This is a genomic window from Cellulosimicrobium sp. 22598 (assembly GCF_052044445.1).
Classification (GTDB): Bacteria; Actinomycetota; Actinomycetes; order Actinomycetales; family Cellulomonadaceae; genus Cellulosimicrobium; species Cellulosimicrobium cellulans_G.
The window spans coordinates 57,672-111,925 of the sequence record NZ_JBQEMZ010000011.1; the positions used below are offsets into that span (position 1 = coordinate 57,672).

General features: G+C 73.6%; 63 protein-coding genes (2 of these 63 cut by a window edge). 11 read left to right on the top strand and 52 right to left on the bottom strand.

Annotated features, from left to right (window positions below):
- Positions 1–1,332, top strand: partial view of a helix-turn-helix domain-containing protein gene (locus tag ACTJIY_RS13235; RefSeq protein ID WP_253050844.1) — the 3' portion only. It extends 204 nt beyond the left edge of the window; the window shows 1,332 of its 1,536 coding nt (coding positions 205–1,536); its start codon lies beyond the left edge, outside the window; its stop codon occupies positions 1,330–1,332.
- 54 nt (positions 1,333–1,386) lie between these two features.
- On the opposite strand, the gene ACTJIY_RS13240 is transcribed toward ACTJIY_RS13235, so the two are convergent.
- Positions 1,387–2,025 carry a Rid family hydrolase gene (locus tag ACTJIY_RS13240; RefSeq protein WP_205207131.1) on the bottom strand — a complete coding sequence of 213 codons (639 nt, stop codon included), beginning with the start codon at positions 2,023–2,025 and terminating at the stop codon, positions 1,387–1,389.
- A gap of 357 nt (positions 2,026–2,382) precedes the next feature.
- On the opposite strand from ACTJIY_RS13240, the gene ACTJIY_RS13245 reads away from it, so the two are divergent.
- Positions 2,383–3,996: a flavin monoamine oxidase family protein gene (locus ACTJIY_RS13245; protein ID WP_253050843.1), complete on the top strand. Its 1,614-nt coding sequence runs from the start codon at positions 2,383–2,385 to the stop codon at positions 3,994–3,996.
- 144 nt (positions 3,997–4,140) lie between these two features.
- Here ACTJIY_RS13245 and guaB read toward each other — a convergent pair whose 3' ends face one another.
- Positions 4,141–5,670, bottom strand: a complete 1,530-nt coding sequence (guaB, locus tag ACTJIY_RS13250; protein WP_253050842.1) for an IMP dehydrogenase — start codon at positions 5,668–5,670, stop codon at positions 4,141–4,143.
- A gap of 82 nt (positions 5,671–5,752) precedes the next feature.
- Positions 5,753–6,886, bottom strand: coding sequence for a MerR family transcriptional regulator (locus ACTJIY_RS13255; RefSeq protein WP_253050841.1), 1,134 nt, complete (start codon positions 6,884–6,886; stop codon positions 5,753–5,755).
- Positions 6,887–7,153: 267 nt separating this feature from the next.
- Here ACTJIY_RS13255 and ACTJIY_RS13260 point away from each other — a divergent pair, with 267 nt between their 5' ends.
- Complete coding sequence (locus ACTJIY_RS13260) at positions 7,154–7,444, top strand: WhiB family transcriptional regulator (RefSeq protein WP_031316449.1); 291 nt, start codon at positions 7,154–7,156, stop codon at positions 7,442–7,444.
- Between the two features lie 174 nt (positions 7,445–7,618).
- Here ACTJIY_RS13260 and groES read toward each other — a convergent pair whose 3' ends face one another.
- Positions 7,619–7,915, bottom strand: coding sequence for a co-chaperone GroES (groES, locus tag ACTJIY_RS13265; protein ID WP_253050840.1), 297 nt, complete (start codon positions 7,913–7,915; stop codon positions 7,619–7,621).
- A 240-nt stretch (positions 7,916–8,155) separates the two neighbouring features.
- Here groES and ACTJIY_RS13270 point away from each other — a divergent pair, with 240 nt between their 5' ends.
- Both ACTJIY_RS13270 and ACTJIY_RS13275 read left to right on the top strand, forming a co-directional pair.
- Positions 8,156–9,445 (top strand): THUMP-like domain-containing protein, encoded by a 1,290-nt coding sequence (locus tag ACTJIY_RS13270; protein WP_440674347.1) that lies wholly within the window; start codon positions 8,156–8,158, stop codon positions 9,443–9,445.
- Positions 9,442–10,599 (top strand): glutamate--cysteine ligase, encoded by a 1,158-nt coding sequence (locus ACTJIY_RS13275; RefSeq protein WP_353707819.1) that lies wholly within the window; start codon positions 9,442–9,444, stop codon positions 10,597–10,599. The genes ACTJIY_RS13270 and ACTJIY_RS13275 overlap by 4 nt, the downstream gene beginning before the upstream one ends.
- A gap of 17 nt (positions 10,600–10,616) precedes the next feature.
- Here ACTJIY_RS13275 and ACTJIY_RS13280 read toward each other — a convergent pair whose 3' ends face one another.
- Both ACTJIY_RS13280 and tsaD read right to left on the bottom strand, forming a co-directional pair.
- A complete protein-coding gene (locus tag ACTJIY_RS13280; protein ID WP_440674346.1) occupies positions 10,617–11,735 on the bottom strand; it encodes a hypothetical protein in 1,119 nt (372 codons plus the stop codon).
- Entirely contained in the window at positions 11,732–12,781 is a 1,050-nt protein-coding gene (gene tsaD / locus ACTJIY_RS13285; RefSeq protein ID WP_253050836.1) for a tRNA (adenosine(37)-N6)-threonylcarbamoyltransferase complex transferase subunit TsaD, read from the bottom strand. Before tsaD ends, ACTJIY_RS13280 begins: the two co-directional genes overlap by 4 nt.
- 129 nt (positions 12,782–12,910) lie before the next feature.
- Between tsaD and ACTJIY_RS13290 the strand changes: the two genes are divergently transcribed.
- Positions 12,911–13,558, top strand: a complete 648-nt coding sequence (locus ACTJIY_RS13290) for a malonic semialdehyde reductase (protein ID WP_253050835.1) — start codon at positions 12,911–12,913, stop codon at positions 13,556–13,558.
- 74 nt (positions 13,559–13,632) lie between these two features.
- On the opposite strand, the gene ACTJIY_RS13295 is transcribed toward ACTJIY_RS13290, so the two are convergent.
- The 7 genes from ACTJIY_RS13295 to ACTJIY_RS13325 all read right to left on the bottom strand — a co-directional run bounded on the left by ACTJIY_RS13295 (position 13,633) and on the right by ACTJIY_RS13325 (position 20,673).
- The gene (locus tag ACTJIY_RS13295; protein ID WP_440674375.1) at positions 13,633–14,454 is read right to left on the bottom strand and encodes a sulfurtransferase; all 822 of its coding nucleotides are present in this window, start codon (positions 14,452–14,454) and stop codon (positions 13,633–13,635) included.
- Positions 14,455–14,546: 92 nt separating this feature from the next.
- Complete coding sequence (gene rimI / locus ACTJIY_RS13300) at positions 14,547–15,098, bottom strand: ribosomal protein S18-alanine N-acetyltransferase (protein ID WP_440674345.1); 552 nt, start codon at positions 15,096–15,098, stop codon at positions 14,547–14,549.
- Complete coding sequence (gene tsaB, locus ACTJIY_RS13305; RefSeq protein ID WP_440674344.1) at positions 15,095–15,826, bottom strand: tRNA (adenosine(37)-N6)-threonylcarbamoyltransferase complex dimerization subunit type 1 TsaB; 732 nt, start codon at positions 15,824–15,826, stop codon at positions 15,095–15,097. The genes rimI and tsaB overlap by 4 nt, the downstream gene beginning before the upstream one ends.
- A gap of 46 nt (positions 15,827–15,872) precedes the next feature.
- Complete coding sequence (tsaE, locus tag ACTJIY_RS13310) at positions 15,873–16,484, bottom strand: tRNA (adenosine(37)-N6)-threonylcarbamoyltransferase complex ATPase subunit type 1 TsaE (RefSeq protein ID WP_440674343.1); 612 nt, start codon at positions 16,482–16,484, stop codon at positions 15,873–15,875.
- Complete coding sequence (alr, locus tag ACTJIY_RS13315; protein WP_253051420.1) at positions 16,481–17,725, bottom strand: alanine racemase; 1,245 nt, start codon at positions 17,723–17,725, stop codon at positions 16,481–16,483. The genes tsaE and alr overlap by 4 nt, the downstream gene beginning before the upstream one ends.
- Before the next feature lie 207 nt (positions 17,726–17,932).
- A complete protein-coding gene (locus tag ACTJIY_RS13320) occupies positions 17,933–18,841 on the bottom strand; it encodes a pseudouridine synthase (RefSeq protein ID WP_374614302.1) in 909 nt (302 codons plus the stop codon).
- 98 nt (positions 18,842–18,939) lie between these two features.
- The gene (locus ACTJIY_RS13325) at positions 18,940–20,673 is read right to left on the bottom strand and encodes a bifunctional ADP-dependent NAD(P)H-hydrate dehydratase/NAD(P)H-hydrate epimerase (protein ID WP_440674342.1); all 1,734 of its coding nucleotides are present in this window, start codon (positions 20,671–20,673) and stop codon (positions 18,940–18,942) included.
- 128 nt (positions 20,674–20,801) lie between these two features.
- Here ACTJIY_RS13325 and ACTJIY_RS13330 point away from each other — a divergent pair, with 128 nt between their 5' ends.
- Positions 20,802–21,851, top strand: a complete 1,050-nt coding sequence (locus tag ACTJIY_RS13330) for a TIGR03560 family F420-dependent LLM class oxidoreductase (RefSeq protein ID WP_440674341.1) — start codon at positions 20,802–20,804, stop codon at positions 21,849–21,851.
- Positions 21,852–21,934: 83 nt separating this feature from the next.
- On the opposite strand, the gene ACTJIY_RS13335 is transcribed toward ACTJIY_RS13330, so the two are convergent.
- On the bottom strand, positions 21,935–22,285 hold the full coding sequence (locus tag ACTJIY_RS13335; RefSeq protein WP_253050828.1) for a holo-ACP synthase: 351 nt from the start codon (positions 22,283–22,285) through the stop codon (positions 21,935–21,937).
- Between the two features lie 140 nt (positions 22,286–22,425).
- Positions 22,426–24,303: a glutamine--fructose-6-phosphate transaminase (isomerizing) gene (glmS, locus tag ACTJIY_RS13340; protein ID WP_440674340.1), complete on the bottom strand. Its 1,878-nt coding sequence runs from the start codon at positions 24,301–24,303 to the stop codon at positions 22,426–22,428.
- Positions 24,304–24,428: 125 nt separating this feature from the next.
- Here glmS and ACTJIY_RS13345 point away from each other — a divergent pair, with 125 nt between their 5' ends.
- Both ACTJIY_RS13345 and coaA read left to right on the top strand, forming a co-directional pair.
- Positions 24,429–25,322, top strand: coding sequence for a DUF72 domain-containing protein (locus tag ACTJIY_RS13345; RefSeq protein ID WP_440674339.1), 894 nt, complete (start codon positions 24,429–24,431; stop codon positions 25,320–25,322).
- Positions 25,323–25,435: 113 nt separating this feature from the next.
- Positions 25,436–26,425, top strand: a complete 990-nt coding sequence (coaA, locus tag ACTJIY_RS13350; protein ID WP_440674338.1) for a type I pantothenate kinase — start codon at positions 25,436–25,438, stop codon at positions 26,423–26,425.
- A gap of 27 nt (positions 26,426–26,452) precedes the next feature.
- On the opposite strand, the gene ACTJIY_RS13355 is transcribed toward coaA, so the two are convergent.
- From ACTJIY_RS13355 to ACTJIY_RS13395, 9 genes are all read right to left on the bottom strand, one after another.
- Entirely contained in the window at positions 26,453–27,175 is a 723-nt protein-coding gene (locus ACTJIY_RS13355) for a DedA family protein (RefSeq protein WP_253050824.1), read from the bottom strand.
- 258 nt (positions 27,176–27,433) lie between these two features.
- Positions 27,434–29,980: an ATP-dependent helicase HrpB gene (gene hrpB / locus ACTJIY_RS13360; protein WP_440674337.1), complete on the bottom strand. Its 2,547-nt coding sequence runs from the start codon at positions 29,978–29,980 to the stop codon at positions 27,434–27,436.
- Positions 29,981–30,036: 56 nt separating this feature from the next.
- Complete coding sequence (locus ACTJIY_RS13365; RefSeq protein WP_353707808.1) at positions 30,037–30,636, bottom strand: peptide deformylase; 600 nt, start codon at positions 30,634–30,636, stop codon at positions 30,037–30,039.
- 38 nt (positions 30,637–30,674) lie between these two features.
- Positions 30,675–32,036: a phosphoglucosamine mutase gene (gene glmM / locus ACTJIY_RS13370; RefSeq protein ID WP_253050821.1), complete on the bottom strand. Its 1,362-nt coding sequence runs from the start codon at positions 32,034–32,036 to the stop codon at positions 30,675–30,677.
- A gap of 145 nt (positions 32,037–32,181) precedes the next feature.
- On the bottom strand, positions 32,182–32,670 hold the full coding sequence (gene rpsI / locus ACTJIY_RS13375) for a 30S ribosomal protein S9 (protein WP_047234563.1): 489 nt from the start codon (positions 32,668–32,670) through the stop codon (positions 32,182–32,184).
- A gap of 45 nt (positions 32,671–32,715) precedes the next feature.
- On the bottom strand, positions 32,716–33,159 hold the full coding sequence (gene rplM, locus ACTJIY_RS13380) for a 50S ribosomal protein L13 (RefSeq protein ID WP_253050820.1): 444 nt from the start codon (positions 33,157–33,159) through the stop codon (positions 32,716–32,718).
- A 170-nt stretch (positions 33,160–33,329) separates the two neighbouring features.
- Positions 33,330–34,262: an oxygen-dependent tRNA uridine(34) hydroxylase TrhO gene (gene trhO / locus ACTJIY_RS13385; RefSeq protein WP_440674336.1), complete on the bottom strand. Its 933-nt coding sequence runs from the start codon at positions 34,260–34,262 to the stop codon at positions 33,330–33,332.
- 64 nt (positions 34,263–34,326) lie between these two features.
- Positions 34,327–36,021 (bottom strand): ABC-F family ATP-binding cassette domain-containing protein, encoded by a 1,695-nt coding sequence (locus tag ACTJIY_RS13390; protein WP_439158931.1) that lies wholly within the window; start codon positions 36,019–36,021, stop codon positions 34,327–34,329.
- Between the two features lie 108 nt (positions 36,022–36,129).
- Positions 36,130–36,693 (bottom strand): DUF937 domain-containing protein, encoded by a 564-nt coding sequence (locus ACTJIY_RS13395; protein WP_353707805.1) that lies wholly within the window; start codon positions 36,691–36,693, stop codon positions 36,130–36,132.
- A gap of 135 nt (positions 36,694–36,828) precedes the next feature.
- Here ACTJIY_RS13395 and ACTJIY_RS13400 point away from each other — a divergent pair, with 135 nt between their 5' ends.
- Positions 36,829–37,230, top strand: a complete 402-nt coding sequence (locus ACTJIY_RS13400; RefSeq protein WP_253050816.1) for a DUF5709 domain-containing protein — start codon at positions 36,829–36,831, stop codon at positions 37,228–37,230.
- A 4-nt stretch (positions 37,231–37,234) separates the two neighbouring features.
- Here ACTJIY_RS13400 and truA read toward each other — a convergent pair whose 3' ends face one another.
- Positions 37,235–38,143 (bottom strand): tRNA pseudouridine(38-40) synthase TruA, encoded by a 909-nt coding sequence (gene truA, locus ACTJIY_RS13405; protein WP_440674374.1) that lies wholly within the window; start codon positions 38,141–38,143, stop codon positions 37,235–37,237.
- 137 nt (positions 38,144–38,280) lie between these two features.
- Between truA and ACTJIY_RS13410 the strand changes: the two genes are divergently transcribed.
- The gene (locus ACTJIY_RS13410; RefSeq protein ID WP_253050815.1) at positions 38,281–39,051 is read left to right on the top strand and encodes an ROK family protein; all 771 of its coding nucleotides are present in this window, start codon (positions 38,281–38,283) and stop codon (positions 39,049–39,051) included.
- A gap of 5 nt (positions 39,052–39,056) precedes the next feature.
- On the opposite strand, the gene ACTJIY_RS13415 is transcribed toward ACTJIY_RS13410, so the two are convergent.
- From ACTJIY_RS13415 to rplB, 27 genes are all read right to left on the bottom strand, one after another.
- Positions 39,057–39,872, bottom strand: a complete 816-nt coding sequence (locus tag ACTJIY_RS13415; protein WP_440674335.1) for an alpha/beta fold hydrolase — start codon at positions 39,870–39,872, stop codon at positions 39,057–39,059.
- Positions 39,873–40,095: 223 nt separating this feature from the next.
- Positions 40,096–40,659 (bottom strand): 50S ribosomal protein L17, encoded by a 564-nt coding sequence (gene rplQ, locus ACTJIY_RS13420; RefSeq protein WP_253050813.1) that lies wholly within the window; start codon positions 40,657–40,659, stop codon positions 40,096–40,098.
- Positions 40,660–40,733: 74 nt separating this feature from the next.
- Positions 40,734–41,750 (bottom strand): DNA-directed RNA polymerase subunit alpha, encoded by a 1,017-nt coding sequence (locus ACTJIY_RS13425; protein ID WP_253050812.1) that lies wholly within the window; start codon positions 41,748–41,750, stop codon positions 40,734–40,736.
- Between the two features lie 217 nt (positions 41,751–41,967).
- Positions 41,968–42,372 (bottom strand): 30S ribosomal protein S11, encoded by a 405-nt coding sequence (gene rpsK, locus ACTJIY_RS13430; protein ID WP_021479759.1) that lies wholly within the window; start codon positions 42,370–42,372, stop codon positions 41,968–41,970.
- 113 nt (positions 42,373–42,485) lie between these two features.
- Positions 42,486–42,860 (bottom strand): 30S ribosomal protein S13, encoded by a 375-nt coding sequence (gene rpsM, locus ACTJIY_RS13435; protein ID WP_021479758.1) that lies wholly within the window; start codon positions 42,858–42,860, stop codon positions 42,486–42,488.
- 237 nt (positions 42,861–43,097) lie between these two features.
- Positions 43,098–43,211, bottom strand: a complete 114-nt coding sequence (gene rpmJ, locus ACTJIY_RS13440; RefSeq protein WP_003956441.1) for a 50S ribosomal protein L36 — start codon at positions 43,209–43,211, stop codon at positions 43,098–43,100.
- 95 nt (positions 43,212–43,306) lie between these two features.
- Positions 43,307–43,528 carry a translation initiation factor IF-1 gene (infA, locus tag ACTJIY_RS13445; protein WP_012867920.1) on the bottom strand — a complete coding sequence of 74 codons (222 nt, stop codon included), beginning with the start codon at positions 43,526–43,528 and terminating at the stop codon, positions 43,307–43,309.
- A 319-nt stretch (positions 43,529–43,847) separates the two neighbouring features.
- A complete protein-coding gene (gene map / locus ACTJIY_RS13450) occupies positions 43,848–44,684 on the bottom strand; it encodes a type I methionyl aminopeptidase (protein ID WP_440674334.1) in 837 nt (278 codons plus the stop codon).
- 40 nt (positions 44,685–44,724) lie between these two features.
- Entirely contained in the window at positions 44,725–45,336 is a 612-nt protein-coding gene (locus ACTJIY_RS13455) for an adenylate kinase (protein WP_440674333.1), read from the bottom strand.
- Positions 45,333–46,631 carry a preprotein translocase subunit SecY gene (secY, locus tag ACTJIY_RS13460; RefSeq protein WP_440674332.1) on the bottom strand — a complete coding sequence of 433 codons (1,299 nt, stop codon included), beginning with the start codon at positions 46,629–46,631 and terminating at the stop codon, positions 45,333–45,335. Before secY ends, ACTJIY_RS13455 begins: the two co-directional genes overlap by 4 nt.
- A gap of 308 nt (positions 46,632–46,939) precedes the next feature.
- A complete protein-coding gene (gene rplO, locus ACTJIY_RS13465) occupies positions 46,940–47,506 on the bottom strand; it encodes a 50S ribosomal protein L15 (protein WP_253050809.1) in 567 nt (188 codons plus the stop codon).
- A gap of 2 nt (positions 47,507–47,508) precedes the next feature.
- Entirely contained in the window at positions 47,509–47,691 is a 183-nt protein-coding gene (gene rpmD / locus ACTJIY_RS13470) for a 50S ribosomal protein L30 (RefSeq protein ID WP_021480439.1), read from the bottom strand.
- Complete coding sequence (gene rpsE, locus ACTJIY_RS13475; protein ID WP_024840322.1) at positions 47,691–48,347, bottom strand: 30S ribosomal protein S5; 657 nt, start codon at positions 48,345–48,347, stop codon at positions 47,691–47,693. The genes rpmD and rpsE overlap by 1 nt, the downstream gene beginning before the upstream one ends.
- 40 nt (positions 48,348–48,387) lie before the next feature.
- Positions 48,388–48,759 carry a 50S ribosomal protein L18 gene (rplR, locus tag ACTJIY_RS13480; RefSeq protein WP_047233819.1) on the bottom strand — a complete coding sequence of 124 codons (372 nt, stop codon included), beginning with the start codon at positions 48,757–48,759 and terminating at the stop codon, positions 48,388–48,390.
- 2 nt (positions 48,760–48,761) lie between these two features.
- Positions 48,762–49,298, bottom strand: a complete 537-nt coding sequence (rplF, locus tag ACTJIY_RS13485; protein ID WP_087471319.1) for a 50S ribosomal protein L6 — start codon at positions 49,296–49,298, stop codon at positions 48,762–48,764.
- Positions 49,299–49,317: 19 nt separating this feature from the next.
- Positions 49,318–49,716 carry a 30S ribosomal protein S8 gene (gene rpsH / locus ACTJIY_RS13490; protein ID WP_087471318.1) on the bottom strand — a complete coding sequence of 133 codons (399 nt, stop codon included), beginning with the start codon at positions 49,714–49,716 and terminating at the stop codon, positions 49,318–49,320.
- An 82-nt stretch (positions 49,717–49,798) separates the two neighbouring features.
- Positions 49,799–49,984, bottom strand: coding sequence for a type Z 30S ribosomal protein S14 (locus ACTJIY_RS13495; protein WP_021480434.1), 186 nt, complete (start codon positions 49,982–49,984; stop codon positions 49,799–49,801).
- A gap of 1 nt (position 49,985) precedes the next feature.
- Entirely contained in the window at positions 49,986–50,555 is a 570-nt protein-coding gene (gene rplE, locus ACTJIY_RS13500; protein WP_087471317.1) for a 50S ribosomal protein L5, read from the bottom strand.
- Positions 50,555–50,896: a 50S ribosomal protein L24 gene (gene rplX, locus ACTJIY_RS13505; RefSeq protein ID WP_087471316.1), complete on the bottom strand. Its 342-nt coding sequence runs from the start codon at positions 50,894–50,896 to the stop codon at positions 50,555–50,557. The genes rplE and rplX overlap by 1 nt, the downstream gene beginning before the upstream one ends.
- A gap of 2 nt (positions 50,897–50,898) precedes the next feature.
- Positions 50,899–51,267 carry a 50S ribosomal protein L14 gene (rplN, locus tag ACTJIY_RS13510; protein WP_021480431.1) on the bottom strand — a complete coding sequence of 123 codons (369 nt, stop codon included), beginning with the start codon at positions 51,265–51,267 and terminating at the stop codon, positions 50,899–50,901.
- A 204-nt stretch (positions 51,268–51,471) separates the two neighbouring features.
- On the bottom strand, positions 51,472–51,762 hold the full coding sequence (gene rpsQ / locus ACTJIY_RS13515; protein WP_047233816.1) for a 30S ribosomal protein S17: 291 nt from the start codon (positions 51,760–51,762) through the stop codon (positions 51,472–51,474).
- 11 nt (positions 51,763–51,773) lie between these two features.
- The gene (gene rpmC, locus ACTJIY_RS13520) at positions 51,774–52,010 is read right to left on the bottom strand and encodes a 50S ribosomal protein L29 (RefSeq protein WP_021480429.1); all 237 of its coding nucleotides are present in this window, start codon (positions 52,008–52,010) and stop codon (positions 51,774–51,776) included.
- Positions 52,010–52,429 carry a 50S ribosomal protein L16 gene (rplP, locus tag ACTJIY_RS13525; RefSeq protein WP_047233815.1) on the bottom strand — a complete coding sequence of 140 codons (420 nt, stop codon included), beginning with the start codon at positions 52,427–52,429 and terminating at the stop codon, positions 52,010–52,012. Before rplP ends, rpmC begins: the two co-directional genes overlap by 1 nt.
- 3 nt (positions 52,430–52,432) lie before the next feature.
- Positions 52,433–53,278 carry a 30S ribosomal protein S3 gene (rpsC, locus tag ACTJIY_RS13530; protein WP_253050808.1) on the bottom strand — a complete coding sequence of 282 codons (846 nt, stop codon included), beginning with the start codon at positions 53,276–53,278 and terminating at the stop codon, positions 52,433–52,435.
- Complete coding sequence (gene rplV / locus ACTJIY_RS13535; RefSeq protein ID WP_021479879.1) at positions 53,278–53,649, bottom strand: 50S ribosomal protein L22; 372 nt, start codon at positions 53,647–53,649, stop codon at positions 53,278–53,280. The genes rpsC and rplV overlap by 1 nt, the downstream gene beginning before the upstream one ends.
- A gap of 58 nt (positions 53,650–53,707) precedes the next feature.
- Positions 53,708–53,989 carry a 30S ribosomal protein S19 gene (gene rpsS, locus ACTJIY_RS13540; RefSeq protein WP_047233813.1) on the bottom strand — a complete coding sequence of 94 codons (282 nt, stop codon included), beginning with the start codon at positions 53,987–53,989 and terminating at the stop codon, positions 53,708–53,710.
- A 15-nt stretch (positions 53,990–54,004) separates the two neighbouring features.
- Positions 54,005–54,254: the end of a 50S ribosomal protein L2 gene (rplB, locus tag ACTJIY_RS13545; protein ID WP_047233812.1), read on the bottom strand. It continues 587 nt past the right edge of the window; 250 of the gene's 837 nt are visible here — the last part of the coding sequence; its start codon lies off the right edge, out of view; it ends in the stop codon at positions 54,005–54,007.

Sequence of the window (54,254 nt, forward strand, 5' to 3'; positions counted from 1 at the left end):
AGCCTCGGCGGGCCCAAGCACGCGCACCTGCGCGTCCAGGGCGGCCACACCCTGTCCGGGCGCATCGACGTCAACTCCTCGAAGAACGGCGCGGTCGCGCTCCTGTGCGCGTCGCTGCTCAACCGGGGTCGCACGACCCTGCGCGGCGTCGCCCGCATCGTCGAGGTCGACCGCATCGTCGACGTGCTGCGCTCCATCGGCGTCCGCGCGACCTGGACGACCGGCGGCCGCGACCTCGAGATCGTCGTGCCCGACCAGCTCGACCTCGCCGCGATCGACGTCGACGCCGCGCGACGCACCCGCTCGATCATCATGTTCCTCGGCCCGCTGCTCGGGCTCCGGGACGCGTTCGAGCTCCCGTACGCCGGTGGCTGCGACCTCGGCACGCGCACCGTGGAGCCCCACATGATCGCGCTGCGGCCGTTCGGCCTCGCGGTCACGGCGACGGGCGGCAACTACCACGCGACGGTCGCGCCGGCGTCGGGCACGGACCTGTCGGTCGTGCTCACCGAGCGCGGCGACACCGTCACCGAGAACGCGCTCATGGCCGCGGCCCGCCGCGACGGCGTGACGACGATCCGCAACGCCAGCCCCAACTACATGGTCCAGGACCTGTGCTTCTACCTCGAGCTGCTCGGCGTCCGGGTGGAGGGCATCGGCACGACGACGCTGCGCGTCCACGGCCGCACCGACATCGACGTGGACGTGGAGTACGCCGTCTCGGAGGACCCGGTCGAGGCGATGAGCCTGCTCACGGCGGGCATCGTCACCGGCTCCGAGATCACGGTCGCGCGCGTCCCGATCGAGTTCATGGAGATCGAGCTCGCGACCCTGTCCGAGATGGGCCTGCGCTACACGCAGAGCACCGAGTACCTGTCCCGCAACGGCCGGACGCGCCTCGTCGACGTCACCGTGCACCCGAGCGAGCTGCACGCCCCGATCGACAAGATCCACCCCATGCCGTTCCCCGGCCTCAACATCGACAACCTGCCGTTCTTCGCGGTCATCGCCGCGAACGCGCAGGGCACGACGCTCATCCACGACTGGGTCTACGAGGGCCGCGCGATCCACCTCACCGACCTCACGCGCCTCGGGGCGGACGTGCGGCTCCTGGACGCCCACCGGCTCCAGGTGACGGGCCCGACGCGCTGGTCGGGCGCCGAGGTGAGCTGCCCGCCGGCGCTGCGCCCCGCCGTCGTGATCCTCCTCGCGATGCTCGCCGCGAAGGGCACCTCGGTCCTGCGCGGGGTGGACATCATCGCGCGCGGCTACGAGGGCCTCACGGAGCGCCTGCGCGAGCTCGGCGCCAACATCGAGACCTTCCGCGACTGAGCCGACGACCGACGCGACGGGCCGGCACCCTCGGGGGCGCCGGCCCGTCGTGCGTCACTTCGGGTAGACCGCGTCCACCTCGACCTCCACGAGCCAGCCGTTCACAGGAAGGTTCTCGATCTCGAGCGCGAACCGCGACGGTCGCGCGGCGTTGACGACCATCGGCGCGGTCGTCGCGGAGCCGAGCTGGACGTCGATCGGCTTCCCCGTCGCGAGGTTCGTGTTCGCGAAGAACTGCCGGTAGGCGCGGTTCCAGCCGGCGAAGTCCATCTTCTCCTGCCCCGCGGGGTTCTGGAGGAACACGCGCATGGACACGACGTCGTCGTAGGACAGCCCGGCCCGCTCGAGGTTCTCGCCGATCCGCATGAGGACGTTGATCCCCTGCGCCTCGGTGATGGTCACGCCCGCCGGCAGCACCCCTCCGGGGAACACGTCGGTGGGGATGTAGCGCTCCTCGGCGCCGGCTCCCGGCGCCGTGTTCATCGCGGAGGGCCCGAGGCCCGAGGACTTGTACCAGGCGACGTTCTTGCCGAACGCGACGCCGTCGGCGATCGACGGGGTGTCGCCGGTGACGAACGAGAAGGACTCGGTGGGCTTCGGCTCGAAGAGCTTCCCTGCGGCGACGGCGGTCCCGGGCACGGCGACGGCGGCGGTGACGGCGACGGCGACGACGACCTTGGTGCGGTTCTTCATGCAGGCCTCCTGGCGGGGACGGCGGGCGCCACCCTGACGCCCGCTCCGGCGGGCCGCGACGGCCGCCGGATCGGTGACGCTAGACGCGCACCGTTTCGGGGGCGTGACGGGCGCGTGTCGGCTCGTCGCCCGGCGGTCGGGCACCAGCAGCGCGCGCCGCACCGCCCCGTGACCAGGCACGACGGCGCCGACACGAGACGTTTACGCGAGCCGCCGCGTGTTGACGGGCGCGAAACGCACCGGACCCACGTTCGCGACGACGCGTGCCTAGCGTCGGCCGCGGTGCTGACGGCGGCACCCGGCATCGTGGGCCGGGCCGTCCGCCCGTCAGGCCGTGGACGAGAGGGCTCCAGCCACATGGTCACTGACGAGAAGACGTCCGGCGTCTCGCGCCGCAGCTTCCTCCAGGCCGTCGGGGTCGGCTCCAGCGCCGGCGTCATGTTCGCGACGATGGGGGCGGTCGGGCTCGCGCCGACGGCCGCCGCGCAGCCACGGAACGAGTCGTGGACGCCGCCGCAGGGCAGCGACTTCAGCCTGACGGGTCGCTCCGCCAAGAAGGTCGTCGTCGTGGGCGCCGGACCCGCGGGTCTCGCCTCGGCGTACGAGCTGCAGAAGGCGGGGTACCGGGTCACGGTGCTCGAGGCGCGCCACCGGCCCGGCGGCCGGACGCTGACGATACGTGGGGGCGACTCCGAGACGGACGTCAACGGCGTCACCCAGAAGGCCCGGTTCTCCGACGGCGTGTACATGAACGCCGGCGCGGGCCGCATCGCGCAGTGGATGGTCACCATGGACTACCTGCGCGAGCTGGGCGTCCCCTACGAGGTGTTCACCAATGCGAACGCCGACGCCTACCTGTACAACGAGCGCTCGGGCGCCACCCCCGGCAACCCGGTCCGGTACCGCACGGCGAAGGCGGACGTGTTCGGCTACACGTCCGAGCTGCTGAGCTATGCGACCGACCAGGGCGCGCTCGACCAGAAGCTCACGGCCGCGGACAAGGAGAACCTGCGGGCGTTCCTCCGGTCCTGGGGGTCGCTGCAGTCCGACGGCAGCTACCGCGGCGGCGACAACCGCGGGTTCTCGGTCTACCCGTCCGCCTGGAACGAGCACGGCACACCGCTCCCCGGCCCCGGCACGGTCTCGGAGGTGCTCGCGTCGAAGGTGGGCCAGTACTTCCCGTTCGAGATCAACTGGGAGCAGTCGATGCTCATGTTCCAGCCGAAGGGCGGCATGGACACGACCTACGACTACTTCGTGCGGGCCATCGGCAAGCAGAACGTCCTGTTCAGCTCGCCGGTCACCGGCGTGCAGAACACCACGAGCGGCGTCACGGTCACCTACACCGCGCCGAACGGCAAGACACGCCAGGTCGACGCGGACTTCGCGATCGTCGCCGCGCCCGCGGGGCTCATGCGCCGCTGGGACACGAACTGGGGCCCGGACATCGACGCCGCCCTCGGCGAGTTCGCGATCGGCTCGCCGGCGGGCAAGATCGGGCTCGAGTACCGCTCGCGGTTCTGGGAGGACGACCACCGGATCTTCGGCGGCATCACCGAGACCGACATGGACCTCGCCCACGTCTGGTACCCCTCCTACGGGTACGGCGAGCGCCGTGGACTCGTCGTCGGCTACTACAACACCGGGGCCAACGCGCGCGCCTACGCCGACATGACGCCGCGGCAGCGTGAGATGCGCGCCGTCGAGCAGGGCGTGAAGATCCACGGCGAGAAGTACCGGACCGAGCTGGAGAGCTCGTTCTCCATCGCGTGGCACAAGGTGCCCTACATCGAGGGCGCGTGGGCCTACCCGAACACGCAGTCGTCGCGCTTCAAGCAGCTCCAGCAGGGTGCGGGGAACGTGTACTTCGCGGGCGACTGGATGTCCGAGATCTCGGCGTGGCAGCACGGCGCGTTCTGGGCCGCCCGGTACGCCGTGCAGGCCCTGCACACGCGCGTCATGACGTCGTGAGCCCGGCGGCGCACCCACCGGACGGACCCTCCGTCTGACGCGGCACGCGGACGACGACGTGTCCGCGACGCGACGACGGCCCGGCACCCGGCACCCGGAGGGGTGCGGGACGCCGGGCCGTCGTCGTGCGGGCGGTGGTCCGCCTCAGAAGCCGGTGTAGTTGGGGGCCTCGACGGTCATCTGGACGTCGTGCGGGTGGCTCTCCTTGAGCGACGCCGACGTGATGCGGATGAAGCGGCCCTTCTCCTGGAGCTCCGGGACGGTCCGCGCGCCGACGTAGAACATCGTCTGGTGCAGGCCGCCGACGAGCTGGTGCGCGACGGTGCCGAGCGAGCCCTTGTACGCGACCTGGCCCTCGATGCCCTCGGGGACGATCATGTCGTCGCTCGTGACCTCGGCCTGGAAGTAGCGGTCCTTCGAGTACGACTTCTTGCCGCGCGAGGACATGGCGCCCATGGAGCCCATGCCCCGGTACGCCTTGTACTGCTTGCCGTTCACGAGGATCGTGTCGCCGGGCGACTCCTCGGTGCCCGCGAGCATCGAGCCGAGCATCACCGACTCCGCGCCCGCGACGATGGCCTTGCCGATCTCGCCCGAGTGGCGCATGCCGCCGTCCGCGATGACGGGCACGCCCGCCGGGCGCGCGGCGAGCGACGCCTCGTAGACCGCCGTGACCTGCGGGACGCCCACGCCGGTGACGATGCGCGTCGTGCAGATGGAGCCCGGGCCGACGCCGACCTTGACCGCGTCCGCGCCCGCGTCGACGAACGCCTGGGCGCCCTCGCGCGTCGCGACGTTGCCGCCGATGACCTGGACGTCGCGCGTCGCCGGGTCGGACTTCAGGCGCGCGACCATCTCGATGAGCATGCGCACGTTGCCGTGCGCGGTGTCCGCGACGAGCACGTCGACGCCCGCGTCGATGAGCGTCGTGGCGCGCTGCCACGCGTCGCCGAAGTAGCCGATCGCGGCGCCGACGAGCAGGCGACCCTGGCCGTCCTTCGACGCGTTCGGGAACTGCTCGGACTTGACGAAGTCCTTGACCGTGATGAGCCCGGTGAGGCGCCCGTCCGCGTCGACGAGCGGCAGGCGCTCGAGCTTGTGCTTGCGCAGGAGCGCGGTCGCCTCCTCGCGGGAGATGCCCGCCGGGCCCGTGATGAGCGGCTGGGGCGTCATGACCTCGTCGACCTTCGTCGTCGCCCACTCGGCGACGGGCGTGAAGCGCAGGTCGCGGTTGGTCACCATGCCGATGAGGCGGCGCTCGGCGTCGAGGACCGGGAAGCCCGAGATCCGGTACTCGCCCGCGGTCTTGTCGAGCTCCTCGAGCGTCGCGTCCGGGCCGATGGTCACCGGGTTGTCGATGATCCCCGTCTGCGTGCGCTTCACCAGGTCCACCTGGAGCGCCTGGTCCTCGATGGACAGGTTGCGGTGCAGGACGCCGATGCCGCCCTGGCGCGCCATCGCGATCGCCATGCGCGACTCGGTGACGGTGTCCATGGCCGCCGAGACGAGCGGGACGCGGATCGAGATCTCGCGCGTCAGGCGCGTCGTCGTGTCGATGTCCGACGGCGCCAGGTCCGAGTAGCCGGGCTGCAGCAGGACGTCGTCGTAGGTGAGACCCAGGAAACCGAAGGGGTCGCGGTCGGGAGCGGCGGCGGGGACGGGCGAGGCGGTCACACCAGGATTCTACGCCGCGGGGCCCTCCCGTATTCCCGCACCGTCCGCGCACCGGCGCCCGCGCGACGCCCCGCCCGACACCTCAGCGGACGACCGCGAGGAGCTCGTGCAGGAGCCCCGGGAAGCTGCGCACGCGGTGCACCGTCGCGGCGAGCGGGAGGTCGCCGGCGGCCTCGTCGCTCGGGAGCCCGACGAAGAACGGCAGGCTCGGGTTCGCCTCGTGCGCGGCGTGGACGATCCCCAGGTCGGGGCGCGCCTGGGTCGTCACCATGGCGACCGCCGAGGGCCGCACCATCGTGACGATCTCGAGCGTGCGGTGGACGTTCGCCGGCCCGGTGACGATGCGGGCCATCGCGCCGTGCGACGCGAGCGACGCGGCGAGGGCGTGCGCGGCGAGGGGCAGCGGCTCGTCCGGCGCCGCGAACACGAGGACGATGCGGCGCATGCGGCTCGGGTGGTTGCGGGGCGGGCCGCCGGCCGCGACGATCGCGTCCTCGCTCGCCTGCGTGTACTCGCGCAGCGCGCCCAGCGTCGCGTTGGCGAGCACGACCTCCGGGACCTCGCCCGGGCCGGCGAGCACGGTGCGCTCGGCGAGCCGCTCGAGCGCCGGCTCGACGAGGTCGGACCACCAGGCCGCGGGGTCGCCGCCCGCGGGGATCCGCAGGAGCCGGTCGCACGTGCGCTGGTCGTAGGCGATCGCGGCGTCGACGACGTCGGACACGCGCGTGGGGCGCGGGGCCTCCCGCACGCCGAGGGCGCGCGGCGCGGTCCCCCGCGCGCCTTCTCCGCCCGGCACCGCGCGCAGGAACGGGCGCGACGGCGCAGCGGGCTCGGGGGCCGCGTCGTCCGCGTCGAGGTCGTCGTCGGCGTCGGTGCCGCCCTCGGCGCCGTGCTCGTCGAACGAGACGGCACCGCGGTGCGCGTCGAGCTCGTCGTCGTCGGCGGCCAGGGCCGCGCGGGCCGCGTCGGCGGGCGCGACGCCGTCGAGCGTGAGGCGCCGCATGACGACCAGGCGGGCGACGTCGTCGTCCGTGTAGCGCCGGTGGGAGCCCGCGCGGTGCTGCGAGGGCCCGAGGCCGTAGCGGCGGTCCCAGGTCCGCAGGGTCGCGGGCGCGACGCCGAGCCGACGCGCGACGGCGGCGACGGCGAGGCCGGGGTTCGTGGACATGCTCGGTCGGGCTCCCTCGGGGTCGGGGGCGGACCGGACGGAGGTCATGGATCGATTCTGCCGACCGCGCCACCGTCCCGCCACCTCGTCCAGGTCACAGTCCTGCACCCTTCGCGCCAGGCTTGTGCGAAGTTTGTTCACCATGCGCGCAAACGCGCCAGCAGGGCCGCATCGCGTCAGCCTAGACGCGAATGCTGCACCGTTCTCGCCGCCTCCACGAGCCGCGTGACGCCTCCGAACGGCCGTGACCTGGCCCTTCACCTTTCTCGCACAGGGGGCTTGAACAACTTCTGAAACGCTTGTAGGTTGTTCGCCATGGCTGAGATCTCAAGGCTTCCCGGGCCCGTCATGGAGCTGTGGGAGTGGCAGTACCAGGGTTCGTGCCGCGACGCGGACGACACGTTGTTCTTCCACCCCGAGGGCGAGCGCGGCTCGACGCGACGGCGTCGCGCGGAGGCCGCGAAGGCGATCTGCCACTCGTGCCCCGTCATGATGCAGTGCCGCGAGCAGTCGCTCCGCGTGCGCGAGCCGTACGGGGTGTGGGGCGGCCTGAGCGAGGACGAGCGGGCGGCGATCCTCGCCGGGGGCGCACGCCGCACCGGCTGAGCACCGGCAGCACGACCAGCAGCAGTACCACCAGCAGACCTGCACGGCACCGGTACGACGTCGTACCGGGAGCACGTGCGCACGACCCGTGGGAACGGTGGGGCGACCGGCCACGGAACGCAGCAGGGCCCGCGACCGGACGGTCGCGGGCCCTGCTGCTGGAACGGGTCGGCGTCAGCCGACCACCACGGCGAGGATGTCGCGCGCGGACAGGACCAGGTAGTCCACGCCGCCGTACTTGACCTCGGTGCCGCCGTACTTGCTGTAGATGACCTTGTCGCCGACGCTCACGTCGAGCGGGACGCGGTTGCCGTTGTCGTCGACACGGCCCGGACCGACGGCCAGGACCTCGCCCTCCTGGGGCTTCTCCTTGGCGGTGTCCGGGATGACCAGGCCGGATGCGGTCGTGGTCTCGGCCTCGAGGGCCTTCACGACGATCCGGTCCTCGAGCGGCTTGATGGGGACCGACACGTCGGACCTCCCCTTTCGCGGTGAGAACTGCAACGGATGGGTCGAGCGCACCGGCTGGCCGTCGTCGCGGGTGCCGGACAGCCTGGTCGCACGTGGTGCCGCCTCCGCGAGCGGTGGCGGCACGTCCTCAAATCTAGGTCGCCGTTAGCACTCGGTCAAGGCGAGTGCCAACGTCCGCCCCTCGGACGATCGCGGCCCCGGCTGCGCGTGGTCCCCGTCCCCCGTGGAAGGATCGACGCCATGGACGCCGCCACGCTGACCAAGCTGCTCAGCCCCGAGGGCTGGGCGCTGCTCGGCGCGCTCCCCCCGTACGACGAGCAGCAGGCGCTCGTGCTCGCGGCGGGGCTGCGCGCGAAGGGCGTCGACCCGGACCTGGCCGCCGCGGCGCTCACGCAGTCGCGGCTGCGCGCGGCCGCCCGCGGCAAGCTCGGCGCGTTCGCCGACGGCATGCTGTTCACGCAGGCGGGGCTGGAGCAGGCGAGCCGGCTCGTCGTCGCGGGCCTGCACGCGCGGCGGTACCAGGACGCGGGGATCCGGCGCGTCGCCGACCTCACGAGCGGGATCGGCGTCGACGCCCTCGCGTTCGCCGCCGCGGAGCTCGAGGTCCTCGCGACCGACGTCGACGAGCTCACCGCGGCGATCGCGACCGTGAACCTGCGCCACTTCCCCGAGGCCGAGGTGCGTCACGGCGACGGGCTCGCGCTCGACCTCGAGGGCGAGCGGATCGAGGGCGTGTACGCCGACCCCGCCCGACGGACACGGGGCGGCAGGCGCGTGTTCGACCCGAAGGCCTACGCCCCGCCGCTCGACGCGGTGTGGGCGCTGCGCGAGCGCGTCCCCGCCGTGGGCATCAAGGTCGGCCCCGGGATCCCGCACGACGGCCTGCCCGCGGACGCCGAGACCGAGTGGGTCTCGGTCGACGGCGACGTCGTGGAGGCCGGCCTCTGGTTCGGGCCGCTCGCGCCCGAGGGGCCGGGCCGCTCGGCGCTCGTCCTCACCCCGTGGACCGGGCCGGACGGGACCGAGCGCACCACGACGCGCCGGGTCGCCCACCGCCCGGGCGACGAGGACGTGGTGCCCGAGGTGGGCGCCGTCGGGCAGTACCTCTACGAGCCCGACGGCGCCGTCATCCGCGCGGGTCTCGTCGCCCACGCGGCACGCGGGCTGGGCGGGCGGCTGCTCGACCGGACGATCGCGTACGTGACGACCGACTCCCCCGCGCCGCTCGACGCGACCGGCCTCGCCGACGGGCTCGCGCGGGGCTACCGCGTGCTCGACACGATGCCGTTCGGGCTCAAGCGCCTGCGCTCCTACCTGCGCGAGCGGGGCGTGGGGCGCCTGACGATCAAGAAGCGGGGCACCGCCGTGACGCCCGAGCAGCTCCGCCGCCAGCTCGCGCTCACCGGCGACGCGGCCGCGACGGTCGTCCTGACGCGCGTCGGCGGGTCCCAGCAGGTGCTCGTCGTGGAGCCTCTCGCCGCTCCCCCGGCCGGCGCCGTGCGGGGCGCCACCCCGGACGGCACGCGGTGAGCGCCCTCCCGCGCCGCACCGCGATCCCCTTCGCGCGGTCGGAGCGCTCGACCGTCGGGCTGGAGTGGGAGCTCGCGCTGGTCGACGCGGACTCGGGCGACCTGCGCCAGGTCGCGCAGACGGTCCTCGACGCCGTGCGCCCGGTGGACGGGGGCGCGCACCCGTCCATCAAGCAGGAGCTGCTGCTCAACACGGTCGAGGTCGTGAGCGGCGTGTGCCGCACCGTCGGGGAGGCCGGCCGGGACCTCGAGCGCTCGATCGACGAGCTGCGGGCCGTGACCGACCCGCTGCGCGTGGAGCTCATGAGCGCGGGCACGCACCCGTTCGCGCGCTGGGCGCAGCAGAAGGTCACCGACAAGCAGCGCTACAACACCCTCATCGACCGCACGCAGTGGTGGGGACGGCAGATGCTCATCTACGGCGTGCACGTGCACGTCGGCATCGAGGACCGAGCCAAGGTGCTGCCGGTCCAGCGCGCGATGCTCACGACGTTCGCGCACCTCCAGTCGCTCTCGGCCAGCTCGCCCTTCTGGGGCGGCAAGGACACCGGGTACGCGTCGAACCGCGCGCTCATGTTCCAGCAGCTCCCCACGGCGGGGCTCCCGTTCCAGTTCGCGACCTGGGAGGAGCTCGAGGGCTACGTCGCGGACATGCTGCACACCGGCGTCATCGACGCGTTCGACGAGATCCGCTGGGACCTGCGCCCCGCCCCGCAGTTCGGCACGCTCGAGACGCGCATCTGCGACGGCGTCACGAACATCTCCGAGCTGCTCGCGCTCGCCGCGCTCACGCACTGCCTCGTCGAGCACTTCTCGACGATGCTCGACGAGGGCCGCGAGCTCCCGAGCATCCCGCCGTGGTTCGCGCAGGAGAACAAGTGGCGCTCCGCGCGCTACGGCATGGACGCGATCATCATCCTCGACCGCGAGGGCAACGAGGAGCTCGTGACCGACGCCGTCGGGCGCCTGCTCGTCGAGCTCGAGCCCGTCGCCGCGCGCCTCGGCTGCCTCGACGAGCTCGACGGCGTGCGCACGATCGTGCGCCGCGGGGCCTCCTACCAGCGCCAGCGCGCCGTGGCGCGCCGCAACGGGGGCGAGCTGGACGCCGTCGTGCGCTCGCTCGTCGCGGAGATGCGGGCGGGCCGCCCGCTCTGACGGTCCGCCCGGGACGGTCAGTAGTCGCGCAGGACCACGCCGAGGTCGGCGGCCCGGTCGGCGAGCCACGTCGGCGACCAGTCCTCGGTGTCGCACGGCGACGACGTGCGGTCGGCCGCCGCCTCCGAGTACCCGCCCCACGACAGCACGCGGCACGTCGCGTCGGTCTCGAGCGCGTGCGTCCACTCCTCGTCCTCGGCGAAGCCGGAGTCGACGGCGGACTGCATCAGGTCGAACTCGTGCCACCACTGGAGCATGTGCGACAGCTCGTGCGCGAGGAGCACCTGCTTGGTCGCCGGGTCGGAGTCCTCGCCCCACCACACGAACAGCACCGTCGGGTGGGAGGGCTGGAAGCAGCCCGCCGAGCCCGTCGCGTACGCGTCGTGCTCCGCGACGTGCTCCATGCCGCAGTTGAGCGTCGGGTCGTCGGTGAACACGACCTGCACGCCGTCGTTGGCGGGGTTGAGCGCGAGCAGCCACGCCGTGGGGTCGGGGTGCTCGGCCAGGAACGGCGTCGTCTGCGTCGCGCCCGGCACGGGGTCGGGCAACGGCTCGGCGTACTCGCCCGCCTTCCAGGCGGCCTCCACGCCGGTGGCCGACGCGGCCACGTCCGGGCTCGGGTCCTCCCAGACCGTGGGGGGCGGCACCGCGCCCTCCTGCTCGGTGGGCAGGACCGCGCCGTCGTCCCGCGCCCCGCCGAGGGAGCTGACGAGGTACGCGACGACGGACACCGCGAGCACGAGGACGAACGTCACGACCCGCGCGGCACGGCCCCGACGGCGGCGCGGCACCTCCCACGAGATGGTGGACGCCCCGTACGCGGGGACGGTCGCCGCCGGCGCCCCGGAGGCCGGCTGGACCGCGGGGGTGCCGGAGAGCGCGGCGGCGGAGGCGTGACCGTACGGCGGAGCGGTCGTCGCACCCGCCGTCCCGGAGGGCGGCGCGCCGACGGGCACGGCGGCGGACCCGTACGCGGGCACGGCCGCGAGGAGCGCCCGGTGCTGCGCCGCCCAGTACGCGGCGGTGTGCTCGGCCCGGGCGCGCTCGGGCCCGGGGGGCGCCGACGCGGCCGCGTGCGCCCACGCGTGGGCGCGCCGCAGCGCCTCGTCGGGCGTGAGACCGGGCTCCGGGGTCACACGTGAGTCACGGTCAGCGGCATCGACGAGTCGACGCCGATGTCGAGGCTCGACGGCGCCACGCCCGCCCGCACGACGGCGGACCCCAGCGCGGCGATCATCGCCCCGTTGTCGGTGCAGTAGCGGATCGGCGGGATGCGCAGCTCGATCCCGGCCTCCGCGCAGCGCTTCGCGGCCATGTCGCGCAGCTGCGAGTTCGCGCTGAACCCGCCGCCGACGACGAGCGTCGACACCCCGTGCCGCTCGCACGCCGCGATGGTCTTGGCGGTGAGCACGTCGGCGACGGACTCGGCGAAGGAGGCCGCGACGTCGTGCACGGGGATCTCCTCCCCCGCGTCCTGGCGCGCCTCGACCCACCGCGCGACGGCCGTCTTGAGGCCGGAGAACGAGAAGTCGTCCGCGTGCTTCTCCTGGTCCTTGCGCGCGGTGAGGCCGCGCGGGAACCGGATCGCCGTGGGGTCGCCCTCGCGCGCGAGGCGGTCGATGTGCGGGCCGCCGGGGTACGGCAGGCCGAGCAGGCGCCCGACCTTGTCGAACGCCTCGCCCGCGGCGTCGTCGAGCGTCGAGCCGAGCTCGGTGACGGACGTCGCGACGTCGTCGACCAGGAGGAGCGAGCTGTGCCCGCCGGACACGACGAGCGCCATGACGCGCTCCGGGAAGGCGCCGTGCACGAGCTCGTCCACGGCGGCGTGGCCGATGACGTGGTTGACGCCGTAGAGCGGCTTGCCGAGCGCGAGCGCGAGCGCCTTGGCGGCCGACGCGCCGATCGTCAGGGGCCCGACCAGCCCCGGCCCGGCCGTGACCGCGATCGCGTCGACCTCGGACAGGTCGACGTCCGCCGTGCCGAGCGTGCGCTCGATCGTCGGGATCATCGCCTCGAGGTGGGCGCGCGACGCGACCTCGGGGATGATGCCGCCGTAGCGCGCGTGCTCGTCCATCGAGCTCGCCACCGTGTCGACGAGCAGCTCGCGACCCCGGACCAGCGCCACGCCGGTCTCGTCGCAGGACGTCTCGATGCCGAGCACCAGGGGCTCGCCGGCGCTCACGGACGGCTCACTGACAGTGTGGAAGGCATGGCGTCCAGGGTAGTCGCGTGCGGGGCCGGCCCGCGCCGTGTCGCCCACGTCACACCGTCTGTCGGGAAGATGATTCAACGCTCAACCGTTGGTCCGGTCATGAGCACCGACACCCTCATCGAGTCCCCTGCCGCGCCGAACGAGCTCGCCGACCAGCTCGCGATCGACGCGCAGGCCGCGGACCGCCTGTTCCGCGACGCGCACACGACCCACGCCTTCTCGGACGAGCCCGTCACCGACGCGCAGATCCAGGCGGCCTGGGACCTCGTCCGCTGGGCACCCACCGCGATGAACACGCTCCCGCTGCGCCTGCTCGTCGTACGCACGCCCGAGGCGAAGCAGCGCCTCGGCGCGCACATGGCGGACTTCAACCGCGACAAGACGCTCGCCGCGCCCGTGACCGTCATCGCCGCCGCCGACCCGTCGTTCCACCAGCACCTCGGCACGCTCGCGCCGTTCCGCGAGGGCATGACCGAGCAGCTCGACCCGCAGACCGAGCTGCGCGAGGGCATGGCCCGCACCAACGCGCTCATCCAGATCGGCTACCTCATCGTCGGGCTGCGCGCCGCCGGCCTGTCCGTCGGCCCGATGACCGGCTTCGACGCGGCGGGGATCGACGCCGAGTTCTTCGGCGAGTCCGGCTGGCGCACGCTCGTCGCGATCAACGTGGGCTACCCCGCCGAGGAGGGCGCGCACTTCCCGCGCCAGGCCCGGCTCGACTTCCACCAGGTCGCCGAGATCCTCTGAGACCGTCCCACCCGTACGCGCGAGGCGGCACCCCTCCACGGGGTGCCGCCTCGCGCGCGTCCGGGCCGCCCGCGTCAGGGCGCGGCGGGCCGCGCGGGGTCGTTCGACCACTGCGACCACGAGCCCGCGTACAGCGCCGCGTCGACGCCGAGGGTCGCGAGCGCGGCGACCTCGTGCGCCGCGGTCACGCCGGAGCCGCAGTACACGCCCACGGCGGGCCGCGTCGCGTCCGGCTCCCGCCCCGGGTCCGCGACCCCCAGGGCCGCGAACCGCGCGCGCAGCGCGGCGGGGTCCAGGAACGTCCCGTCCGCGGCGAGGTTGTCGGTCGTCGGCGCGCTCACCGCGCCGGGGACGTGTCCCGCGCGCGGGTCGACCGGCTCCACCTCGCCGCGGTAGCGCTCGCCCGCGCGCGCGTCGAGCAGGACGCCGGACGTCGCGAGGCCGGCCGCGCCGTCGGCGTCGAGCACGGGCATCCCGCCCGGCGTGACGACGACGTCCCCCGGCTCGGGCCGCACCTCGCCCTCGTCGAGCGCGTGCCCGGCGGCCCGCCACGCCGCGAGCCCGCCGTCGAGGATGCGGACGTCCTCGTGCCCGGCCCAGCGCAGCAGCCACCAGGCGCGCGCGGCGGACGTGCCGCCCACGGCGTCGTAGACGACGACCGGCCGGTCCGCGCGCACGCCCCAGCGCCGCGCCGCGGCCTGGAGGTCGGCGGGGTCGGGCAGCGGGTGCCGGCCCGCCGCGGCCGAGGGCGGCGCGGCGAGCTCGCTCTCGAGGTCGACGTAGACCGCGCCCGGGACGTGCCCTGCGCGGTGCTGCTCGCGCCCGTCGGTGACGCCGAGCGCCCACCGCACGTCGAGCACGACGGGCGGGCGTCCGCCCGCGAGCGCCGCCGCCAGGGCGGCCGCGGTGACGAGGACACGGTCACGGCGCGCGGCGTCGGACCCGCGGTCGTCCGTGCCGAGGCCCGGGCCGCGCGGCGCGGACGCGGTCACGCGACGGCGCCCGACTCGGACGCCGTCCCGTAGTCCGGCGCGTCCGGCCCGTCGGGCGTCGTGGTCGCACCGAGCTCGAGCCGCATCGTGTAGGCGTCGACGTCCTCGGGCTGGTAGTAGCGCTTGCGGATGCCGAGCTGCTCGAACCCGTACTTCGCGTAGAGCGCGAGCGCCGGGTCGTTGTCGACCCGCACCTCGAGCAGCACCGCGCTCGCGCCCAGGTCGCGCGAGCGGGCGATCAGCGCCTCCAGGAGGGTCGAGCCGACGCCCTGGTGCTGGAACGCGGGGTCGACGCCGAGGGTCATGACCTGCGTGACGTCGCCGTCGAACCACAGGCCCGCGTAGCCGACCACGGGCTGCGGGCCGGCGGCGTAGAGCCGCACGGGCTCGGCGGCGACGTACCAGCGTCCGAGGCCCGCGAGCTCGTCGGCGAGCATCCCGTACGTCCAGGCGCCGCGCCCGAACAGCTCGCGCTCGAGCTCGACGACGCGGTCGAGGTCGGCAGCCCGGAGCGGGCACAGGCGGATCTCGTAGCGGCGCGCGCTCATCGGGTCGCCTCGGGCGTCGGGGCGGGCACGGTGTCGCTCACGCGCTTGCGTGCGGCGGCCTCGTGGACGTCCGGGCGGCGCAGGTACAGCGGCTCCGTCGGCTGGTCGGCGCCCGCGGCCCGGCGCGCGATCGCGAGCCGGGCGAGCACGGCGGCGTCGGGGACCTGCGGCGCGTCCTCGGCGGCGTCGAGCTCGTCCGGGTAGAGCTCGCCGCCCTCCCCCACGACGACGGCGCCCGCGGCGTGCTCGGCGACCGCGGCCGCCGGCCCGACGTCGGGCCCGGCGACGGTCTCCAGGACCGGCACGGCGTGCGGGCCCTCGTGCGCGACGACGCGGTACCGCGCCCAGTACACCTCGCGGCGGCGCGCGTCGGTCGCGACGAGCAGCTCGTCGTCGGGCTCGAGGCCGAGGTCGCTCACCGCCTGGGCGGCGATCGCGTCGAGGCTCGGGACGCCGAGCACGGGGATGCCGAGCGCGAAGCCCAGCGCCCGGGCGGTGACGAGCCCGACCCGCAGGCCCGTGAACGGCGCGGGGCCCGTGCCGACGGCGACGGCCGTGAGGTCGCGGCGGTCGACCCCGGCCTCGGCGAGCGCCTCCTCGACGAGCGGGGCGAGCGCCTCGGCGTGCCGGCGGCGCTCCGGGGCGTCGCGGCGGGCGAGACGGGCGCCGTCGTCGGAGACGACGGCGACGGTGACGGAGGCGGAGGTGTCGAGCGCGAGAACAGCCACGGCCCCAGCCTACGGCCGAGACCGCGACGTCCTCCTCGCGAGCGGGCTAGCGGGACAGTGCCGCGACGTCGAGGTCCGCCCAGCGCGGACCGACGCCGCGCACCGTCACCCGGCGCGCGCCCGCCTCGGGCGCGTCCTCGTCGTCGGACGCGCCGCCGGGCCCGTCCCCGGTCGCGTCGCCGCGCGGGCGCTCGAGCACGATCTCGAGCCGGTCGCCCGCGAGCGCCTCGACGAGCCCGCTGCCCCACTCGACGACGGTCACCGACTCCTCCAGGCTCGAGTCGAGGTCGAGCGCGTCGACCTCGTCGAGCGAGCCGAGGCGGTACGCGTCCACGTGCACGAGCGCCGGGCCGCCCACGAGCGACGGGTGCTCGCGCGCGACGATGAACGTCGGCGACGCGACCTGCCCGCGCACGCCGAGCCCGGCGCCGATGCCCTGCGTGAGCGTCGTCTTCCCCGCACCGAGGTCGCCCGTGAGGATCACGAGGTCGCCCGCGCGGAGCACGCCGGCGAGGGCGCGGCCGAACGCGCGCGTCGCCTCGGCGTCGGGCAGGACGACGACGTCGCGCGCCGCCTGCGACGACGTGCCCGTCGCGGTCTCCGCCCCCGCGTCCGCAGGAGGCGCGGCGGGCGTCGAGGGGGTCGGGTCGTCGCTCATGCGCGGACCGTCCTTTCCGTGGTCTCGTCCTGGCTGGGGTCGTCGGCCAGCAGCGCCCGCGCGCCGTCGTCGAGCACGTCGGTCCCCACGTGCTCGCGCGGCACGCGCGTGCCGAGGCGCGTCGTGATCTCGTAGCTGATGGTCCCGGCGGCCCGCGCCCAGTCCTCGGCGGTGGGGACGCCGTCGTGCTCGACGCCGTCGCCCGCGCCGAACAGCGTGACGACGTCGCCCGCGCGCTCGGTCGCGGCAGGGCCGAGGTCGAGCACGAGCTGGTCCATGCACACGCGCCCCGCGACGCGCAGGACGCGGCCGCCGTCCGCCCCGGGGCGTGCGCCGACGAGCACCGGGCCACCGGGCGCGGCCGTGGGGCCGCCACCCGACGCGTGCCGCGGGATCCCGTCGCCGTAGCCGAGCGGGACGACCCCGAGCGTCGTGTCCCGCGGTGTCGTGTAGTGGTGCGAGTAGGAGACGCCGTGCCCGCCCGGCACGCGCTTGACCGTCGCGAGACGCGCCTCGAGCGTCATCGCGGGCCGGAGCCCGTACCGCGACGGCGGGCCGAGCTGCGGCACCGGCGTCATCCCCCACACCGCGAGCCCCGGACGGACCAGGTCGTAGTGGGTGCGCGGCGCGGTGAGCGTCGCGGCGGAGTTCGCGAGGTGGCGCAGCTCGGGCGCGACGCCCGCGCGCTCCGCGAGCCGGACGGCCTCGTCGAGCACGTCGGCCTGTGCCACGACGCTCGGGTGCCCGGGCTCGTCCGCGAACGCGAGGTGGGACCACAGCCCGACGACGTGGACCGCGCCCTCGGCCTGGGCGCGCGCGACGGCGGCGAGCACGTCGGGCAGGTCGGCGGGCATGATCCCGTTGCGGCCGAGGCCCGTGTCGACCGCGAGGTGCACGCGCGCGGTCCGGCCGGCGGCACGGGCGGCGGCGACCACCTCGTCGACGGCCCAGCGCGCGGCGAGCGACACGTCGACGTCCGCCTCCACGAGCGCGCGCAGCGGCGCGCCCGGCGGGTAGAGCCACGTGAGGACGCGCGCGCGGTCCACCCCGATCCCCGCCGCACGCAGCGCGAGCGCCTCGCTCGGCTGCGCGGTCCCGAGCCACGTCGCACCGCCCGCGAGCGCCCCGAGCGCGCTCGCCACCAGGCCGTGCCCGTAGGCGTCGGCCTTCACGACGGCCATCACCTGGGCCGACGGCGCGTGCCCGGCGAGGGCGCGGACGTTGTCCCGGACCGCGGCCAGGTCGACGACGGCACGCGCGGGGTAGCCGGGAGCTGCCGGGGTTGGGGCGGGTGCGGCCGGGTTTCCGGCGGGTGCGCCGGTCGGGGTCGTGCGCTGGGTGTCGCTCACGGTGGACGATTCTCTCACCGTCGCCCCCCGGGGAGCGGGCGCGCCGGTTCGCGGTCCTCGGGTCGCGTCACCGGGACGCCGCCGGTCCGGCCGCCACCCTCACCAGGCGCCGAGCGTCCGGTCCGTCTCGAAGCGCCGCGGCTGCCCGGTCAGCGGGTCGGCGAAGGCGAGCGAGCGCGAGACGAGCTGGAGCGGGCGCGCGTAGTCGTCCGGCGCGACGTCGTACGGCTCGGGGTAGAAGTTGTCGTGCACGATCGGCACCCCCAGCCGGGCCATGTGCAGCCGGAGCTGGTGCGTCTTGCCGCTGTGCGGCTCGAGCCGGTAGCGCGCGAGGCCGCGGGCCGGGTCGGTCTCGATCACGTCGACGCGGCTCTCGGCGTTGGGCTCGCCGTCCACCTCCTCCGCGCGCATGACGCCGCGGTGCTTGACGATGCGGCTGCGCACGGTCGCGGGCAGGTCCAGCGCCGGGTCCCAGGGCGCGACCGCCTCGTAGGTCTTGCGCACCTCGCGCCGCGCGAAGAGCTCCTGGTACGCGCCGCGCACCTGCGGTCGCAGCGTGAGCAGCAGGACGCCCGCGGTGACGCGGTCGAGCCGGTGCGCGGGGCTGAGGTCGGGCAGGTCGAGGTCGCGGCGCAACCGCACGAGCACCGACCGCGCCACGTACGCACCGCGTGGGATCGTCGCGAGGAAGTGCGGCTTGTCGACGACCAGCAGGTCCCGGTCGCGGTGCAGCACGCGGACCTCGAACGGCACCTCGGGCTCGACCGGCGGGTCGCGGTAGAGGAACACGAAGCCGCGCGGCTCGTACGGGGTGGTCGCGTCGACCGGCCGTCCGCGCCCGTCGACGACCTCGCCCGCCGCGACCTTCTCGGCCAGGCGTGCGGCGTCGTCCGGGAACCGGTGGCGCACGTAGTCGAGCGTGCGCGTGTACCGCGCGACGCTCTCGGCGTCGTGCGGCAGCACGAGGCGCGTGGGGTTGAGGCCGTCGCGCACGGGGAGGGGGACCACGCCCACCACGGTACCGGCGGGCCGCGCCCGGACCTGTCGGCCGCCCACGGGCCTCGGACCCGTGGTGACCGGCCGGTGCCAGGAGAGCGCCGCGCCGCTCAGCGTGCGGCGAGCAGCCCCGCGACGACGGCGGGCACCGCGTCGGCGACGTCGAGCGCCGCGACCGGGCTGCCCGGGTTCGCCCGCTCCGCCGCGAGACCGTGCACGACGGCGGCCGCGGCCGCGAGCTCCGCGGCCAGCCCCGGCTCCCGGAGGATCCGGGCGGCGTGCGCCGCGAGCACGGTGCCGAGGATCCCGGCGAGCACGTCGCCCGCGCCGGCGGTCGCGAGCCACGCGGGCGCGTCCGCCTGGGACCACGCGCCCTCCGGCCCGACGACGACGGTCGCCGACCCCTTGAGCAGCACCGTCGCACCGGTGGCCGTGTGCGCGCGCCGTGCCCACCGCAGCGGCTCGGCCTCGACGTCGGCGCGCGACACGTCGTCACCGCGCGACCGCAGCAGCGTCGCGAGCTCCCCCGCGTGCGGGGTGAGCACGACCGACGGCGGGCAGCGGTCGGGCAGCAGGGACAGCGCCCCGGCGTCGACGACCACGGGCACCCGCTCCCCCTCGTCCTCGGCGGCGAGCTCACCGGTCGCGGCCGCGAGCGCGTCCCGGACCCGCTCGTGCTGGCCGCCGTCGTCCACGGGGTCGCCGCCCGGCCCGGGCGCGGGCGGCACGCCGGGCCCGAGCACCCAGGACTGCACGCGCCCCGCCGCGGGCACCACCTCGGGCCGGGCGGCGAGCACCGCGCGCGTGACGTCGTCGGGCCCGCGGAAGCGGACCATCCCCGGGCCGGTGCGGACCGCGGCGCTCGCGACGAGCACCGCGGCGCCCGGGAAGGTCGGCGTGCCCGCGACGACGCCGACGACGCCGCGCGTGTACTTGTGGTCGGTCGCGCCGGGCACGGACCAGAGGGCGGCGACGTCCGCGGGCTCGAGCCGGCGGACGACCGGCGCCGCGGTGCCGCCGTCCGGAGCGGGCGCGCCGAGGCGCAGCCCGATGTCGACGACCGCGCCGTGGCCGGCGAGGTGCGTCGCCGGGGGGAGCAGGAGGCCGGGCTTCGCCGTGCCGAACGTCACCGTGCGGTCCGCGCGCAGGACCGGCCCGGGCACCGTGCCGTCGTCCACGCCGACCCCGCTCGGCGCGTCCACCGCGACGACCCAGGGCCGCCCCCGGGGCCCGACGCGACGCCCGCCACCCTCGTCGGACGCACCGTCGCCGCCGAGCGCGTCGTCGGCGGGCACGCCGCCGTCGAGCAGCGCGGCGAGACGCCGCACGAGGTCCGCCGCGACGCCGCGCAACGGCCCCCGGGCGCCGATGCCGACGAGGCCGTCCAGCACGACGTCGGCCCGCCGGACCTGCGCGGCGACCCGGTCGGCGACGTGCGGGTCCAGGTGGTCGTGCGGCCGGCCCGCGCGCGTCGGGTCGTCGGGGCTGCCGACGAGCACCTCGACGGACCCGCCCGCGTCCCGGAGCGCCGCGAGCCCGCCCGCGTGCGCGTGCTCTCCGGTGAGGACCGCGAGCACCTCGACGCCCCGGCGCGCGAGGTACGCACCCGCGTGGAGGGTGTCCCCGCCGTTGTTGCCCGACCCCACGAGCAGGACCGCCCGGGCGCCGGTGACGCGCCCGTCCCGACGGCCGCCGTCCGGCAGGGCGACCGACCGCCGTCGTGCGACGTCGCGCGCGACGATCGTCGCGAGCGCGAACGAGGCGCGCTCCATGAGCGGGACGCCCGCGGCGAGCAGCGGCTCCTCGGCGGCGCGCACGTCGGCGGCGGACCAGGCTTCGATCATGACCTCATCCTGCCCACCGTCCGCCCTCGTCGCCTGCGCGGCGGCGCCGGCGCAGCGGTGCGACCGAGCGGTGAGACGACGCGCGGGGGCGCGCTGCGGGTCGCACGGACCCGCATAGGGTGACGACCATGCGATTCGGACTCTTCATCCCCCAGGGCTGGCGCTACGACCTCGTCGACGTCGCACCCGAGGACCACTGGAAGACGATGCTCTCCCTCCTGCACTACGCCGACAACGCCGCCGCGGGCGAGCCCCTGCCCGGCGGCGAGTTCGCGTGGGACGGCGTGTGGGTCTACGACCACTTCCACACCACGCCGACCCCGAGCACCGAGGCGACGCACGAGGCGTGGACGCTCATGGCCGCCTTCGCGGCGGCGTCGCAGCGCGTGCGCCTCGGCCAGATGTGCACGTGCATGGCCTACCGCGACCCGACGTACCTGGCCAAGGTCGCCGCGACCGTCGACCACGTCTCCGGCGGGCGGCTCGAGATGGGCATCGGCGCGGGCTGGTACGAGCACGAGTGGCGCGCGTACGGGTACGGGTTCCCGAGCGCGGGCGAGCGCCTGCGCGCGCTCGACGAGGGCGTCCAGATCATGTCCCGCATGTGGCGGACCGGGTCGTCGGGCACGTTCGACGGCGAGCGCTACCAGGTGGACGGCGCGCTGTGCTACCCGCAGCCCCTGCAGCAGGTCGTGGTGGACGGCGAGGGCGCGAGGCCGAGCATCCCGCTGTGGATCGCGGGCGGCGGCGAGAAGAAGACGCTGCGGATCGCCGCGCAGCACGCGCAGTACACCAACTTCGACGGCTCGCCCGAGGGCTTCGCGCACAAGTCCGCGGTGCTCGCGCAGCACTGCCGCGACCTCGGCCGCGACCTCGGCGAGATCACCCGGTCGGCCAACTACAACGTCGTCATCGGCGAGACCGCGCAGGACGTCGCCGACCGGCTGGACCGGATCGAGGAGCACGCGCGCCGGTACTTCCCCGAGAAGGCGGACGACAACGTGGCCTCGTGGCGCAACGGCCCGCTCGTCGGCACGCCGGAGCAGATCGTCGAGACCCTCACCGGCCTGCGCGACCAGGGCCTCGGCTACGCGATCGGCTACTTCCCGTTCGCCGCGACCGACCGCGACCAGCTCGAGCTCTTCCAGCGCCAGGTCATCCCGGCCCTCCAGCGCTGACCGCCGCACCGTGTGGGCGTGAAGGGGCCCGGTTCTCGGTCGAGAACCGGGCCTCTTGCATGCCCACAGCGCGCGGCGGGCGGTCAGCCCTCCGCGACGACCATGGCCGAGGCGATACCGGCGTCGTGGGAGATGCTCAGGTGCCAGGCGGTGATGCCCAGCGCGTCCGCGCGCGCCGCGACCGTGCCCGTGATCTCGACCTCCGGCGGGCCCCCGACGACGCGGTGCACCGTCGCGTCGTGCCAGCGCATGCCCGCCGGGGCGCCCAGCGCCTTGGCGATGGCCTCCTTGGCGGCGAACCGCGCGGCGAGCGACGCGGGCGGCAGGTCCCGCTCGGCGGCCGTGAACAGCTTCTCGCGGAGCCGGGGCGTGCGCTCCAGGGTCTCCATGAACCGCGCGACGTCCACGACGTCGATCCCCACGCCCTTGATCATGCGCCCACCCTACGGGGGCCGTCCTCCCTCCCGGTCCCCCCACCAGGCGATCTCACCACCACGAGCAGGTGGTCCTGGCTCGTCCGGGAGACCGGACGAACCAGGACCACCTGCTCGGCGTCCGACGGTGCGGCGGAGGACTACTCGACCGTGACCGACTTCGCGAGGTTGCGGGGCTGGTCGACGTCGAGGCCCTTGGCCGTGGCGAGGGCCATCGCGAAGATCTGGAGCGGGACGACGGCCAGCAGCGGCGAGAGCAGCGTGGGCGACTCGGGGACCCAGAAGATCTCGTCCGCGTAGGGGCGCACGGCGTCGTCCCCGTCCTCCGCGATGACGAGCGTGCGGGCGCCGCGCGCCCGGATCTCCTGGATGTTCGAGATGACCTTGGAGTGCAGGCCCTCGCGGCCCGTCGGCGACGGCACGACGACGAACACCGGCTGCCCCTCGTCGATGAGCGCGATCGGACCGTGCTTGAGCTCGCCGGCGGCGAAGCCCTCGGCGTGGATGTACGCGAGCTCCTTGAGCTTGAGCGCGCCCTCGAGCGCGACCGGGAACCCGACGTGGCGGCCGAGGAAGAGGACGGACGTCGCGTCCTTCATGGAGCGGGCGGTCGCACGGACGTACTCGCCGCGCTCGATGACGGTCTGGATCTTGCGCGGCATGTCGCGCAGGTCCTCGAGGATCGCCGAGATCTCGTCCGGGAACTTGTTGCCGCGCAGCTGCGCGAGGTAGAGGCCCAGGAGGTACGCGGCGGTGATCTGCGACAGGAACGCCTTGGTCGAGGCGACCGCGATCTCCGGACCGGCGTGCGTGTACAGCACGGCGTCCGACTCGCGCGGGATGGTCGACCCGTGCGTGTTGACGATGGAGATGACCTTGGCGCCCTGCTCGCGCGCGTGGCGCACGGCCATGAGCGTGTCCATCGTCTCGCCCGACTGCGTCACCGCCACGACGAGCGTCTTCTCGTCGACGATCGGGTCGCGGTAGCGGAACTCGTGCGCGAGCTCGACCTCGACGGGGATGCGGCACCAGTGCTCGATCGCGTACTTGGCGACGTGCCCCGAGTACGCGGCCGTGCCGCACGCGACGACGATGATCTTGTCCACCGACCGGAGCACGGCCTCGTCGATGCGCACGTCGTCGAGCACGAGCTTGCCCGACGGGTCGGTCCGGCCGAGCAGGGTGTCCGCGACGGCGTGCGGCTGGTCGTGGATCTCCTTGTCCATGAAGGACGAGAAGCCGCCCTTCTCCGCGGCGGCCGCGTCCCAGTCGACCGTGTACCGCTTGGCCTCGGCAGGGTTGCCGTCGAAGTCGGTCACCTCGACCGACGTCGGGGTGATCGTGACGATCTGGTCCTGGCCGAGCTCGAGCGCCTCCTTGGTGTGGGAGATGAACGCCGCGACGTCGGAGCCCAGGAAGTTCTCGCCGTCGCCGATCCCGACGACGAGCGGGGAGTCGTGCCGCGCGCCCACCACCGTGTCGGGCGAGTCGGCGTGCACGGCCAGGAGCGTGAACGTGCCCTCGAGGCGCCGGGCCACCTGCCCCATCGCGAGCGTGAGGTCCGTGGTCTCGCGGTAGGCGCGCGCGAGCAGCTGCGCCGCGACCTCGGTGTCCGTCTCGGACCGGAACTGCACGCCCTCGGCGAGCAGCTCGGACTTGAGGGTGGCGAAGTTCTCGACGATCCCGTTGTGGATGACCGCGAGGCGGTCGTCGTCCGCGAGGTGCGGGTGGGCGTTGGTGTCCGTCGGGCCGCCGTGCGTCGCCCAGCGCGTGTGACCGATCGACGCGGTCGCCGCGGGGAGCGGGTGCAGGTCGATCTCCTCGACGAGGTTCGCGAGCTTGCCCGACTTCTTGGCGAACGCGACGGCGTCGATCCCGGGCGCGACGAGCGCGACCCCCGCCGAGTCGTAGCCGCGGTACTCGAGCCTGCCGAGTCCTTCGAGAGCGACGTCGAGGGGTCGCCCCGAGGCCTCTCCGACCATGCTTCCAGGGCCTACGTAGCCCACGATTCCGCACATGGTGATCGAGTCTATCCACGGACGCCGGCCCCTCCGCGGGCGCACGATCCCGCGGTTTTTCGTCAGGCCCGCTGCCAAAAGCACCCCGCGCGCGTACGGCGCCGTGTCCGGCGAGGCTGGGTCTCGTGCCCACCGTGCGGATCGGCCTCTCGGGATGGCGCTACGCCGACTGGCGCGGCCCGTTCTACCCCGCCGGCCTGCCCCAGCGCCGCGAGCTCGAGCACGTCGCGTCGGTGTTCCCCGCGGTCGAGCTCAACGGGTCCTTCTACTCGCTGCAGCGGCCGTCGTCGTTCGCCGCGTGGCGAGAGCAGACGCCGGAGGGGTTCACCTTCGCGGTCAAGGGCCCGCGCTTCGTCACCCACATGAAGCGCCTGCGGGACGTGCGCACGCCCCTCGCCAACTTCTTCGCGAGCGGCGTGCTCGCCCTCGACGACCGGCTCGGTCCCGTGCTGTGGCAGCTCCCCGCACGCACGACCTTCGACGCCGGGCTGTTCGACGAGTTCCTCGCCCTCCTGCCCCGGTCGACGGCCGAGGCCGCCCGGCTCGCCCGCGAGCACGACGACCGCCTCCGCGCGCCTGCCTGGACCGAGGTGGGCGCCGACCGTCCCCTGGTCCACGCGCTCGAGCCGCGCCACGCGTCGTTCGCGAGCGCCGAGGCGCTCGACGTGCTCCGACGCCACCGGGTGGCGTTCGCGATCTCGGACGGCGCGGGTCGCTGGCCGCTCGTGGAGGCGGTCACGAGCCGCCTCGTGTACGTGCGCCTGCACGGCGACACCTCGCTGTACACGAGCGGCTACCGGCCGCACGTCCTCGACGCGTGGGCGGCGCGGGTGCGGGGCTGGTGCGAGGCCGGCCACGACGTCGAGGTCTACCTCGACAACGACGTCCACGCGCACGCCCCGGCCGACGCGCTCGCCCTCATGTCCCGCCTCCCGGGCCTCGCCCTGCCCGGGACCGGCCCGACCCCGGAGCCCGCACGCGGCCGGCGGCCCGCACGGTCCCGCGACGCCACGCGCTGAGCGCGGGGCGCGCGTCCCGGCACGGATGGAGCCCGCCTTGCCCGGCGGCACCCGACGTCCCCGGCTGGCGGGCCGTGCGCGGGCACCCGCACGCATCCGGCAGAATCAGGCGGGTGTCCTCCCCCGTCGACGACCCGTCCGACCTCCTGCCGGCCCACCTCGCGGCGCCGTCGTCGTCCCCGTACGTCGACCTCGACCGGGCGGTGTGGAGCCGCCTGTCGGAGTCGACGCCGCTCCCGCTCACGGACGACGACGTCACCCGGCTCCGCGGCCTCGGCGACCCCATCGACCTCGCGGAGGTCGACGCCGTGTACCGCCCGCTGTCGCGCCTGCTCAACCTCTACGTGACCGCGACGTCGGGGCTCCACGAGGCGACGTCGACGTTCCTCCGGGAGGAGACGGGCAACACGCCGTACGTCATCGGCGTCGCGGGCTCGGTCGCGGTGGGCAAGTCCACGACCGCGCGCGTCCTCCGCGAGATGCTGGCCCGCTGGCCCGAGACGCCGCGCGTGGAGCTCATCACGACCGACGGCTTCCTCTACCCCAACGGGGAGCTGGCGCGCCGCGGCCTCATGGACCGCAAGGGCTTCCCCGAGTCCTACGACCGGCGCGCGCTCATCCGCTTCCTGTCCAAGGTCAAGGCGGGCCACGCCGAGGTCAAGGCGCCCGTCTACGACCACCTCACGTACGACATCGTCCCCGGCGCGGAGGCGGTCGTGCGCAAGCCCGACGTGCTGGTCGTCGAGGGGCTGAACGTGCTCCAGCCGGCCCGGCCGAGCGCGCACGACGAGTCCACGGTCGCGGTGTCCGACTTCTTCGACTTCTCGATCTACGTCGACGCGCGCACGCGCAACATCCGGCAGTGGTACGTGGACCGGTTCCTCGCCCTGCGCCGTACCGCCTTCGCCCGGCCCGAGTCGTACTTCCGCCGCTACGCCGACCTCACGGACGAGCAGGCGGTCGAGAAGGCGAAGTCGATCTGGGACGCGATCAACGCCCCGAACCTCGAGCAGAACATCCTGCCGACGCGGGGTCGCGCGACGCTCGTGCTCACCAAGGGCTCGGACCACTCGGTCCAGCGGGTCCGGCTGCGCAAGCTCTGACGCGCGGCCGACGGGTGCCCCGCGGACTCACGAGGCGCGCGGTGCCGCGCCCGGCCGGTTCTCCGAGGTGCTCGGCTCGTCCGCGGTCTCCGGCGCCGGGGACGCCGGGCCCTCGGCCTGCGGCAGCTCGCCCTTGCGGCGCGCGCGCATCATGAGCACGCGGTCGATGACGAACCCCGCCGCGATCCCCAGGACGACGCCCACGACCATCGCGAGGAGCGGTTCGTGGCCCAGCCACTGCGCCGCGACGAGGCCGATGAGGACCGAGTACACCGCCCAGGTGACGGCCGCGATCCCGGAGAACGCCATGAACCGGCGGCGCGGGTAGCCCACGGCGCCGGCCGTCATGTTCACCGCGACGCGCCCGACGGGGATGTAGCGCGCGGCCAGGATGAACGACGCCCCACGGTGGGCGAGGGCCCGCTCCGCCCATGCCACGGCCTTGCGGCCCCGTGGTGAGCGCAGGAACCGGACGCGGTCGGTGCCGATGGCGCGACCGATCGAGAACGCGATCTGGTCGCCGGTCCACGCTCCGGCGGCGGCCACCAGGAGCACGAGGAGCAGGTTCGGCTCGCCGGTCGCGTGCGCGGACACGGCGAGCGTGATGACGACGGACTCGCTCGGGATGGGCGGGAAGAACCCGTCGATCGTCGCGAAGCCGAACAGCGCGGGATAGATCCACGCGGACGCCGCGAGGGCGAGAATCCAGGTCTCCAGATTCTCCAGGAAGGTCGACACGGCGTCGGGCAACGGCGTCCTCGTTCGTCGGCTGGCGGGGAGGCCAGGCGGGCGGCGGCGGCAGGTCGGGCGTCCTGCGCCACGACAAGCCTACGGAGCGCGACGACGTCGACCATCAGGGAAACCCCCGGTTCGCCCCTGAGGATTCCCGCCCGGCAGCGCCGCGCCCGGTGACGAGTCTTCCGCGTCGCGGCGCGCGGCGTCGTCATCCCGACGAACGACTTCCCGCAGCGGGGGCGTACGTCGTGAGGACCAGGGCCTTCCCCCGGCTCAGGCGTCGCGGCGGCGCGGGCGCGGCGTGCCCCGCAGCGGCAGGGCGGTGCTCGGGTCCTCCGGCCACGCGTGCTTGGGGTAGCGGCCCCGCAGCTCGGCGCGCACCTGCGGGTAGCCCTGCGCCCAGAAGGAGGCCAGGTCCGCCGTGACCGCCGCGGGTCGACCCGCCGGGGACAGCAGGTGCAGCAGGACGGGCACGCGGCCGTCCGCGACGCGGGGCGTGCTCGTCCAGCCGAACGTCTCCTGCAGCCGGACCGCGAGCACCGGCTGGTCCTGGTCGTAGCCCACCACCACGCGTGACCCGCTCGGGACCTCGAGCCGCTCGGGCGCGAGCGCGTCGAGGCGCGCCGCCTCCGGCCAGGGCAGCAGACGGCGCAGCGCCCCGGCGAGGTCGGTGCCCCGGCCCCGGGCGACGGCCGGGAGGTCGGGCCCCAGCCAGACGTCGACGGCGTCCAGGAGCGCCTCGTCGCCGACGTCGGGCCACGGGTCGCCCAGCACCCGGTGCAGGAACCGCAGGCGGTCCCGGAGCCGGAGTGCGCCGTCGGACCACGGGAGGCCGTCCAGACCGTCCCGGCGCAGCCCGTCGCGCACGGTCGCCGCGAGCAGGTCCGCCGGCGGGTCCCGCCACGGCTCGCGCGCGAGCTCGATCGCGCCGAGCGTGGTGACCCGGGCGGCGCGCACGCGCCCGCCCGTCCACGCGGCGACGCCGCTCGTGCGCAGCGCGGGCGCCGCAGCGGCTCGCGCCGTCGCCTCGTCGACGGGCGCGGCGGACCGCACGACGGCGTCGGCACGGCCCGCCGTGCGGTCCACGTCCGCGACCGCGAGCCACGGCGCGCCCTGCAGCGGCGAGCCCGCGGGCAGGCGCGCGCCCGCCCCGGACACCAGGAGGTAGGTCTCTCCGCCGGGTCGCAGTCGGGCCAGCCGGTCGGGGTGCGCGAGCGCGACGACGTACCCGACGGCGGCGTCGTCGGTCAGCCGGGACCGTGCGGCGGGCCCCCCTCCCCGGGCGGAGCCGTCCTCGGCCGCGGCGGCGCGTGCCACCCGTTCGAGGCGGTCGCGCTGCGCGGCCCACGCGCCGGTCCCCGGGCCACCGCGCCGCGCCGCGCGCAGCGCCGCCGGCAGGTCGGCCCCGGGCACGCGCACGTCCTCCGAGAGCAGCGCCACGACCTCCGCGGCGAGCCGCGGGCCGACCTCGGGGACAGCGTCGAGCAGGGCGCGGGCGCGGCGCGGGTCGGCGGGCACGGAGACGATCCGGCGCCCGAGCGGCGTCACGCCGTCGGGCCCGACGGCCCCCAGCCCCTGCAGCACCTCGCGGGCGGCCGCCCAGGCGGCCGGGGGCGGCGGGTCCAGCAGCGCGAGCCCCGCGCCGTCGGGAGCCCCCCAGCACGCGAGCTCGAGCGCGAAGCCGGTGAGGTCCGCCGTGCGGATCTCCGGCTCCGGGTGCCGCGCGAGGCGCGCGTGGTCGCCCTCCGACCAGCAGCGGTACACCGCCCCCGGGCCCTCGCGCCCGGCCCGCCCCGCGCGCTGCTCGGCGCCGGCCCGGCTGACCGCCACCGTCACGAGCCCGGGCAGCCCTCGGCGGACGTCCGTGCGGGGCTCGCGCGCGAGCCCCGCGTCCACGACGACCCGGACGCCCGGGACCGTGAGCGACGACTCCGCGACCGCCGTCGACACCACGACCCGGCGCCGCGGCCCGGGCTCGAGCGCCCGGTCCTGCTCGTGCGGGGGCAGGCGGCCGTGCAGCGGGCGCACGTCGACGTCCGAGAGCCCGCGCGCCAGCAGGCCCGACACGGTGTCCACCTCGCGCGCGCCGGGGACGAACACGAGCACGTCGCCCGTGCGCTCACGCAGCGCGCGGTGCGTGGTGGCGACCACGTGGTCGAGCAGCGCGGGCGACGTACCGCGGACGTCGGTGCGCGGACCGCGCGCGGGGCACCAGACGACGTCGACCGGGTGGAGGCCGCCCTGGACCTGCACCACGGGGACGGGCCGCGCTCCCCCGCCGAGCGCCTCCGCCGTCCGCCCCGCCTCGACCGTCGCGGACATCGCGACGAGCGCGAGGTCGTCGCGCAGGTTCTCGCGCACGTCCGCCAGCAGGGCGAGCGCGAGGTCGTCGTCCAGGTGCCGCTCGTGCACCTCGTCGAGCACGACGCCCGCCACGCCCGGCAGCTCCGGGTCGCGCTGGAGCCGGCGGACGAGCGTGCCGGTGGTGACGACCTCGACCCGGGTCCGTCGCGACGTCCGCGACTCGCCCCGCACCGTGTAGCCGACCGTGCCGCCGAGGTCCTCGCCGAGCAGCGACGCGAGCCGGCGGGCGGCCGCCCGGGCGGCGAGCCGCCGCGGCTGCGTCACGACGACGCGGCCGTCCGAGGCACCCTCCAGGGCCACCGCGAGGGCCGGCGGCACGAGCGTCGTCTTGCCGGTGCCGGGCGGTGCCTGGACGACGACGGCCCCCTCCGCGCGCACGGCGGCGACCACCTCGACCAGGTGACGGCCCACCGGCAGGTCGGGCGGTGCGGCGAGGAGCTGGGCGAGCGGGTCCATCCCGGTAGTCTCGCGCGACGACCCGCCGGACCCGAACCGCGGACGACGGCCCGGGCTCAGCCCGGGTGACCCGGGAGCCGCGCGACCCCGAGCGTGGACGCCAGCGTGCGCAGGTCCGCGGCGTCGACGTACAGCTCGCCGCGCAGGTGGTCGGTCTCGTGCTGGACGATCCGCGCCGCCCACCCGGTGAGCACGTCGTCGAACGGCTCGCCCGCCTCGTCCTGCCCGGTGAGTCGCACCGAGCGGGCGCGCGTCCGCTCCGCCTGCCAGCCGTGCACCGAGAGACAGCCCTCGAAGAACGTCCTGGTCTCGTCGCCGACGGCCTCGTACCGCGGGTTGACGAGCACCCGGAACGCGAGCGGGGGCCGCTCGCGCTCGTCGTCCGCGTCGGGTGCGCCGGGGTCCTCGACGACGGCGATCGCGAGGCCGATCCCGACCTGCGGCGCGGCGAGCCCCACCCCGGGCGCCGCGTGCATCGTCGCGCGCATCGCGTCCAGGAACCGGGGCAGCACGTCGCCGAGCTGCCCGGCGTACGGCACGGCCGGCGTCCGCAGCACGGGGTGGCCCGCCTGGACGATCGGCAGCACGCCGTCGTCGTACGCGTCGAGGAGCGCGACCACGTGCTCGCGCAGCCCCTCGTCGACCCCCTGCCGCACGCCTGCCGCCCCCCGGTCGGTCGTCCGCCCCGCCGCGCTCACAGCGCGAGCCGCTCGCGCACGACGCCCGCGAGCCGCGCGGCCACCGCGTCGGCCTGCTGCTGCGTCGCCGCCTCGACCATGACGCGCACGAGCGGCTCGGTGCCCGAGGGACGCAGCAGCACGCGGCCGGTCTCGCCGAGGGTCCGCTCCGCGTCCGCGACGGCGGCCCGGAGCTCCTCGTCGCTCGACGCCCGTGCCTTGTCCACGCCGGGGACGTTGAGGAGGGTCTGCGGGAGGCGCTGCACGACGCCCGCCAGGTCGGCGAGCTTCTGGCCCGTGGCCCGCACGCGCGCGGCGAGCTGGAGCGCCGTGAGCACGCCGTCACCCGTGGTCGCGTAGCGCGACAGCACGATGTGCCCCGACTGCTCGCCCCCGAGGCCGTACCCGTGCGCCCGCATCTCCTCCAGGACGTACCGGTCGCCGACCGCGGTCTGGACCGTCGTGATCCCCGCGTCGCGCATCGCGAGCAGGAGGCCCAGGTTGCTCATCACCGTCACGACGAGCGTGTCGTGCGGGAGCGCGCCCTCGTCCTGGAGCGCGAGCGCGAGGACGCCCATGATCTGGTCGCCGTCGACGACGGTGCCCCCGTGGTCGACCGCGATGCAGCGGTCCGCGTCGCCGTCGAACGCGACGCCGAAGTCCGCCTCGGACGCCACGACGACGGCCTGGAGCTGCTCGGGGTGGTTCGAGCCGCACGCGGCGTTGATGTTGCGGCCGTCGGGGCTCGCGTTGATGACCACGACGTCCGCGCCGGCCGCGCGCAGCGCCGCGGGGCCGACGTCGCTCGCCGCGCCGTTCGCGCAGTCGACCGCGATGCGCAGGCCCGCGAGCGGCTTGTGGTCCTCGTCCGCGCCGATGCTCGCCATGAGGTGCTCGACGTACGCCCCGCCCGCGCGCCCCGAGTCCGGGGAGATCCGGCCGACCGCGCCGTGCGTCGGACGCTGCCACTCCTGCCCGAGCAGGCTCTCGATCCGGTCCTCGACCGCGTCGTCCAGCTTGACGCCGCCGCGCGCGAGAAACTTGATCCCGTTGTCCTGCATCGGGTTGTGGGAGGCCGAGATCACGACGCCGAAGTCGACGTCCATGGTGCTCGTCAGGTAGGCGACGGCGGGCGTCGGCAGCACGCCCACGTCCTTCACGTCGACGCCCGCGCTGGCGAGCCCCGCGATGAGCGCCGCGCCCAGGAACTCGCCCGAGACTCGCGTGTCGCGCCCCACGACCGCGCGCGGCCGGTGGCCTTCCTCCTGCCCGCTGCCGAGCACGCGCGCCGCCGCGACGCCGAGGTCGAGGGCGAGCTCGCCCGTCACGTTGCCGTTCGCCAGCCCGCGCACCCCGTCGGTGCCGAAAAGCCGTCCCATGGAAAGTCCTTCCTCGACCGGCCCGTACGTCGACCGTACGACCGCCTGGCCTGCCCCGCCCTCGGCGGGCTTGGTCATCGTCCCTCACAAACGACGTCGGCCCCGGTGGACGAGGTCCACCGGGGCCGACGAGCGCAAGCGCGGATCAGCGCTTGGAGTACTGCGGTGCCTTACGGGCCTTCTTGAGACCGGCCTTCTTGCGCTCGACGACGCGCGCGTCGCGAGTGAGGAAGCCGGCCTTCTTCAGCGCGGGGCGGTTGTGCTCGGCGTCGATCGCGTTGAGCGCACGCGCGATGCCGAGGCGCAGCGCACCGGCCTGGCCGGAGGTGCCGCCGCCGCTGATGCGGGCCACGACGTCGAAGCGACCCTCGACGTCGACCAGCTTCAGCGGGGAGTTCACGAGCTGCTGGTGAACCTTGTTCGGGAAGTAGTCCTCGAGCGAGCGCCCGTTGATCTTCCACTGCCCGGTCCCGGGGACGAGGCGCACGCGCGCCACGGCCTCCTTGCGGCGGCCCAGGGCCTGGCCGGGGGCGGTGATGCTCTGGCCGCGGCCCGTGGGGGCGGCGGACTCGGAGGTGTAGGTGCTGGGCGTCTCGTCGCCCAGGGTGTCGGTGTCGACGGTGGTCTCGGCCACGGGTGGTGTCCTCGCGTCTCTCTGTGCGCTACGCCTGGGCGGCGATTACTGCGCGACCTGGGTGATCTCGAACGGCTTCGGCTGCTGCGCGGCGTGCGGGTGCTCGGCACCCGCGTAGACCTTGAGCTTGCCGAACTGGGCGCGACCGAGGGTGGTCTTGGGGAGCATGCCGCGCACGGCCTTCTCCACCGCACGCTCGGGGTGCTTGTCGAGCAGGTCGCCGTAGGGGACGGCACGCAGACCACCCGGGTAGCCGGAGTGGTTGTAGGCCATCTTCTGCTCGCGCTTGTTGCCGCTCAGGGCGACCTTGCCGGCGTTGATGACGATGACGAAGTCACCGCCGTCGACGTGCGGAGCGAAGGTCGGCTTGTGCTTGCCGCGCAGCAGGGTGGCCACGTGGGTGGCCAGGCGGCCCAGGACGACGTCGGTCGCGTCGATGACGTACCAGTCGCGCTGGACGTCGCCGGGCTTCGGGGTGTACGTACGCACGGTCGTAGCCTTCGTTTCTGTCTCAGAATGTCTTCTTCGGCCGCTGAAGCGTGCGGCCGAGAGGGCAGGTCGTTGCGCGGCGGGCTCGGTCGGCACCCGCTCCTTGGCCGGCAGCGAGTGGGCGCGCTAGCGACACGGGTGTCGTGAGATGAGCACAACGACTCACCAGACTACCCGCGGGTCGGGCCGCCGGTCAAAGCGGCCGGACGGGGATCCGGGCGCTCGCCCACGCACGTCGCGCAGCGGACCGAGCGTGCGACGTGCACGCAGTCCGGGCAGTACAGGCGCAGCGTCCGGCAGCTCGGGTCCGCGCAGTTCTCGTACTTCGCCGTCGCCGCGCCGCAGCCGGTGCAGGACCCCAGCGGGGTCGACCCCGGGCCGAGCTCGACGTGCATGCGCTCGTCGAAGACGTAGAGCGAGCCCTCCCACAGTCCCTGCGACCCGAACGCCTCGCCGTACCGCACGACGCCGCCGTCGAGCTGGTAGACCTCCTCGAAGCCGCGGGCGGTCAGGAGCGCGGACAGCACCTCGCACCGCACGCCCCCGGTGCAGTACGTGACGACGGGCCGCTGCTTGAGGTCGTCGTAGCGGCCCGAGTCGATCTCGGCGACGACGTCGCGCGTCGTGGCGACGTCCGGCACGACCGCGCCGCGGAACCGCCCGATCTCGGCCTCGAACGCGTTGCGGCCGTCGAACATCACGACGTCGTCCCCCCGCTCGGCCACGAGGTCGTGCAGGGCCTGCGGGCTCAGCCGCGTGCCGCCGCCCACGACGCCGCTCGCGTCGACCACGACCTCGTCGGGGACGCCGAACGCCACGAGCTCGGGTCGCACCTTCACGGACAGGCGCGGGAAGTCGCGTCCGGTGCCGTCGGACCACTTGACGTCGATGCCCTCGAAGCCGGGGTACTGCCGGGTCGTCTTCACGTACTGCTTGAGGTCCTCGACCGTCCCGCCCAGCGTCGCGTTGATCCCGTGGTGGGCGACGATCACGCGTCCCGTGAGGTTCCACCGCTCCCCCAGCGCCCGCTGCCAGAGCTGCACCGCGCGGGGGTCGGGCAGCGGCGTGAAGGCGTAGAAGAGCACGATCTTGTGGACGGCCATGCCCACCAGGATAGGGACCGCGCCGGCCGCCACCGGCACGCGGCGGCAGCCCCGTACGCGGCGGCTACCGCGCCCGCTGCACGCGCTCGACGTCCCAGACCGGCTCCGGGGCCTCGACGACCTCCCCGTCCCCGCGGAACACGAGGTAGCGGTCGAACCCGCGCGCGAACCAGCGGTCGTGCGTCACGGCGAGCACCGTGCCCTGGAACGCCGCGAGACCCGCCTCGAGCGCCTCGGCCGAGTGCAGGTCGAGGTTGTCCGTCGGCTCGTCGAGCAGGAGGAGGGTCGCGCCGTCGAGCTCGAGCAGGAGGATCTGGAACCGCGCCTGCTGGCCGCCGGACAGGGTCTCGAAGCGCTGCTCCGCCTGGCCGACCAGCTCGTACCGGTCGAGCGCGCGGCTCGCGCCCTCGCGCCCCATCCCCGCCCGGTGCCCGTCGCCGCGGTGGAGGATCTCCAGGAGGGTCCTCCCCCGCAGCTCCGGGTGGTCGTGGTTCTGGGCGAACCAGCCCGGCCGGACCCGCGAGCCGAGCACCGCGCGACCCGTGTGCGCCACGGGGTCGGGCCGGACGCCGTCGGACGTCGCGGGGTCGGGCACGACCCCGGGCTCGGGGTCGCTGCCGCCCGCCGCGAGGAGTCGCAGGAAGTGCGACTTGCCGGACCCGTTGGAGCCCAGCACCGCGACCCGCTCGCCGAAGAACACCTCGAGGTCGAACGGCTTCATGAGGCCCGTGAGCTCGAGCGACCGGCACGTCACGGCGCGCTTGGCGGTCCGGCCGCCGGCGAGGCGCACGGTGACGCGCTGCTCGCGCGCGAGCACCTCCGGGGGGCCCGCCTCCTCGAACTTGCGCAGGCGCGTCTTCGCCGCCTGGTACCTGCTCGCCATCCCGTCGTTGTAGGCGGCCTTGGTCTTGAGCGTCTGCACGAGCTCGCGCAGCTTCGCGTGCTCCTCGTCCCACCGCCTCGCAAGCTCCGCCAGGCGCTCGCGCCGGTCCGCGCGCGCCTGCGCGTAGGTCGCGAACCCGCCGCCGTGCACCCAGACCGTCCCACCGCCCGGCGTCGGCTCGAGCGTCGCGACCTGCGTCGCCGTGCGCGACAGCAGCTCGCGGTCGTGCGAGACGTAGAGCACCGTCTTGGGCGACGCGACGAGCCGCTCCTCGAGCCAGCGCTTGGTCGGCACGTCGAGGTGGTTGTCCGGCTCGTCGAGCAGTAGCACCTCCTCGGGCCCGCGGAGCAGCGCCGTGAGCGCCAGGCGCTTCTGCTCGCCGCCGGACAGCGTGCGCACGTCGCGCCACTGCGCCTTCTCGAACGGGACGGACAGGACCTCGTCGGTCACCTCGTCCCACGCCGTCTCGGCGTCGTAGCCCCCGACGTCGGCCCAGTCGACGAGCGCCTGGGCGTACCGGAGCTGGGCGGGCTCGTCGTCGACCGTCATGATGTCGTGCTCCGCCGCGGCGAGCTCGAGCGCCGCCTCCTTGACCGCGGCGGGCGCGAGCTCGACGAGCAGGTCCCGGACCGTGCGGTCGTCGTCGATCCGCCCGACGTCCTGCCGCATCACGCCCAGGCCGCCGCTGCGCACGACCGCCCCGCCATGCGGAGCGACGTCGCCCGTGACGATGCGCAGGAGCGTCGACTTGCCGACGCCGTTCGGCCCGACGAGCGCGACCCGCGCGCCGTCCGCGACGCGCAGGCTCACGCCGTCGAGGAGAGTGCGTCCGTCGGGCAGGTGATACGTGACGTCGCTGAGGTCGAGGTGTCCCACGGCCTCATGGTCTCCCGGCCGGGCCCACCGGGTCACGCGGATTCCGCGCTCCCGGACCGCGCCGGCACCGCTGCACCCCGTGCACGACGGCCGCGGGTGCCACCGGGCTCAGCGCCGACCGCCCCCGAGGAGCCCGCCCAGACCGCCCAGGAGGTCCCCGAGGCCGCCCCCGGACCCGCCCGAGCCGCCGCCCAGCAGCCCGCCGAGCAGGTCGCCCAGCCCACCGCCGCCGGCGCTCTCCGGCGCCGCCGTGGAGGAGCCCGCGCCCGCGTCCTTGCCGCCGAGCTGCTTCGCCAGGAACGCCAGCGCGATCGGCGCGAGCGCGGGGAGCACCTTCGAGAGCAGACCCTGCTGGGTCCCCGTCGAGTCGGCGAGCTGCGCGACGACGGCCTCCTCGTTCGACCCGAAGACGTGGCGGACGATCTTCTCGCCGTCGGCCGTGTCCACGTCGTCGAGGTTCACCCCGCCCTCCACGAGCGACGGGTCGTGCTGCGTGAGCGCCTGGCCGAGCGACGCCGCGCCGGCCGGGTCCTGCGCGTTCGCCCGGAGCCCGCCCAGCAGGGCAGGGAGCGCCGCGCCGACGGCCTGCTGCGCCGTCGCCTCGTCGACGCCCAGCCGACCGGCGAGCTGGTCGAGCGGGATGGTGGACAGGATGTCGTCGATGCCGGCCATGGTGGTCCTCGGTTCTCGGGGTCGTTCGGGAGGCCACGGCGCGCGCGACCCGTGCCACGGTACCGCCCGCGGCACGTCGGTGCAGGTCCGGGCGCAGATGCTGCGTCCGGCCGCGCGAGGTGCCACTGTGGACGCATGAGCGAAGACACCACCGGCACCAGCCCGGACCCGGAGACCGGCGCCGAGGGCGACAACGACCAGCTCCAGGCCGAGGACACGCTGCTCGACCGCGGCGTGGACGACGTGCTCGACGAGGGCTACTCCCCGCCCGACCGCCCCCGCACGAACCACTACGGCGAGACGCCGTGGGAGGAGGTGCACGGCGAGACCCTCGACCAGCGTCTCGCCGAGGAGGAGCCCGAGGACTGGGAGCGCGACCCGCTCGAGCGCCCCGACGACACCCGGTCGGGCCGCCTCGTCGCAGACCCTGACGCGCTCGACGGCCGCCAGAACGACACGTACGCCGACGACGAGGGCATCTCCGGGGGCGCCGCGGGCGCCGAGGAGGCGGCGGTGCACGTCGTCGAGGAGCCGTGACGGGCTAGCCCCTCGGCGGTCCGGCCAGGTCGCGCGACGCGCCCTCGTCCCAGACGTCCTCCTCGTTCCGGACGGCGCGGATCCGGTCGGCGCGGGCGGCGAGCTCGTCGTCGGGCGGGTACGTGACCTCCTCGAGCACGAGCCCGTGGGCGGGGACGACGCCGGCCCCCGCGTCGCGGCGTCGGCTCGCGAGGAGCTCCGCGGGCCAGGCGACGTCGCGTCGCCCCTCCCCCACCGCGAGCGACGCGCCGACGAGCGCGCGGACCATGTTGTGGCAGAACGCGTCCGCGCGGACGTGCGCGACGACGAGGCCCGCGTCGGGACCGTCGACCGGCCGCGACCACGACAGGTGCTGGAGCTCACGGATGGTCGTCGCCCCGGGGCGCGGCTTGCAGAACGCCGCGAAGTCGCGCACCCCGAGGAGCGGCTGCACGGCGGCGTCCATCGCGGCGACGTCGAGCGGGCGCCGGTTCCACAGGACCCAGGCGCGCCGCAGCGGGTCGCGCTGCGCCGCGTCGTCCGCGACCCGGTACGTGTACGCGCGGTGCAGGGCCGAGAAACGGGCGTCGAACCCGGCCGGCGCCGGCGCCGCGCGGTGGACGACGACGTCACCCGGCAGCACCCCGCCGAGCCGCGCGACGAGCGCGTCGCCGGGCGAGCGGTCGGAGCGCCCGGGCAACGCCTCCCACTGGTCCCGCGTGAGGTCGACGTGCGCGACCTGTCCCCGCGCGTGCACCCCCGCGTCGGTGCGCCCCGCGACGGTGAGGCGCGGTGCCGGCCCCCGCAGGAGCGTCGCGAGACCGTCCTCGACCGCGCCCTGGACCGTCCGCAGCGCCGGCTGGCGAGCCCACCCGGCGAAGTCCGTCCCCTGGTAGGCGAGGTCCAGGCGGACCCGCACGACGCCGTCGGGCAGCGCGTGCCGCCCCGTGCCGTCGGCAGGGGCGGACGCGGGGGCGTCGGGGGCGTCGGGGGCCAGGGCGTCGCTCACGGGAGTTCACCGTAGTCGCCCGGCCGTGCGGCACGCGCGTCGTCGTGCCTACGCTGCCGCCCATGACCGGCGACCGCGCAGACGTCCGCACCCTCGCCGTCGACTGCGGAGGCGGCGGGATCAAGGCCAACGTGCTCGACGCGTCGGGCACCGCCCACGCCGCCGCCGTCCGCGTGCCCACGCCCTACCCGCTGCCCCCCGAGCTGCTGGTCGAGACGATCGCGGAGATCGCGGCCACGCTCCCGCCCGCCGACCGGGCCACCGTCGGGATGCCCGGCATGATCCGGCGCGGGGTCGTCGTGCACACCCCGCACTACGTCACCCGCAGCGGACCCCGCTCGCGCGTCGACCCGGCGCTCGTCGAGGCATGGACGAGCTTCGACGTCCAGGCGGCCGTCGCCCGGCGGCTCGGCGTGCCCGCGCTCGTGCTCAACGACGCCGAGGTGCACGGCGCGGGCGTCGTCGCGGCGTCCGGGCTCGAGCTCGTGCTGACGCTCGGGACGGGGCTCGGGTCGGCGCTGTTCCACGGCGGGCGGCTCTCGCCGCACCTCGAGTGGTCGCGCGCCCCGGTGCGCCGCGGCACCACCTACGACGAGTACGTCGGCGAGCCGGAACGCCGCCGGCTCGGCAACGGGCTGTGGTCGCGGCGCGTCCTCGCGGTCGTCGAGGGCCTGCGGCCCGTCTTCTGGTGGGACCGGCTGTACCTGGGCGGCGGGAACTCGCGGCAGATCGCCCCGAGCGTCCTCGACCGCCTCGGCGACGACGTCGTGGTCGTCCCCAACTCCGCGGCGCTCGTCGGCGGTGCACGCGCCTGGGACCTGCCGCCGGCCTGACCGTCTCAGCGCTCGACGGCGCGGCGCGGGGCGACGCCCGCAGGCGGCGCCCCGTCCGCCCCGGGGGCCGGACGACCCGCCGCGAGCGCGCGGTGGGCGTCGAGCAGGGCCCGGTTGAACGCGACCGGCGCGTCGAGGCTCACGAGGTGCCGCGCGCCCGGGATCACCACGAGCCGCGCGGGCGCTCCCCCGCGCCGGGCCGCCTCGACGAACCCCCGCTCCCCGAACCGGAAGTGGTCCCACCGCCCGTTGACCACCCACACGGGCGAGTCCGCGGCGGCGAGCGCGGACACCGGGTCGACCGCCTCGACCTCGCGCAGGATCGCGCTCATCACGTCGAGCGCGAAGCCGCCGGCCGCGAGGTCGGCCGCGGCCTGCGGCGTCAGCGCCCGGTCGACGAGCGCCTGGTTGAGCCCCGCTCCACCGTCGGGCAGGCGCTCGATGCCGCGCGCGACGAGGAGCCAGCCCCCGCGCAGTCGGGTGGCGGGCGGTGTCGAGCAGGCGGCGGCCACGAGGCCGACGACGCGCTCGGGGTGACGAGCCCGTGCCTCGATCGCGACGTAGCCGCCGAGCGACAGCCCGACGACGAGCGCACGCCCGCCGAGCTCGTCGATCCCGGACGCGACGGCCTCCACGGCACCGTCCAGGGTGAACGCCTCGCCCCGCCGCGCCCCGTGCCCCGGCAGGTCCACGGCCACCGCATCGACGCCCGCGCGGCGCAGGGCCGCGAGCTGGTCGCGCCACATCGACCGCGACGTGCGCGAGCCGTGCACGAGCACGACGGGCGGCCACGCCGCCAGGGAGGAGTCGACACTCGTCACGTCTCGACCGTAGGCCCTCCCCGACGCGAGATCGACCCGGACGTCGCGACGTCGACCTCCCGAAGGTCGATCTCGGCCGTACGGGCCGATCTCGCACCCACCTTCGCGGCCGCACGCACACCGACGCCGGCAGGGCGGCAGAACGCCGCAGGGCCCGGGACCGTACGGTCCCGGGCCCTGCGGCGTGGGGTCGCGGAAGACCCCGAGAGTCGATCGAGGAGGCTCAGGCCTCCTTCTTCTCCTCGGCGGCGTCCTCGACGGGCGCGTCCTGGACGTCCTCGGCGGGAGCGTCCTCGACGGCGACGGGAGCGTCCTCGACGGGCGCGTCCTCGACCGCGTCGGCCTTCTTGGCCGGCTTGTCAGCCTTCTTCTTGCTCGCCTTCTCCGCGGCCTTCTCCGCCTCGCGGACGACGGCCTGCTTGGGGCTGACGGGCTCGGTCACGAGCTCGATCACGGCGAGGGGCGCGTTGTCGCCCTTGCGCGTGCCGACCTTCGTGATGCGCGTGTAGCCACCCTCACGCTCGGCCATCTGCGGGGCGATCTCGGTGAACAGCGTGTGCACCACGGACTTGTCGCGCACGACGCGCAGGACGCGACGACGCGCGTGCAGGTCGCCGCGCTTGGCGAACGTGATGAGGCGCTCGGCCACCGGGCGCAGACGCTTCGCCTTGGTCTCGGTGGTCGTGATGCGGCCGTGCTCGAAGAGCTGGGTGGACAGGTTCGCGAGCATCAGGCGCTCGTGAGCCGGTCCGCTGCCGAGCCGGGGGCCCTTGGCGGGGGTAGGCATGGGATGTGCTCCTTGGGAAGTGTTCGCGCCGCAGGTGCGGACCCGGACGCGCTGAGGTGTCTAGAGCCGCAGGCTCAGTACTGCTGCTCGGTGTCCGAGAACGTCGCCTCGTCGTCGCCGTCGTAGTACGCGGCGGCCGACGGGTCGAAGTCGAGCGGCGAGTCCTTGAGGGACAGGCCGAGCTCGGCGAGCTTCTCCTTCACCTCGTTGATGGACTTCGCACCGAAGTTGCGGATGTCCAGCAGGTCCGCCTCGCTGCGTGCAACGAGCTCGCCCACCTGGTGGATGCCCTCGCGCTTGAGGCAGTTGTACGAGCGGATCGTGAGGTTGAGCTCCTCGATCGGCAGCGCCAGGTCCGCGGCGAGAGCCGCGTCCGTCGGCGACGGGCCGATCTCGATGCCCTCGGCCTCGACGTTGAGCTCACGGGCCAGGCCGAAGAGCTCCACCAGCGTCTTGCCCGCCGACGCGAGAGCGTCGCGCGGCGAGATGGCCGGCTTCGTCTCGACGTCCACGACCAGCTTGTCGAAGTCCGTACGCTGCTCGACACGCGTCGCCTCGACCTTGTAGGTCACCTTGAGGACCGGCGAGTAGATCGAGTCGACCGGGATGCGCCCGATCTCGGCGTCGAAGGACTTGTTCTGCGAGGCCGAGACGTACCCACGGCCGCGCTCGACGGTCAGCTCGATCTCGAGCTTGCCCTTGTCGTTGAGCGTGGCGATGTGCAGCTCGGGGTTGTGGACCTCCACACCCGCGGGCGGGACGATGTCCGCCGCGGTGACCGCACCAGCACCCTGCTTGCGCAGGTACATCACGACGGGCTCGTCGTTCTCCGAGGAGACGACGAGGTTCTTGATGTTGAGGATGACCTCGGTCACGTCCTCCTTCACACCCGGCACGGTGGTGAACTCGTGGAGCACACCGTCGATGCGGATGGAGGTGACCGCCGCGCCCGGGATGGACGACAGCAGCGTGCGACGCAGCGAGTTGCCGAGCGTGTAGCCGAAGCCGGGCTCCAGCGGCTCGATGGAGAAGCGCGAACGGTTCTCCGAGATGACCTCTTCGGTCAAGGTGGGGCGCTGTGCGATCAGCACTGGTGGTTTCCTTTCGGTGAGCGTCCGCCATATGACGCTGCACGGTTCAAGGCGAGGTGCGTGCCTGCGGCACGCGGCCCCGGCCGGGACTCTGTCCACCCGGTCGGGAAGGGTGCGTCGACCCCGTCAGGAGGCGGCTGCCCCGTGACGGGCGCCGTCGACGGGCTCGGCCGGTCGGTGACCGGGCGGCCCGTCGACGGCACGCCGACGACGAGGGTCAGACGCGACGACGCTTGGGCGGGCGGCACCCGTTGTGCGCCTGCGGCGTGACGTCCTGGATCGAGCCGACCTCGAGGCCGGCCGACTGCAGCGAGCGGATCGCCGTCTCGCGACCCGAGCCCGGGCCCTTGACGAAGACGTCGACCTTCTTCATGCCGTGCTCCTGCGCCTTGCGGGCAGCGGCCTCGGCCGCGAGGCCGGCGGCGAAGGGGGTCGACTTGCGCGAGCCCTTGAAGCCGACGTCGCCGCCGGAGGCCCACGCGATCACGGCGCCCGACGGGTCCGTGATCGACACGATCGTGTTGTTGAACGTGCTCTTGATGTGCGCCTGGCCGGCGGGGACGTTCTTCTTGTCCTTGCGGCGAGGCTTGCGCCCAGCGGCGGCGCGAGTCTTGGGAGGCATCTTTCGTTTCTCTCCTGGTCTGAGGTGGTCTGACCGCGGGGATCTCCGACCGGGACGACGTGGACCGTGCGGCCGACGTCAGCACCCGAGCGGGGCCCGCCCTGCGGACTGGCTCAGCGGGCCTTCTTCTTGCCGGCCACGGTGCGCTTGGGTCCCTTGCGCGTACGCGCGTTGGTCTTGGTGCGCTGGCCGCGCACGGGCAGGCCGCGGCGGTGACGCAGGCCCTGGTAGGTGCCGATCTCGACCTTGCGGCGGATGTCGGCGGCCACCTCACGACGGAGGTCACCCTCGAGCTTGTAGTTGCCCTCGAGGTAGTCGCGGAGCGCGACGAGCTCGGCGTCGCCGAGGTCCTTCACGCGCGCGTCCGGGCTGATGCCGGTCGCGGCCAGCGTCTGCTGGGCGCGGGTACGGCCGACGCCGTAGATGTAGGTGAGCGCAACCTCGAGCCGCTTGTCGCGGGGGAGGTCGACGCCGATGAGACGTGCCATGTGCCTTTCGGCTCCTCGTGCTTCGTCGGAGGTCTCTCGCACCGCCCTCCCACGGGGAGCTCCGTGGGCCCCGGCCTCCGAGCCGGGGGTTCCCCTGCCTGTGGCGTTCTCCTCCCGGACGCGTGTCCGGGGTGCCGAGCAGGTTCGTGGTGGTGCGCTGGTGGTCGTCCGTCGTCGTGACGGGCGGCCCGGTGACCGCGGTCCCGAGGGACCGTCACCCGTGGCGCAGGCGCGGGCTCAGCCCTGGCGCTGCTTGTGCCGCAGGTTGTCGCAGATCACCATGACGCGACCGTGCCGGCGGATCACCTTGCACTTGTCGCAGATCTTCTTGACGCTGGGCTTGACCTTCATCTTCGTTCCCTCAGTGGTGCCCCGCTCCGGGCGCGACCGACGAGCGGTCCCGGGATCCGGGTGGCGAGGCGGGTGAGTGGGTGGACGCGTGGCGACTACTTGTAGCGGTAGACGATCCGGCCGCGGGACAGGTCGTACGGGCTCAGCTCGACCACGACCCGGTCCTCGGGGAGGATCCGGATGTAGTGCTGGCGCATCTTGCCCGAGATGTGCGCGAGAACCTTGTGACCGTTGGCCAGCTCCACGCGGAACATCGCGTTCGGCAGGGCCTCGACCACGCTGCCCTCGATCTCGATGACACCGTCCTTCTTTGCCATGTCCTCCGCTAACTCTCGTCTGAACTGCTGGTACTCCCGCGCACGCCCGACCCGAGGGTCGTCCGTTCGTGGGAGGTGCGTGGAGCCGCGTGCGGGGATCGGTCGCCCGGGTCCCGAGGGACGGGGGCCGGTCGAACGACGTGCACGGACTACACCCGACGGATCATCCTACGGCATTCGGCAAGAGTCGCGAAACCGTGGCGGGCGCCGGAGGTCGTGCGACGCGTCACTCCCCCGCCGTGCGCCGGGCCGACCCGGCGGTGCCGTGCGGACGCCGGGCCGCGCAGGCGCGGGTCAGGTGCCGGGCGGGTAGAGGGCGTCAGGCCGCCAGGGGCGCGACGCGGACGCCGAGCTCCGCGAGCTCGGCCGCGCCGCCGTCGGGTGCGGTGAGGACCCAGATCCCCTCGTCGAGGATCGCGACGCTGTGCTCCCAGTGCGCGGCACGGGCGCCGTCGTCGGTCACGACCGTCCAGTCGTCCTCGCAGACCTCGGTGAACCGGTCGCCGAGGGTCAGCATCGGCTCGATCGCGAGGCACATGCCCGGGCGCAGCCGCGGGCCCTTCTCACGCGTGCGGTAGTTCGGGACGTCGGGCGGCTGGTGCATCGCGGAGCCGATGCCGTGGCCCACGTACTCCTCGACGATCCCGTAGGAGACGCCGTCGGACTCTCCCGAGACCCGGACCGAGTCCTCGATCGCGGCACCCACGTCGCCGAGCCGCTCGTTCGTGGCGAGCGCGGCGATGCCCGCCCACATCGCGCGGCGCGTGGCCTCGACGAGCGCCTCGTCGCGCGGCTCGCCCTCCCCGAGGACGAAGGAGACGGCCGAGTCGCCGTGCCAGCCGTCGACGATCGCCCCGCAGTCGACGGAGACGATGTCGCCCGGGCGCAGCTCGCGCGGACCGGGGATGCCGTGCACGACCTCGTCGTTCACGGACACGCACAGCGACGCCGGATATCCCTCGTAGCCGAGGAACGACGGCGTCGCGCCGGCGTCGGCGATCACCGCGGCGGCGAGCGCGTCCAGGTCGGCCGTCGTCATGCCCGGGCGGACGGTCTCACGGACCGTCTCGAGCGCCCGCGCGACCACGAGGCCGGCGCTGCGCATGGACCGGACCTGGTCGTGCGTCTTGTACTCGATGCGCTCGCGACCGAACACCCTGCTGCTCCCCAGAACCTGACGGACGAACGGACGGCGCTCAGCCGACGAGCGCGGTCAGCGCCGAGACGATGCGTCCGGTGATCTCGTCGACGTCGCCGATGCCGTCGACACGCACGAGCAGGCCGCGCTCGTCGTAGGCGGACGTGAGCGGCGCCGTCTGCTCGGCGTAGATGTCGAGGCGGCGCGCGATGGCCTCCTCGGTGTCGTCCTCGCGGCCCTCGATCTCCGCGCGCTTCGACAGTCGGGCGAGGAGCTCGTCGCGGTCGGCCGTGAGCTCCACGACGCCGTCGAGCGCGACACCCAGGTCGGCGAGGATCGCGTCGAGCTCGACGACCTGGGCCGCGTTGCGGGGGTACCCGTCGAGGATGAACCCCTGCGCCGCGTCGTCCTGGGCGAGACGGTCGCGCACCATCGCGTTCGTCACCGAGTCGGGGACGAGGTCGCCCTTCGCGGTGTACTCCTGCGCGAGCCTGCCGAGCTCGGTGCCGCCCTTGATGTTCGCCCGGAAGATGTCTCCGGTCGAGATCGCGGGGATGGCGAGCTGCTCGGCGAGCCGGGCGGCCTGCGTCCCCTTGCCCGCGCCCTGCGGGCCCATGATGACGAGGCGCGCGGGACGCGAGGTGGACTGGCCGTCGGTGGCGTTGCTCAACGGAGGAACCCTTCGTAGTGGCGCTGCTGCAGCTGAGAGTTGATCTGCTTGACCGTCTCCAGGCCGACGCCGACGACGATGATGATCGAGGAGCCACCGAACGGGATGTTCGTGCTCACGCCGAGCCCGATGAGGACCAGCGTCGGCAGCAGGGCGACGAGCGCGAGGTAGATGGAGCCCGCGGACGTGATGCGGGTGATGACGTAGTCGAGGTACTCGGCGGTCGGCCGCCCGGCACGGATGCCGGGGATGAAGCCGCCGTACTTCTTCATGTTGTCCGCGACCTCGTCCGGGTTGAACGTGATCGACGTGTAGAAGAAGCAGAAGAACAGGATCATCAGCACGTACAGCACGATGTGCAGCGGCGCGGCCGGGTCGGCCAGGTTCGTGCTGACCCAGATGACCCAGTCGGCGCTCTGGTCGCCGAACTGCGCGATGAGGCCCGGGACCGCGAGCAACGAGGCCGCGAAGATGACCGGGATGACGCCGGCCATGTTGATCTTGATCGGGATGTAGGTGCTCGACCCGCCGTACATGCGGCGCCCGACCATGCGCTTGGCGTACTGGACGGGGACGCGGCGCTGGGACTGCTCGACGAACACGACCAGGCCGATGACGACCACGATGACCGCGATCATGATGATGAAGTTCGTCGCGCCGTTCGCACCACCGGCGATCGACCACAGGGCGGTCGGGAAGCTCGCGGCGATCGACGTGAAGATGAGGAGCGACATGCCGTTGCCGACGCCGCGCTCGGTGATGAGCTCGCCGAGCCACATGATGAGGCCGGTGCCCGCGGTCATGGTGATGACCATGAGCGCCATCGTCAGGAAGCTGCCGTCGGGGATGACGTCCACCGAGCAGCCCTGGAAGAGCAGGCCGTTGCGCGCCGTCGTGATGACGGTCGTCGACTGGAGGATGGCGAGGGCGATCGTCAGGTAGCGCGTGTACTGCGTGAGCTTCGCCTGGCCCGACTGGCCCTCCTTGTGGAGCGCCTCGAAGCGAGGGATCACGACGCGCAGCAGCTGGACGATGATGCTCGCGGTGATGTACGGCATGATGCCGAGCGCGAAGATCGACAGCTGGAGCAGTGCACCACCGCTGAAGAGGTTGACGAGGCCGAGCAGGTCGTTGCCGTCGGCGGTCTCGTCGATGCACTGCTGCACGTTGGGGTAGTCCACACCCGGCGTGGGGATGAACGACCCCACCCGGAAGATCGCCATGATCGCGATCGTGAACAGCAGCTTGCGCCGCAGGTCGGGCGTCCGGAAAGCCCGGGCGAATGCGCTGAGCACCTATCCTCCTGGCCCGCCGAGGCGGGATGTCGTGTCGCCGGGAGGCCCGGCGAGGTGTGACGCACGGCACGGGCGCCAAGAGGCACCCTAGCCGTAGCGCCGCGTCGAACGGCAAGTCGGTCCCGACGACCGGACGGACCGACCGTGGACCTGCGAGTGACGGCGGTCACCCCGGGGTGCGGGGAGACAACCGTCGGAGAGTCTAACCGTGGCGCGCTGCCGGACGGACCACGGGTCGTGCGGGAGGGCCTCCCCAGACGCGGACAGGGCCGACGGCGCGAGCGCGCCACCGGCCCTGTCCAGGGGTGTCAGTCCTCCGAGACCGAACCGCCGGCCGCGAGGATCTTCTCGCGCGCGGCGCCCGAGAGGGCGTCGACCGCGACCTCGAGCTTGACGGTGATCTCGCCCGTGCCGAGCACCTTGACGAGCTGGCCCTTGCGGACCGCGCCCTTCGCGACGAGGTCCTCGACGGTGACCTGGCCACCCTCGGGGTACAGCGCCGCGAGCTTGTCCAGGTTCACGACCTGGTACTCGGTGCGGAACGGGTTCTTGAAGCCGCGCAGCTTCGGGAGGCGCATGTGCAGAGGCATCTGCCCGCCCTCGAAGCGCTCGGGAACCTGGTAACGAGCCTTCGTACCCTTGGTACCGCGGCCCGCCGTCTTACCCTTCGACGCCTCACCACGACCCACGCGGGTCTTGGCCTTCTTGGCGCCGGGAGCCGGACGCAGGTGGTGGATCTTGAGCGTGCCGCCGGCACCCTCGGTCTGCTTGCCCGACTGCTTCTCGGCAGTCGCGGCCTCCGCCTTCGCGGGGGCCTTGGCAGCAGCCTTCTTCTTCGGAGCCTCGGCGGTCTCCTTGGTGGCCTTCTCAGCCATGGTCACTCGACCTCCTCAACGGTGACGAGGTGCGCCACCGTCGCGACCATGCCGCGGATCTCCGGGCGGTCCTCCTTCACGGCGGTGTCGCCGATCCGCTTGAGGCCCAGAGTGCGCAGCGTGTCGCGCTGGTTCTGCTTGCCGCCGATGGCGGACTTCGTCTGGGTCACCTTGAGCCTGGCCATCAGGCGTTCACCCCCGCAGCACGGGCACGCAGGAGCGCGGCCGGGGCCACGTCCTCGAGCGGGAGACCACGGCGCGCGGCGACAGCCTCGGGCTGCTCCAGGTTGCGCAGGGCCTCGACGGTCGCGTGCACGATGTTGATCGCGTTCGACGAGCCGAGCGACTTGCTCAGCACGTCGTGGATGCCGGCGCACTCCAGCACGGCGCGCACCGGACCACCGGCGATCACACCGGTACCGGGAGCGGCCGGACGGAGGAAGACGACGCCGGCGGCGGCCTCACCCTGGATGGGGTGCGGGATGGTGCCCTGGATGCGCGGGACCTTGAAGAAGTTCTTCTTGGCCTCCTCGACACCCTTGGCGATCGCCGCGGGCACCTCCTTCGCCTTGCCGTAGCCGACACCGACGGTGCCGTCGCCGTCGCCCACCACGACCAGCGCGGTGAAGCTGAAGCGACGGCCGCCCTTGACGACCTTGGCGACGCGGTTGATGGTGACGACGCGCTCGACGAAGGCGTTCTTCTCGGCTGCGTCGCCACGGCGACCGTCGCGACGGTCACCACGACGGTCGTCGCGGCGCCCCCCGCGCGCGTTCTGGTCGCTCGACTCGTTGGCGGCACCCGTGGGGGCGCCGGTGTTGCTGCGCTGCCCTGCAGCCATCAGAGAATCCTTTGCTTCCGTGTGGGGATGGTCGGCGTCGTCACAGGGACAGACCGCCCTCGCGGGCGCCGTCGGCGACCGCAGCGACCCGACCGTGGTACTTGTTGCCGCCACGGTCGAAGACGACCGCGTCGACGCCCTTGGCCTTCGCACGCTCGGCGACGAGCTCGCCGACCTTGCGGGCCTTGGCGCTCTTGTCGCCGTCGAGCGCACGCAGGTCCGCCTCGAGCGACGAGGCCGACGCGACCGTCTGACCGATCGTGTCGTCCACGACCTGGGCCGTGATGTGGCGCGTGGAGCGCGTCACCACGAGGCGCGGACGAGCGGCGGTCCCCTTGATCTTCTTGCGCAGGCGGAGGTGGCGGCGCTGACGCGCGACGGCCTTGCCCTTGCCGAGAACCTTCAGAGCCATCGTTACTTACCAGCCTTTCCGACCTTGCGGCGGACGACCTCGCCGGCGTAACGCACACCCTTGCCCTTGTACGGCTCGGGCTTGCGGATCTTGCGGATGTTCGCTGCGACCTCGCCGACCTGCTGCTTGTCGATGCCGGAGACCGAGAACTTCGTCGGGCTCTCGACCGCGAACGCGATGCCCGCGGGCGGCGTCACGACGACCGGGTGGCTGAAGCCGAGGGCGAACTCGAGGTCCGAGCCCTTGGCCGTCACGCGGTAACCGGTGCCGACGATCTCGAGCTTCTTCTCGTAGCCCTGCGTCACGCCCTCGACGATGTTCGCCAGGAGGGTGCGCGTGAGGCCGTGCAGCGCGCGGGACTCGCGCTCGTCGTTCGGGCGCGTCACCACGAGGGTGCCGTCCTCCTGAGCGACCTGGATGGGGGCGGGCACGTGGTGCTCGAGGGAGCCCTTGGGCCCCTTCACGGTCACGAGCGCACCGCTGATGGTGACGTCCACTCCGGCGGGAACCGGAACGGGGATCTTGCCGATTCGAGACATGGCGTATCTCCTTTCCGGATTACCAGACGTAGGCGAGGACTTCGCCGCCCACGCCCTTCTTGGCGGCCTGCTTGTCGGTGAGCAGGCCGGAGGACGTGGACAGGATCGCCACGCCCAGGCCGCCGAGAACCTTCGGCAGCTCGGTGGACTTGGCGTACTTGCGCAGGCCCGGCTTGGACACGCGGCGCACGCCGGCGAGGCTGCGCTCACGGTTCGGGCCGAACTTCAGCTGGATGGTGAGGTTCTTGCCCACCGTCGCGTCCTCGACGCTCCAGCCGGAGATGTAGCCCTCGGCCTGGAGGATCTCGGCAATGTGCGACTTCAGCTTCGAGTACGGCATGGTCACCGTCTCGTGGTAAGCCGAGTTCGCGTTCCGCAGACGCGTCAGCATGTCTGCGATCGGGTCGGTCATCGTCATCGGGCTCTAGCCCTTCCTCGACGTGGTATCCGGGCGGGAGCGCGCCGTGCGGCGCGCTCCGCCAGGACCTACGACGTAGTTGTTACCAGCTGCTCTTGGTGACGCCGGGAAGCTCGCCACGGTGGGCCATCTCGCGCACGCAGATGCGGCACAGGCCGAACTTGCGGTACACCGAGTGCGGACGACCGCACTTCTGGCACCGGGTGTAGGCGCGGACCGCGAACTTCGGCTTGGCGGCCGCCTTGTTGATCAGGGCCTTCTTCGCCATGTCAGTTCTCCTTGAAGGGGAAGCCGAGACGGCGCAGCAGGGAGCGGCCCTCGTCATCGGTCGTCGCCGTGGTCACGATCGTGATGTCCATACCGCGGACACGGTCGATCTTGTCCTGGTCGATCTCGTGGAACATGGACTGCTCCGTGAGACCGAACGTGTAGTTGCCGTGCCCGTCGAACTGCTTGGGCGACAGGCCGCGGAAGTCGCGGATGCGCGGCAGGGCGATCGACAGGAGGCGGTCCAGGAACTCCCACATGCGGTCGCCGCGCAGCGTGACGTGCGCGCCGATCGGCATGCCCTCGCGCAGCTTGAACTGCGCGATGGACTTGCGGGCCTTGGTCACCTGCGGCTTCTGGCCGGTGATCGCGGACAGGTCGCGGATGGCGCCCTCGATGAGCTTCGAGTCCTTGGCGGCGTCACCGACACCCATGTTCACGACGATCTTCGTGACGCGGGCGACCTGGTTGACGTTCTCGTGCCCGAACTCCTCGCGCAGACCGGCGACGATCTCCTCGCGGTAGCGCTGCTTCAGGCGAGGCACCTCGGGGGCAACGATCTCGGTGCTCATCAGATGTCCTTCCCGGAGCGCTTGGCGACACGCACGCGCACGGTGCGCTTGCGGCCGTCACGCTCGACCTCTTCGGTGCGGTACCCGACGCGGGTGCCCTTCTTGGTCTCCGGGTCGACGACCATCACGTTGCTGATGTGGATCGGCGCCTCGACGGTCTCGATCCCACCGGTCCGCGTGCCGCGCTGCGACTGGCCGACCTTGGTGTGCTTGGTGATGCGCTGGACGCCCTCGACGATGACGCGGTCACGGTCGGTGAGCACCTCGAGGACGCGGCCCTGCTTGCCCTTGTCCTTGCCGGCGATGACGACGACGAGGTCGCCCTTCTTGATCTTGGCCATGGTCAGAGCACCTCCGGAGCCAGCGAGATGATCTTCATGAACCGCTTGTCGCGCAGCTCGCGCCCGACCGGGCCGAAGATGCGCGTCCCGCGCGGCTCGCCGTCGTTCTTGAGGATCACGGCGGCGTTCTCGTCGAACTTGATGTAGGAACCGTCCGGACGACGGCGCTCCTTGGCGGTGCGGACGACGACGGCCTTGACCACGTCACCCTTCTTCACGTTGCCGCCCGGGATCGCGTCCTTGACGGTTGCGACGATGACGTCGCCGATTCCGGCGTAGCGACGGCCCGAGCCACCGAGAACGCGGATGCAGAGAATCTCCTTGGCACCCGTGTTGTCGGCGACACGAAGTCGCGACTCCTGCTGGATCATGTAATGAACTCCTGTCGTCGAGCCGGTTCTCGCGCGGGGCGAGCCTTGCCGAACGGGTAGCTGTCAGTGCCGGGTCCCTCGCGGGTGAACCGGCCAGGACCGGGCGGTGGACCCGCCCGACCTGTCCTCACTGGTTGCCGCACCGCGGTGCGGCACGAGAGCGGTCGTGACGAGCGAGCGGGCCCGCCCGTCACGACCGGTGGATCACTTGGCCTTCTCGAGGATCTCCGCGAGGCGCCACCGCTTGGTCGCGGACAGCGGGCGGGTCTCCATGATGAGCACCAGGTCGCCCACGCCGGCAGAGTTCTGCTCGTCGTGCGCCTTGACCTTGCTCGTGCGGCGGATGACCTTGCCGTAGAGCGGGTGCTTGACCCGGTCCTCGACCTCGACCACCACGGTCTTGTCCATCTTGTCGCTCACGACGTAGCCGCGGCGCGTCTTGCGGTTCGCGCGCTCCTCGGCCGCCTCGGGCGCGTTCGTTGCGTTCTCGCTCATTCCAGCCTCACTCACTCGGCACTCGGCGCGGTACGGATGCCGAGCTCGCGCTCACGCAGGATCGTGTAGATCCGCGCGATGTCGCGGCGGACGGCCTTGAGGCGCCCGTGGCTCTCCAGCTGGCCGGTGGCCGACTGGAAGCGGAGGTTGAAGAGCTCCTCCTTGACCTTCTTGAGCTCGGCGACGAGCGTCTCGTCGTCCATGGCGTCGAGGTCGACGGGGGCGAGCCCCTTCGTTCCGATTGCCATCAGTTGCCACCACCCTCGCGCACCACGAAACGGCACTTCATCGGGAGCTTGTGGATCGCGCGACGCATCGCCTCGCGAGCCAGGTCCTCCGGGACACCGGCCAGCTCGAAGACGATGCGGCCGGGCTTGACATTGGCGACCCACCACTCGGGCGAACCCTTACCGGAACCCATGCGGGTCTCGGCAGGCTTCTTGGTCAGGGGACGGTCCGGGTAGATGTTGATCCAGACCTTGCCGCCACGCTTGATGTGGCGGGTCATCGCGATACGAGCAGCCTCGATCTGACGGTTGGTGACGTACGCCGGCTCGAGAGCCTGGATGCCGTACTCGCCGAACGCGATCTGCGTGCCACCCTTCGCCGCGCCGGAGCGCGACGGGTGGTGCTGCTTGCGGTGCTTGAGCCTGCGCGGGATCAGCATGACTCAGGCCTCCGTTCCGGTCTCAGGGGCCTTCGCCTCCGCGGCAGGAGCGGACTGCTCAGCCGCGGCCGGCGCCTCGGACCCGGAGGTCCGCTCGCCCGAACGCTCGGGACGACGGCCACCACCACGACGGTCGCCGCCACGCTCACCGCGCGGGCCGCCACGGCCCTGGCGCGGAGCGGCCGTGGCCTGCTGCGCGGCGAACTCCTTCTCGGTGACGTCGCCCTTGTAGATCCAGACCTTCACGCCGATGCGGCCGAAGGTCGTGCGGGCCTCGAAGAAGCCGTAGTCGATGTACGCGCGGAGCGTGTGCAGCGGCACACGACCCTCGCGGTAGAACTCCGACCGGCTCATCTCCGCGCCGCCGAGGCGGCCGGAGACCTGCACGCGGATGCCCTTGGCACCGGCGCGCTGCGCCGACTGGATGCCCTTGCGCATCGCACGACGGAACGAGACGCGGCTCGCGAGCTGCTCGGCGATGCCCTGGGCGACGAGCTGCGCGTCGACCTCGGCGTTCTTCACCTCGAGGATGTTGAGCTGCACCTGCTTGCCGGTGAGCTTCTCCAGCTCGCCGCGGATGCGGTCCGCCTCGGCGCCGCGGCGACCGATGACGATGCCGGGGCGCGCCGTGTGGATGTCCACGCGGACGCGGTCACGGGTGCGCTCGATCTCGACCTTGGAGATGCCTGCGCGCTCGAGACCGGTGCTCATGAGCTTGCGGATCTGGACGTCCTCGCGGACGTAGTCGCGGTACCGCTGTCCGGGCTTGGTGCTGTCGGCGAACCAGCGCGACCGGTGGTCGGTGGTGATGCCGAGGCGGTACCCGTGCGGGTGAACCTTCTGTCCCACTATCGGGCACTTCCCTTCGTGTTCTCACGCGGAGCGACGACCACGGTGATGTGGCTGGTGCGCTTGAGGATGCGGTTCGCACGGCCCTGGGCCCGCGGGCGGAAACGCTTGAGGGTCGGACCCTCGTCGACGAACGCCTCACGCACGACGAGCTCCTGCTCCTCGAACGCCTCGCTCGCACGGTCTGCCTTCACCCGGGCGTTCGCGATGGCGCTCTCCACGACCTTGCGGACGGGCTCGCTCGCCGCCTGCGGTGCGAACTTCAGCACCGCGACGGCCTCGGAGGCCTGCTTGCCACGGATGAGGTCCACGACGCGCCGGGCCTTCTGGGGCGTGACACGGACGAACCGCGCCTGCGCCTTGGCTTCCATTGCTGTCCTGCCTTCTTGTCTCTTGACCGTCCAGGTCGTCACCAGACTGACCCGGGGGTCAGCGGCGACGACCCTTCTTGTCGTCCTTCACGTGGCCGCGGAAGGTCCGCGTGGGAGCGAACTCGCCGAGCTTGTGGCCGACCATCGACTCGGTGACGAACACCGGCGTGTGCTTGCGACCGTCGTGCACGGCGAACGTGTGACCGAGGAAGTCGGGCGTGATGACCGACCGACGGGACCAGGTCTTGATGACGTTCTTGGTCCCCTTCTCGTTCTGAGCGTCCACCTTCTTCTGCAGGTGGCCGTCGACGAAGGGGCCCTTCTTCAGGCTACGAGGCATGTCTCCAGGCTCCTATCAGCGCTTCTTGCCGGTACGGCGACGACGCACGATCAGCTTGTCGCTCGGCTTGTTCGGACGGCGGGTACGGCCCTCCGGCTGGCCCCACGGGCTCACCGGGTGGCGACCACCGGACGTCTTGCCCTCACCACCACCGTGCGGGTGGTCGATCGGGTTCATGGCGACACCGCGGACGGTCGGGCGCTTGCCCTTCCAGCGCATGCGGCCGGCCTTGCCCCAGTTGATGTTCGACTGCTCGGCGTTGCCC

Coding starts and splice junctions, on each gene's coding strand:
- infA (WP_012867920.1), bottom strand. CDS start 43,528: ATGGCAAAGAAGGACGGTGTCATCGAGATCGAGGGCAGCGTGGTCGAG.
- ACTJIY_RS13410 (WP_253050815.1), top strand. CDS start 38,281: ATGACCGGCGACCGCGCAGACGTCCGCACCCTCGCCGTCGACTGCGGA.
- tsaE (WP_440674343.1), bottom strand. CDS start 16,484: ATGAGCGACGACCCGACCCCCTCGACGCCCGCCGCGCCTCCTGCGGAC.
- rplR (WP_047233819.1), bottom strand. CDS start 48,759: ATGGCTCTGAAGGTTCTCGGCAAGGGCAAGGCCGTCGCGCGTCAGCGC.
- hrpB (WP_440674337.1), bottom strand. CDS start 29,980: ATGGACCCGCTCGCCCAGCTCCTCGCCGCACCGCCCGACCTGCCGGTG.
- rpsS (WP_047233813.1), bottom strand. CDS start 53,989: ATGCCTCGTAGCCTGAAGAAGGGCCCCTTCGTCGACGGCCACCTGCAG.
- ACTJIY_RS13245 (WP_253050843.1), top strand. CDS start 2,383: ATGGTCACTGACGAGAAGACGTCCGGCGTCTCGCGCCGCAGCTTCCTC.
- glmS (WP_440674340.1), bottom strand. CDS start 24,303: ATGTGCGGAATCGTGGGCTACGTAGGCCCTGGAAGCATGGTCGGAGAG.
- rpmD (WP_021480439.1), bottom strand. CDS start 47,691: ATGGCCAGGCTCAAGGTGACCCAGACGAAGTCCGCCATCGGCGGCAAG.
- ACTJIY_RS13495 (WP_021480434.1), bottom strand. CDS start 49,984: ATGGCGAAGAAGGCCCTGATCAACAAGGCGGCCGCCAAGCCGAAGTTC.
- rplE (WP_087471317.1), bottom strand. CDS start 50,555: ATGAGCACCGAGATCGTTGCCCCCGAGGTGCCTCGCCTGAAGCAGCGC.
- ACTJIY_RS13290 (WP_253050835.1), top strand. CDS start 12,911: ATGAGCACCGACACCCTCATCGAGTCCCCTGCCGCGCCGAACGAGCTC.
- trhO (WP_440674336.1), bottom strand. CDS start 34,262: ATGGCCGTCCACAAGATCGTGCTCTTCTACGCCTTCACGCCGCTGCCC.
- rpmJ (WP_003956441.1), bottom strand. CDS start 43,211: ATGAAGGTCAAGCCCAGCGTCAAGAAGATCTGCGACAAGTGCAAGGTG.
- rpsQ (WP_047233816.1), bottom strand. CDS start 51,762: ATGAGCGAGAACGCAACGAACGCGCCCGAGGCGGCCGAGGAGCGCGCG.
- ACTJIY_RS13260 (WP_031316449.1), top strand. CDS start 7,154: ATGGCTGAGATCTCAAGGCTTCCCGGGCCCGTCATGGAGCTGTGGGAG.
- rplV (WP_021479879.1), bottom strand. CDS start 53,649: ATGGAAGCCAAGGCGCAGGCGCGGTTCGTCCGTGTCACGCCCCAGAAG.
- ACTJIY_RS13335 (WP_253050828.1), bottom strand. CDS start 22,285: ATGATCAAGGGCGTGGGGATCGACGTCGTGGACGTCGCGCGGTTCATG.
- rplP (WP_047233815.1), bottom strand. CDS start 52,429: ATGCTGATCCCGCGCAGGCTCAAGCACCGCAAGCAGCACCACCCGTCG.
- rplN (WP_021480431.1), bottom strand. CDS start 51,267: ATGATCCAGCAGGAGTCGCGACTTCGTGTCGCCGACAACACGGGTGCC.
- ACTJIY_RS13330 (WP_440674341.1), top strand. CDS start 20,802: ATGCGATTCGGACTCTTCATCCCCCAGGGCTGGCGCTACGACCTCGTC.
- ACTJIY_RS13270 (WP_440674347.1), top strand. CDS start 8,156: ATGGACGCCGCCACGCTGACCAAGCTGCTCAGCCCCGAGGGCTGGGCG.
- ACTJIY_RS13325 (WP_440674342.1), bottom strand. CDS start 20,673: ATGATCGAAGCCTGGTCCGCCGCCGACGTGCGCGCCGCCGAGGAGCCG.
- rplQ (WP_253050813.1), bottom strand. CDS start 40,659: ATGCCTACCCCCGCCAAGGGCCCCCGGCTCGGCAGCGGACCGGCTCAC.
- rpsM (WP_021479758.1), bottom strand. CDS start 42,860: ATGGCACGTCTCATCGGCGTCGACCTCCCCCGCGACAAGCGGCTCGAG.
- rplX (WP_087471316.1), bottom strand. CDS start 50,896: ATGGCCAAGATCAAGAAGGGCGACCTCGTCGTCGTCATCGCCGGCAAG.
- rpsE (WP_024840322.1), bottom strand. CDS start 48,347: ATGGCTGCAGGGCAGCGCAGCAACACCGGCGCCCCCACGGGTGCCGCC.
- rpmC (WP_021480429.1), bottom strand. CDS start 52,010: ATGGCAATCGGAACGAAGGGGCTCGCCCCCGTCGACCTCGACGCCATG.
- ACTJIY_RS13400 (WP_253050816.1), top strand. CDS start 36,829: ATGAGCGAAGACACCACCGGCACCAGCCCGGACCCGGAGACCGGCGCC.
- ACTJIY_RS13395 (WP_353707805.1), bottom strand. CDS start 36,693: ATGGCCGGCATCGACGACATCCTGTCCACCATCCCGCTCGACCAGCTC.
- glmM (WP_253050821.1), bottom strand. CDS start 32,036: ATGGGACGGCTTTTCGGCACCGACGGGGTGCGCGGGCTGGCGAACGGC.
- rimI (WP_440674345.1), bottom strand. CDS start 15,098: ATGAGCGCGCGCCGCTACGAGATCCGCCTGTGCCCGCTCCGGGCTGCC.
- rplF (WP_087471319.1), bottom strand. CDS start 49,298: ATGTCTCGAATCGGCAAGATCCCCGTTCCGGTTCCCGCCGGAGTGGAC.
- ACTJIY_RS13255 (WP_253050841.1), bottom strand. CDS start 6,886: ATGACCTCCGTCCGGTCCGCCCCCGACCCCGAGGGAGCCCGACCGAGC.
- rplO (WP_253050809.1), bottom strand. CDS start 47,506: ATGGCTGAGAAGGCCACCAAGGAGACCGCCGAGGCTCCGAAGAAGAAG.
- rpsH (WP_087471318.1), bottom strand. CDS start 49,716: ATGACGATGACCGACCCGATCGCAGACATGCTGACGCGTCTGCGGAAC.
- rpsK (WP_021479759.1), bottom strand. CDS start 42,372: ATGCCTCCCAAGACTCGCGCCGCCGCTGGGCGCAAGCCTCGCCGCAAG.
- ACTJIY_RS13240 (WP_205207131.1), bottom strand. CDS start 2,025: ATGAAGAACCGCACCAAGGTCGTCGTCGCCGTCGCCGTCACCGCCGCC.